The organism is Streptomyces sp. NPDC002926 (genome assembly GCF_053591755.1).
This window is the reverse complement of sequence record NZ_JBSFUK010000017.1, coordinates 1-55397: the sequence shown is the minus strand read 5'-3', so window position 1 is coordinate 55397 and position 55397 is coordinate 1. Positions and strand designations below refer to the sequence as shown.

The window sequence follows — 55397 nt, the reverse complement described above, 5'->3', positions numbered from 1 at the left end:
CGGGCGGGTCGGCCGCCAGCGCCCGGGCCACACCGACGCGCTGGCGCTGACCGCCGGAGAGCTGCTCGGGGTAGCGGTCGCCGTAGACGGACGGGTCGAGGCCGACCAGGTCGAGGAGTTCGGCGGCGCGCTCACGGCCCTTGCCGCGCTTCCAGCCGAGGAGATGGGGGACGGTCGCGGTGTTCTCCAGGACCGTTTTGTGCGGGAAAAGACCGACCTGCTGGATCACATAGCCGATACGGCGCCGCAGTTGGACCGGATCGATGGCGGATATGTCGTTCCCGTCCAGGAATATCCGGCCGCTGCTCGGCTCGATAAGGCGATTGACCATCTTCATGGTCGTGGTCTTGCCGCAGCCGGACGGTCCGACGAGCGTGACCAGTTCGCCCTCGGCGACCTCGAACGACAGGTCGTCGACCGCCGTCGTTCCGTCCGGGTACCGCTTGGTGACCTGCTCGAAACGGATCATGGTTCCCCATTGTGACGGGTGTTGTGTGAAAGCCATATTGCTGCAATGTGGCGGCCCTCGGCGATTGTCAGTGGTCAGGGATAGGGTCGCCAGACATACGTTCGGCACCGCCGGGGAGGTGGGGGGCATGAGTACGCAGCAGGCTGCGCAGAGCTGTCTGGCGGCCAATGACTGGATCTGCGGGGAGTACCTCCGCACCCGCAGCCAGGAATTGACCGATGCCACGATTCAGCATGTCTGGATCACCGTGGTGTCGGTTCTGATCGGTCTTGCCGTCGCATTTCCGCTGGCGCTGCTCGCCCGCTCCGCACCGCGGTTCGCGGGCCCGGTCCTCGGACTCACGACGCTGCTCTACACCATCCCGTCGCTGGCTATGTTCTCTCTGCTGCTGCCGGTCTTCGGACTCTCGGCGGCGCTGGTGGTGACCGGCCTGGTGCTGTACTCGCTCACCATCCTCGTACGGAACATCATGGCCGGACTCGACGCGGTGCCCGACGAGGCGCGGGAGGCCGCGCGCGGGATGGGGTACGGATCGGGCCGGCTGCTCTGGGAGGTCGAACTTCCCCTCGCGTTGCCCGCGTTGATGGCGGGACTGCGCATCGCGACCGTCTCGACGGTCGCGCTGACGACGGTCGGCGCGCTGGTCGGCAAGGGCGGTCTCGGCAATCTCATAGACGACGGAGTGCAGACCACCTTCAAGGCGCAGGTGCTGACCGCGTCCGTGCTCTGCGTGCTGCTGGCGGCGGTAGCCGATGTGCTGCTGCTCGGCGCGCAGCGGCTGCTGACGCCCTGGACCCGCATACGCCCGGCGAACCGAATACGCACGGCGAAGGGCACGAACTGATGGGGGTAGTGGCCGACGCGTGGACCTGGCTCACCACCGGCTCCAACTGGTCGGGGGAGAGCGGCGCCTGGCACCGCCTGGGCGAGCATGTGTACGTCAGCGGGGTGGCTCTCGTACTGGCCTGCGCGATCGCCCTGCCCGTCGCGCTGTGGCTGGGGCACCTCGGCAAGGGAGGCGCACTCGCGGTCAACATCTCCAACGCCGGCCGGGCGATCCCGGTCTTCGCGGTCCTCGCCCTCTTCATGCTCACACCGCTGCGCAGCGCCGGCTATCTGCCGACGATCATCGCCCTGGTGCTCTTCGCCGTGCCTCCGCTGCTGACCAACGCCTATGTCGGTATGCGGGAAGTCGACCGGGCGGTGGTGGAGGCAGCTCGCGGGATGGGGATGTCCGGCGGCCAGCTCTTCCTGCGGGTCGAGCTTCCCCTCGCCTACCCGCTGCTCATGACCGGGCTGAGGTCGGCCGCGGTCCAGGTGGTGGCCACGGCCACCATCGCCTCGATGGTGGGCCAGGGCGGCCTGGGCCGGATCATCACCGCCGGCTTCAACACGTACAACACCCCGCAGGTCGTGGCGGGCGCGCTCCTGGCGGCGCTTCTCGCGCTGCTGGTGGAAGGCGTGCTGGTGGCGGCCGACCGGCTGCTGAACCCCTTGCGTAAGACCGCGTCGTCCGTGTGACGACGCTCAACCCTTTGCTGTGGACGGAGAACCTGATGATCAAGACCTCGCGTATCGCGGGCGCGGTACTCGGCGTGGTGGCCCTGACGGGTTCTCTCGCCGCATGCGGTGGCGACAGCCTGGAGAAGGGCAAGGGCGGCTCCGAATCGGCAGGTGGGGCGGGCGGGAAGGGCACGCTCGTCGTCGGCGCTGCGTCCTTCACCGAGTCCAAGGTGCTCGCCGAGCTGTATGCGCAGATCCTGGCCGACGCCGGCTACAAGACGTCCGTCACCACGGTGAAGAACCGTGAGCTGTACGAGCCCTCGCTGGAGAAGGGCGAGATCGACGTCGTCCCGGAATACGCCGCGACGGCCGCCGAATTCCTCAACGCGAAGGTGAACGGGCCGAAGGCGCCCGACGAGAAGCCGGTGGCATCCAGCGATGTCACCGCCACCGTGGCGGCGCTCACGAAGCTCGCCGGGCCGCGCGGACTGAAGGTGCTTCCCGCCGGTGCGGCCGTCGACCAGAACGCCTTCGCGGTGAGCAAGGAATTCGCCGGGAAGAACAAGCTCAAGACGCTTTCCGATCTTGGGAAGTCGAAGCTGAAGGTGAAGATCGCGGCAGGCGACGAGTGCGAGGTGCGGCCGTTCTGCGCACCGGGTCTGAAGAAGACGTACGGCATCGGCGTCTCGGGTATCGACCCCAAGGGAGTGGGCACCCCGCAGTCGAAGCAGGCGGTCAAGGACGGTGACGACCAGCTTGTGCTGACCACCACCACGGACGCGGTGCTCGACGGCCTGGTCTTCCTGGAGGACGACAAGAAGCTCCAGAACGCCGACAACGTCCTTCCGGTGGTCAATGCCAAGGACGCGGGCGCCAAGGAGATAGCCGACGCGCTCGACAAGCTCACCAAGGCGCTGACGACCGAGGATCTTGCCGAGTTGAACCGCAAGGTGGACGCCGAGCGCGCGAAGCCCGAGGACGCGGCGAAGGCCTATCTGGAGTCCAAGGGCCTGCTCAAGAAGTAGAGAAGGGTCGGCCCGGCGTTCTTCATCCAGAGATTTGCCGGGCCGACACCCCATTCGGCGACTGCGCACGGTAAATTTCGGGCCATGCCACGTGGACGCCACCGCCATTCCCCGCCCCTGCACAGGATGCTGCCGCCTTCGGCGGTAGCCGGAGCGTCGGTTTTGTGTGCCGCCGGCGCGTGGTTTCTGGCGGAGCCGATCATGCTCCGCTCCCTGGTCGGAGCCGCCGCAGCGGCGGCTGTCACCGGCGCGGTCCTCATGCGGAGTTGGGACCGGAACGCCGGCCGCCGTGTCGCGGAACTCACGCGCGCCCGCGCGAGCGACGAGTGGAAGACCGAGGAGCGCATAGCCGAACTCGAGACGGATATCGAGGAATCGCGCGAGCTGCGTACCAAGCTCGACGCGAGGCTGCGCGCCAAGCGGGTCGAGCTCGCCGCGCTGCGCAACGAACACGCCGCGCTGCTGCGCCGGTACGCGACGGCGGAGACCGAGCGGGCCAGCGCGCTCGAGGGCCGCAGGCAGCTCGCGCTCGAAGCGGCCGGACCGATCAGGGCGCTGCCCCCGGCCGGGTCCACGCCCACCCTGTCCACGTTCCTCCGCGCTTCCAAGGCGCTGGACAACCTGTCGCGCAACGCCGCCGCGCAGGAGGCGAAGCGCACCGTCGAAGAAGCCCGTCAACGCGATCGGGCCGAGCGGGCCCGGGAGGCGGACGAACCGCAGGGGAAGCACGCGGCGGCCGCCGGGGGAGAGCAGCACACCCGCCCGACGTCCGCCGTCCCCGCCCGTCGTCGCGTCCCCGCCGCCGCAGCGATCGTTCCGTACGGTCCCAAGCGCCGCCCCGCACGCCCCGAGGGTGGCTTCGACTTCTTCGGCACGGCCGAGGGCGCGGGTGCGCAGAAGGCGATCGAGGCCGCGCAGAACGAGGACCTCGCCGATGTGGTGGGCGAGGAGGCCCTGGCCGCACAGGACACGACGGACGACCGCGCGGTCGGCAAGGTGATCGACCTGACGGCGCACGACGAGACGGAGCAGTTGGACGTCGTCGAGCTGCGCACCGCGATTTCCTGACCGATGACGTCGCGGGACGCTGCTTGCCGGCCTGTCGTCCCGTCCGCCGCTTGTCGATCAGCCGATTACTTGTCGATGTCGCCGACGACGAAGAACAGCGAGCCCAGGATCGCCACCATGTCGGCCACCAGCGTGCCCGGCAGCAGCTCGGTCAGCGCCTGGATGTTGTTGTACGACGCCGAGCGCAGCTTCAGCCGGTACGGCGTCTTCTCGCCCTTGGAGACCAGGTAGTAGCCGTTGATGCCGAGCGGGTTCTCGGTCCAGGCGTACGTATGGCCCTCGGGTGCCTTGAGGACCTTCGGCAGGCGCTGGTTGATCGGGCCCGGGGGCAGCTCGGCGATCCGGTCCAGGCACGCCTGCGCCAGGTCCAGCGCGTTGTGCGTCTGGTCGAGGAGAACCTCGAAGCGGGCCAGACAGTCGCCCTCCGTGCGGGTCACGACCTTCAGCGCGTCCTGCAGCTCCCCGTACGCGAGATACGGCTCGTCGCGCCGGAGATCGAAGTCGACACCCGAGGCGCGGGCAATCGGGCCGCTCACTCCGTACGCGTGGACCGTCCCGGCCGTGAGCACACCCACGTCGCGGGTCCGGCCGCGGAAGATCTCGTTGCCGAGGACCAGCCGGTCGTAGATGTCCATCCGGGAGCGGAGGGCGGCGACGGCCTCGCGGGCGCGGCCGAGCCAGCCCGCCGGAAGGTCCTCCTTGAGCCCGCCGACCCTGTTGAACATGTAGTGCATCCGGCCGCCGGAGACCTCCTCCATCACGTGCTGGAGATCCTCGCGCTCGCGGAACGCGTGGAAGATCGGTGTGATGCCGCCCAGTTCGAGCGGGTACGACCCGAGGAACATGAGGTGGTTGAGGACCCGGTTGAGCTCGGCGAGGAGCGTACGGGTCCAGACCGCGCGCTCCGGGACCTCCATACCGAGCATCCGCTCGACGGCCATGACGACGCCGAGCTCGTTGGAGAACGCGGAGAGCCAGTCGTGGCGGTTGGCCAGCATCACGATCTGCCGGTAGTCGCGCGCCTCGAAGAGCTTCTCGGCGCCGCGGTGCATATAGCCGATGACCGGCTCGGCGTGCCGGATGCGCTCCCCGTCCAGTACGAGCCGGAGGCGGAGCACGCCGTGTGTGGAGGGATGCTGGGGGCCGATGTTGAGCACCATGTCGGTGCTCTCCGCCGCGCCGCCGATGCCGACCGTCGTCTCCGTCATGGCGACAGTATCCCCCGTACGTGTCACACCTGGGGCGCCGACCCAGACCCCGCTCCCCGGACGCCGGACGAGCCGGGTTGTCGCTGCACCAGCCAGCCGAAGTCGCCGAGGCCGCCCCGCGCCGTCAGTTCGGCCGCCTCCCCGGCACCGGCGAGTGCGCGGACGTACGCCGCGGGGTCGGAGGTGGCCAGCGACAGCGGGGGGCGTTCGCCGGTGATGCCCAGGTCCCGCAGCTCCTCGCGCTGGGTGCGCAGCCGGGCGCCGGGCAGCGCGCACGCGTCCAGGGCCACATGCGCGGTGATGTCGCAGCTGCCGTCCGGGAAGGGACGTACCTCGCGGCCCGCCCGGAAACCGGTCAGGGTGCCGAACGGAGGCCGCGTCCCCAGGGCGTGTGCGTAGTCGACGGCGACCGCGAGGCCCGCCTCGAGCGTGCCCACCACCCGCGCCCATGCCTCGTCCCGCGGGCGGCCGATCTCCGCCCGCATCCCCGGCTCGGGCAGCGGCCACCAGCGGGCCAGCCACTCGGCGTCCGCTCCGGAGACCGGGGAGCCGAGCCGTTCGGTGCCGTCCGCGCGGACAAGGACATACCGCGCGACGCCGTCCGGGTCGGCCTCGGCGACATCCACCGGGACGTTGTCCAGCCATTCGTTGGCGAAGAGCAGCCCGCTCACACCGGCCGGGGGCTCGGAGGTCCATTCGATGCGGGGGTCCAGGCCTGCGGGACGGGCCGCACGCTCCACGGCGTACGCCCGTACCGGGAAACCGGACGGCAACGCGGCCAGCACCCCGGTGAGAAGCTCGCCGCGGCCCGCGCCGACGTCGACCAGTGCCACCTCGTCGAGTTCGAGAGACTCCGCCGTGGTGAGCAGCAGCCGGGCGACCGCCGAGGCGAACAGTGGTGACGCGTGCACCGACGTACGGAAGTGTCCGGCCGGTCCCTCGGGCCGCAGATAGAAGCCGCCGGGCCCGTACAGTGCGGCCTCCGTCGCTTCCCGCCATCCCCGCCACTGACACGTCTCATCCGTCACGCGCACAAGTCTCCACCTTGCGGAGTACGCTTCCGCCGACCGGATCGCCCCTCCGGTTGACACTTGCACCTATCTCCTTTCCCTACGCTGGGTTACGTGCAGCGCCTCTACGACTTCATCCGCAGACACCCGACGGGCGTCGACAGCTTCTGGGCTGTCATGCTCTTCGGGTTCTCCATGCTGTGGGTGATACAGGTACCCGTCGGTATCGAGCCCCGTATCGCCGCGGCTCTGATCGTTCTGCTGCTGAGTCTGGTCGTGGCGCTGCGCCGCCGGATGCCGGAGCAGATGCTCGTACTCGCCGCGGCGCTGGGAGTCGCCCAGCTCGCGCTGGACGTCGAGGTCAACCCGGCCGACTTCGCGATGCTGGTGATCATCTACACCGTCACCGCGCACGACGGGGCGCGCTGGGCCTCCCGGCTGGCGCTCGTCGGCGGGCTGTCCGCGGCCACGCTGGCGCAGCTGCGCTGGCCGGTGGAGAACACCGGCGCCGGCGGCAAGATCTTCTTCACCATCGTCATGAGTGTGCCGTTCGCCCTGGCCTGGGTGCTCGGCGATTCGATACGCACCCGGCGGGCGTACTTCGCGCAGCTCGAGGAGCGGGCCACCCGGCTGGAGCGGGAGCGCGAGGCGCAGGCGAAGGTCGCGGTCGCGGCCGAACGCGCGCGGATCGCCCGCGAGCTGCATGACGTCGTCGCGCACAACGTCTCGGTGATGGTGGTGCAGGCCGACGGTGCCGCGTATGTCCTGGACGCCGCCCCCGACCAGGCCAAGCAGGCACTGGAGACCATCTCGAGCACCGGCCGCCAGGCGCTCGCGGAGATGCGCAGGCTGCTCGGCGTACTGCGTACCGGAGATGCCCCGGAGAGCGGGGAGTATGTCCCGCAGCCCGATGTCCAGCAGATCGAGGACCTGGTCGAGCAGGTGCGTGTCGCGGGCCTGACCGTGGACTTCAAGATCGAGGGAACGTCGCGGCCGCTGCCGAGCGGCGTCGAGCTCACCGCCTACCGCATCGTCCAGGAGGCGCTGACCAACACCCGCAAGCACGGCGGCCCCGAGGCCGGCGCCAGCGTGCGGCTCGTCTACTTCGACGACGGCCTCGGACTGCTGGTGGAGGACGACGGCCGCGGTTCGTCGCACGAGCTGTACGAGGACGGCGGCGCCGACGGCCGCGGCCACGGGCTCATCGGCATGCGGGAGCGCGTCGGTATGGTCGGCGGCACGCTCGACGCGGGGCCGCGGCCCGGCGGCGGCTTCCGGATCAGCGCCCTGCTCCCCCTCAAGCCCGCCCACTAGCGATCCCACCGGATCCCACCAGAGACCGAGGCCTCACTGACATGTCCATCCGCGTGATGCTCGTCGACGATCAGGTGCTGCTCCGGACCGGGTTCCGGATGGTGCTCGCCGCCCAGCCGGACATGGAGGTCGTCGCGGAGGCGGGCGACGGGGCGGAGGCGATCGACAACCTCCGCTCCACCGCCGTGGACGTGGTGCTGATGGATGTACGCATGCCGAGGCTGGACGGCGTGGAGGCGACGCGGCGGATCTGCGCCGAGCCGGACGCCCCGAAGGTGCTGATACTGACGACCTTCGACCTGGACGAGTACGCGTTCTCCGGGCTGAAGGCAGGCGCCAGCGGCTTCATGCTCAAGGATGTACCGCCCGCCGAGCTGCTCGGCGCGATCCGGTCGGTGCACAGCGGCGACGCGGTTGTCGCGCCGTCCACGACGCGTCGGCTGCTGGACCGCTTCTCCCCGATGCTGCCGAGCAGCTCCCCCGAGCCGCAGCGCAAGGAGCTTCAGCGGCTCACCGGGCGGGAGCGCGAGGTGATGCTCCTGGTCGCGCAGGGCCTGTCGAACGGCGAGATCGCCGCGCGCCTCGTCCTCTCCGAGGCCACGGTCAAGACCCATGTGGGCCGCATCCTCACCAAGCTGGGCCTGCGGGACCGGGTGCAGGTGGTGGTGCTCGCGTACGAGACCGGGCTGGTGCGTGCGGGCGGCGGGGCGAGCTCTTCCTGACGACGCGGGGCATGACGCCCGTCCGCGCGGAGTGGCTCCTAACGCAGCACCGTTTCCAGGAAGTCGCTGCCGAGCCGGGCGACGGCGGAGACGTCCAGCTGGTGCAGGACGTACCGGCCGCGCCGCCGCGTGGAGATCAGCCCGGCCTTCTTCAGCACGGCCAGATGGCGCGAGACCTCGGGCGCGGTGATCGCGTACTCGTCCGCCAGTTCGCCGGTCGTGTACGGGGCGCGGGCGAGGTTGCGGCACAGCCGCATGCGCATGGGGTGCGCCAGCGCTTCCATCCGCAGCTTCAACAGCTCCACGGGGGCGGGGCCCGGGAGTTCGGGCGAGCCGACGGGGTAGTGGATCACCGGCCGCCAGCCGGGCGCGTGCAGCACCATGAGATGCGGCCAGCCGAAGCTGGACGGTATGAGGGAGAGTCCGGCGCCGACGGCGGGGTCGACGGCGGTCGTCCGCCCGTCCGCGAGTTTGTCGGCGCTGATACGTGTCCGGTCCTCGTCCACCGCGAGCGCGGGGGAGACGGCGTGCAGCGCCTCGGCGAGGCCCTTGCGGCGCAGCAGCTCGGTCTTGTGGCGGGCGTCGGCGGCGAGCTGGGGGCGGACGCGTCGCCAGGTGTCGGCGAAGAAGGACTGGTCGCAGTCTTCGAAGAGGCGCCGTACCCAGGTGCGTACGGAGGCGGGGTCGTCCAGCAGCCGACGGGTGAAGTCGAGCTGCTTGGGGCCGCGGGTTGCGGCGAGTTCGAGTGCGCGCTCGCGACGGGCGGGGTCGGTGAGGGCGGACGGGCTGGGGGTCCCGTACGTACTGGCGCAGGTGAACTCCAGGGCCGCGGCGACGAAGCGCTCGTCGTCGAGCCGGTCGAGCATGTCCAGCTCCTCGGCGAAGCAGGCGCCGGCCGGGCCGCAGGCTGTGCTGAGGGCCGCGGGCAGCCCGGCGAACGGCATGAAGACGTCCGAGAAGGTGGACCGCCAGAGGAAGTCGGCCTCGTGCAGCCGGTCCGCAAGATCCGGCTTGAGCCCGGCGGCGGTCGCGGTGGCCCAGCCGTGCAGCCCTGGATGGTGCCCGGGTTCGGCGAGCGCGTGCAGCGCCACACCCAGCTCGGCGAGGGGGGAAATCTCGAAGACGATGCGCTCGGGGGGCAGCCCCGCGATCTCTATGGACACGCTCACGCCTCCATGGTGCGGGTGCGCGGGGCGCCTCTCGCGCCATTTGACGGGGCTTGTCAATCGACGCGACGGGATGCGCGGGGCGGGCGCAGCGTACATGCATGAACGCCATGCATCAGTACATGATCGACACTTACCGCGCGGCGCAGCGGGGCGAGCAGGCTCCGCCGCAGCCGGGCCTGAACGACTGGCAGATGGTCCGGGAGTTCCGTGACCACCGCCGCTTTCACGCGGTGCCCGCCGGTCACCGCTCCCACGGCCGCGTCCGGGTGGCGCTGACCCGCCTGCTGCATCCGCGATCGGCGAACTGCGGCTGAGCCCCGGCCGAGCCCTGGCTGAGCCCCGGTCGAGGGGGCCCGGCCCGGACCCGGCCGAGGGCGTCCGGCTGAGCCCCGGCCGAAGGCGGCCGGCTACCCGACCCTCCGCAGGAACTCCGCCACCGCCGTTCTCACGTCCTCACCCGTCCACTCCAGCCCCTCCGCCGCCACCGTAATCTCCGTCACCGACACCCCGGGCGGGCAGCCCTCGGTGAACCACCTCCTGAAGAGCGTCACGCCCGTCTCCTCCGCCTGGCGCACCGCCGCCTCGTTCAGGGCGTCCGCCTCGTACCCGAGCCAGACCTGGAACTGGTGCGTGTGCGGCTCCTGAGGGTGGACCCGGAACCACGGGACGCCCGCCTTTGTGAGAGCCTCGCGCAGCGCCGCCGCGACCACCTTCGCGTGGGACACGTACGACGGGAGCCGAGGCAGCTCCCGCTCCAGGCCCAGCAGCGCGGACAGCGCCGCCGGGTACTGCTGGAAGACCTGGCCGCCGTACCGGTGCCGCCAGGTCCTGGCCTCGGCCACCAGGTCCTCCGGGCCCGCCAGCAACGCGCCGGAGAGCGCATCCAGGGACTTGTAGAAGGACACGTACACACTGTCCGCGAGGGACGCGATCTCATCCAGCGGGCGGCCGAAGTGCGGGGCGCACTCCCACAGGCGCGCGCCGTCGAAGTGCACCACTGCATCGCGTTCCCGCGCCGCTTCCACGACCTCGACCAGTTCGTCCCACGACGGCAGTACGAAACCCGCGTCCCGCAGCGGCAGTTCGAGCATCAGCGAGCCGAAGGGCTCGTCGAAGTCGCGTACCTCGGCTGCTGTCGGCAGCCGGGGCTCGTGCGTCGGGTGCACCGTCCGCAACCCGCTCAGCGCACCGAACGCGCCCCGCTCATGCCTCTCCGGATGCGCCGTCGGATGCAGCGCGACCGTCGGATTCCCGGTACGCCCCGCCCAGCACCGCAGCGCCACCTGCTGCGCCATCGTCCCGGTCGGAAAGAACGCCCCGGCCGGGAACCCGAGCAGCCGTGCCGCCCGCTCCTCCAGCTCCTCGACGACCCCGTTGCCGTATACATCCGTCCACTCGTCCAGGTCGTACACCTCGCCCGCGTCCGCCGCCAGCGCCGCGAGCCGGTCACCGACCCGGTAGTCCGCGGAGGCCCGCCACAGCACCCGGTCCGACGCCCGCCAGGCGGCGAGCCTGCGGTGCCGCTCGTCCTTCTCGATCTCCTCAGTCATGCACCGATCATCCACCGGCGGCCGATCGCCGCCCACAGCCTGTGGACAACTCGAAGGGCTCGGGAAACGCTGGCGTAGCATGACGTGAAATCGTCCGGTACCCCCCGCGGACTGGAACGGAAGGCCCCGCCGCGTGAATGCCACAGCACCACAGGAACCGCCCGACCCGCGGGACCGCCCCGCCCGGCTCACTGTCGGCGTCGTCGGAGCAGGCCGCGTCGGCCCGGCCCTCGCCGCATCGCTCCAGCTCGCCGGCCACCGCCCGGTCGCCGTCTCCGGAGTTTCCGACGCCTCCGTACGACGCGCTGCCGCACTGCTCCCCGACGTACCGCTGGTGACCCCCGCGGAGGTTCTCGCCCGCGCCGAGCTGGTGCTGCTGACCGTCCCGGACGACGCGCTGCCCGCGCTGGTCGACGGGCTGGTCGGGACCGGCGCCGTACGACCCGGACAGCTGCTTGTGCACACCTCCGGGCGGTACGGCGCGAAGGTGCTCGACCCCGCCACCAGGGCCGGCGCGCTGCCGCTGGCGCTGCACCCCGCGATGACGTTCACCGGGACCGGCGTCGACGTCCAGCGGCTGGCCGGCTGCTCCTTCGGAGTGACCGCCCCCGAGGAGCTGCGGCTGGCCGCCGAGGCACTCGTCATCGAGATGGGCGGCGAGCCCGAGTGGATCGAGGAGGAGGCCCGCCCGCTCTACCACGCGGCCCTCGCCCTCGGCGCGAACCACCTCGTCACCCTGGTCGCCCAGTCGATGGAGCTGTTGCGTACGGCAGGGGTCACCGCCCCGGACCGGATGCTCGGCCCGCTGCTCGGCGCCGCCCTCGACAACGCCCTGCGCTCCGGCGACGCCGCGCTCACCGGACCGGTCGCGCGCGGCGACGCGGGCACCGTCGCGGCGCATGTCGCGGAGCTGCGCAAGCACGCGCCCGCGACGGTCGCCGGGTACCTGGCGATGGCCCGTACCACCGCCGACCGGGCGCTCGCTCATGGTCTGCTCAAACCGGAGCTCGCCGAGGACCTGCTGGGCGTTCTCGCCGAGGGGGACACCCGATGAGCCGCGATTTCGAACTCGTGCCGACTCTGCGGGACTTGGACGACGTCCTCGGCCACCGCGCCGTCCCCGGCCGCACCGCCGTCGTCATGACCATGGGCGCCCTCCACGAGGGCCACGCCACTCTGATCCGCGCCGCCCGCGAGCACGTCGGCAGCGCGGGCTTCGTCGTCGTGACCGTCTTCGTCAACCCGCTCCAGTTCGGCGCGGGCGAGGACCTCGACCGTTACCCCCGTACTCTCGACGCCGACCTCAAGACGGCCGAACAGGCAGGCGCGGACATCGTGTTCGCGCCCTCGGCCGACGAGGTCTACCCAGGGGGCCAGCCACAGGTCCGCATCACCGCGGGCCCGATGGGCGAGCGGCTCGAAGGGGCCAGTCGCCCCGGTCACTTCGACGGCATGCTCACCGTCGTCGCCAAGCTCCTGCACCTCACCCGCCCCGATGCGGCCTTCTTCGGCCAGAAGGACGCGCAACAGCTCGCGCTGATCCGCCGGATGGTCCTCGATCTGAACTTCCCGGTCGAGATCGCCGGCGTACCGACCGTCCGTGAGGCCGACGGCCTCGCGCTCTCCAGCCGCAACCGCTACCTGTCGGCCGACGGGCGCCGTACCGCCCTCGCCCTGTCCAGGTCCCTCTTCGCGGCGCACGACCGCCTCGCCGCCGAACACGCCCTGCACGCGCGCGCCGAGGCCACCCCTGGCACCGTCGCCCGCGCCGCCGCGCTCTCCGCGATAGGTGAGGCCCGAGCGGCTGCCGACGCGCACGCGGTGGCCCAGGCAGGACCGGGCGGCGTCCCCGCCGTCCGCGCCGCGGCCCGCGCCGTCCTCGACGAGGCCGCGCGCGCCCAACCGCCTCTCGTCCTCGACTATCTGGCCCTCGTCGACCCGGCGACCTTCACCGAGGTCCCGGACAACCACACCGGCGAGGCGATCCTCGCGGTCGCCGCGCGGGTCGGTGCGACGCGCCTGATCGACAACATCCCCCTGACCTTCGGAGCCCGAGCATGACCGGAATACGGCTGAGCGCCCCCGCCCCCGGCTGGGCCATCGAGGCCGACGTCGTCGTGGTCGGCTCCGGAGTCGCGGGTCTGACCGCCGCGCTGCGCTGCACGGCCGCCGGGCTGAGCACGGTCGTGGTCACCAAGGCCCGCCTGGACGACGGCTCCACGCGCTGGGCGCAGGGTGGCATCGCCGCCGCGCTGGGCGACGGCGACACCCCGGAGCAGCATCTGGACGACACCCTGGTCGCGGGTGCGGGCCTGTGCGACGAGGAGGCGGTCCGCACCCTGGTCACCGAGGGTCCCGACGCCGTACGCCGGCTGATCGCCACCGGCGCGCACTTCGACACCTCCGAGGCCGGTGAGATCGAGCTCACCCGCGAGGGCGGCCACCACCGGCGCCGTATCGCGCACGCGGGAGGCGACGCGACGGGCGCCGAGATCTCCCGCGCGCTCGTCGAGGCCGTACACGCCGGCGAGCTGCGCACCATCGAAAACGCCCTGGTCCTGGACCTGTTGACGGACGCCGACGGCCGTACGGCCGGAATCACCCTCCATGTCATGGGCGAGGGCCAGCACGACGGCGTCGGTGCCGTCCATGCCCCGACCGTGGTCCTGGCCACCGGGGGCATGGGCCAGGTCTTCTCCGCCACCACCAACCCCGCGGTCTCCACAGGCGACGGTGTCGCGCTCGCGCTCCGTGCCGGTGCGGAGATCTCCGACCTCGAATTCGTGCAGTTCCACCCGACGGTGCTCTTCCTCGGCGCGGACTCCGAGGGCCAGCAGCCGTTGGTCTCCGAGGCGGTACGAGGTGAGGGCGCCCATCTCGTCGACGCGTCCGGCATCCGTTTCATGCTCGGGCAGCACGAGCTGGCCGAGCTCGCCCCTCGCGACATCGTCGCCAAGGGCATCATGCGCCGGATGCAGGAACAGGGCGTCGCGCACATGTACCTCGACGCCCGCCACTTCGGCGCCGAGATGTGGGAGCAGCGCTTTCCCACCATCCTCGCGGCCTGCCGGGCCCACGGCATCGACCCGGTCACCGAGCCCATCCCGGTCGCCCCGGCCGCCCACTACGCCTCCGGCGGCGTACGCACCGATCTGCACGGCCGCACCACCGTCCCGGGCCTGTACGCCTGCGGCGAGGTCGCCTGCACCGGAGTCCACGGCGCGAACCGCCTCGCCTCCAACTCCCTTCTGGAGGGCCTGGTCTTCGCCGAGCGCATCGCCGCCGACATAGCCTCCCGCGCCCCGCTCCGGGCCGGCCTGCCCGCCGCGCCCGCGACCCCCTCCGTACTGCCGCTCATAGCACCCGAGACGCGCGCCGAGATCCAGCGGATCATGTCCCACGGCGCGGGTGTGCTCCGCTCGGCGCAGAGCCTGACCGAGGCGGCGGCCGCGCTCGGCGCCGTACACCGCAACGCCGTGCAGAACCAGGAAGGTTCGGGCAAGACGGCCGAACCCGGAGTCGAGACCTGGGAGACCTCCAACCTCCTGTGCGTGGCCCGTGTCCTGACCGCCGCCGCGCTGGAGCGCGAGGAGACGCGCGGCTGCCACTGGCGCGAGGACCGCCCCGACCGCGACGACGCCGAGTGGCGCCGCCATCTCGTCGTACGCCTCGCGCCGGATCGCAGCCTGGTCGTCCGCCGCACCGAGAACACCGCATTCGCCCCCACTGTCCCCGACGCCCCCAGGGAGCCGTAACCGTGAGCACGCCCGAAGAACGTCCGCGTCCCGTGGACGTACCGCTGATCCAGATCGGCGCACCCGCAGCGGCCCCGGCGGGCGGCTGCGGAGATGCCTGCGGCTGCTCCGCCGGCGAGGAGGGTTACGACGACCTGGAGTGCGGCCTCGACCCCGGCCTCGCGCAGCTTCTGCTCGACGAGGGCCTCGACCCCGTACAGGTCGAGGACATCGCCCACCTCGCCATCAGCGAGGATCTCGACGGCGGCGTGGATGTGACGACGGTGGCGACCGTCCCCGCGGACGCCGTCGCCACCGGCGACTTCACCGCCCGCGAGGCCGGTACGGTCGCCGGCCTGCAGATCGCCGAGGCGATCCTGTCCATCGTCTGCACCGACGAGTTCGAGGTGGAGCGACACGTCGAGGACGGTGACCGCGTCGAAGCAGGCCAGAAGCTGCTGTCCGTCACCACCAACACCCGTGACCTGCTCACCGGCGAGCGCAGCGCGCTCAACGTGCTGTGCCGCCTCTCCGGCATCGCGACCGCGACCCGTGCCTGGGCCGACGTGCTCGAAGGCACCAAGGCCAGGGTCCGCGACACCCGCAAGACCACCCCGGGCCTGCGTGCGCTGGAGAAGTACGCGGTGCGCTGCGGTGGCGGCGTCAATCACCGCATGTCGCTGTCCGACGCCGCGCTCGTCAAGGACAACCACGTGGTGGCGGCGGGTGGCGTCGCGCAGGCGTTCAAGGCCGTACGGGAGCAGTTCCCGGACCTCGCCATCGAGGTCGAGGTGGACACCATGCACCAGGTCCGCGAAGTCCTCGACGCGGGCGCGGACCTGATCCTGCTGGACAACTTCACCCCGGCCGAGACCGAGGAGGCCGTCGCGCTCGTCGCGAGCCGTGCCGCGCTCGAGTCCTCCGGCCGCCTCACCCTCGAGACCGCCCGTTCGTACGCCGAGACGGGCGTCGACTACCTCGCGGTGGGCGCGCTGACGCACTCCTCCTCGATCCTCGACATCGGCCTCGACCTGCGCGAGGCAGGCGTCTGATGCTGCTCACGATCGACGTCGGCAACACCCATACCGTCCTCGGCCTGTTCGACGGTGAGGAGATCGTCGAGCACTGGCGCATCTCCACCGACGCCCGCCGCACCGCCGACGAACTCGCCGTCCTGCTCCAGGGCCTGATGGGCATGCACCCGCTGCTCGGAGACGAACTGGGCGACGGCATCGAGGGCATCGCGATCTGCTCCACCGTTCCTTCCGTCCTGCACGAGCTGCGCGAGGTGACCCGCCGCTACTACGGCGACGTCCCGGCCGTCCTCGTCGAGCCCGGAATCAAGACCGGTGTACCGATCCTGATGGACAACCCCAAGGAGGTGGGCGCGGACCGCATCATCAACGCGGTCGCCGCCGTCGACCTCTACGGCGGCCCGGCGATCGTCGTCGACTTCGGTACGGCCACGACCTTCGATGCCGTCAGCGCGCGCGGCGAGTACGCGGGCGGTGTGATCGCGCCCGGCATCGAGATCTCCGTCGAGGCGCTCGGCGTCAAGGGCGCCCAGCTCCGCAAGATCGAACTGGCCCGCCCGCGCAGCGTGATCGGCAAGAACACCGTCGAGGCCATGCAGTCCGGCATCGTGTACGGCTTCGCGGGCCAGGTCGACGGTGTCGTAGGACGGATGAAGGTCGAGCTCGCCGACGACCCGGACGACGTGACCGTGATCGCGACCGGCGGTCTGGCCCCGATGGTGCTCGGCGAGTCCTCCGCGATCGACGAGCACGAGCCCTGGCTGACGCTGATCGGTCTGCGTCTGGTCTACGAGCGGAACGTCTCCCGTATGTGAGCCCGGCGCGGTACTCCGCCGCGCCGGAACTCATCGCATTAACCAGATTTTGTCCCTTTGGCACGTATCGTCGGCCCATGCCCACGCCATACGGACCCCGCGGCGGAATGGCGTTCGGCGCAGACGAGCTGCGTGTGCTCCGACGTGCCCTCGCCGTCGCCCTCCACCCTGCCCTTCTCGCCGACGAGGACATCCAGGACTGTCTGCGTCTGGCCGATTCCGTGGACGAGGCGGTCCGCGAGGCGGGCCGGCTGCGAGCGTTCCTCCACGCCGACCTCGCCCGCTACCGCGCAGCGCTTCCCGGCTCCGCCGCGGGCTATCTGGAGCTCCTCCAGGACGCCCTGGCGGGCGGCTACGACCCCCGCCCAGAGGATCTGGCCGCGCTGCGCACCCTGCGCGGCTCACCGGCCGGTGCCGCCGTGCTGCACCGCTGCCAGATGCTCGCCGAAGCGTCGGTACGGGCCCGGCTGGCCGGCCGCCCGGTCGAGGCCGCACCCTCACCCGCCGCCCCGGCCCCGCGCACCCGTCTGCTGGCGCTCCCCGGCGGCCGCGCCGCCGCCGACGAACCGAAGCCGCAGCAGAAGCCGCAGCAGAAACCGCAGCCCAAGGCGCCGGTGCCCGCCGACCGCCCGGTCCCGAAGCCCTCCGAGGCCTTCCCGCCGCGTCGCAAGCCCGTGCCCCCACCGGAACAGCTGGCCGCCGGATAGCTACTCTTGGGTGTCATGGACTACGTATCCGCGCTCCTGCCCCCCGTGGTGATGGCCGCCTTCTTCATCGGCCTGGTCGTGACGATCGTCAAGAGCCAGGGTGGCCCGAACAAGGCCAAGGAGGACGCGATCGTGGACGCCGCGCTCGCTCGCGCGGAGTCGACGCAGCAGGCCGTCCGCGGCGACTGAGGCGCGCCTCGGCATCGAGGACGTACGGGCGATTTACACCCGTACGTCCTTTTTGTTACGTCAATAACCAGCCATTCCGACATCTCCGACTATGGTGGCGCTGTGCCCCGCCAATTGGGAGAGCTGGAAGACGCCGTCATGACACGCGTCTGGCAATGGAACCGGCCGGTCACGGTCCGGGAAGTCCTCGAAGACCTTCAGCAGGAACGGTCCATCGCCTACACCACCGTCATGACGGTAATGGACAATCTCCATCAGAAGGGCTGGGTCCGCAGGGAAGTCGAAGGCCGCGCCTATCGATATACGGCGGTCTCCACCCGCGCCGCCTACTCGGCCGCACTCATGAACGAAGCCTGGTCCAAGAGTGACAACCCCGCGGCCGCACTTGTCGCCTTCTTCGGCATGATGTCGCCCGAGCAGCGTGAAGCTCTCCTTGCCGCCGTCCGCATCGTTCAGGGCGACGAGGCCGCCGACGGTGGGACAGCGCAGGGGCGATAGCGTCGGGCCATGCCTTATGCCGCAGCAAATGCCATCACCGTCCGGCGGGCCAGGACCAGCGATGTGCCGTCGGTCCGTCGACTCGTCGACCCGTACGTGAGTGAAGGCATCCTGCTCGACAAAGCAACGGTGACGCTTTACGAAGCCATCCAGGAGTTCTGGGTCGCGGAACGCGACGAGGATGCCGAGGTGGTCGGCTGCGGTGCACTGCATGTCATCTGGGAAGACCTGGCCGAAGTGCGCACTCTCGCGGTGGATCCCGCGTTCAAGGGCACCGGCATCGGCCATCACGTGCTCGACAAGCTGTTGCAGACCGCTCGCCGGCTCGGAGTGAGCAAAGTTTTCTGCCTCACCTTCGAAGTCGACTTCTTCGGGAAGCACGGCTTCGTCGAGATCGGTGAGACACCGGTCGACGGAGATGTCTACAGCGAGCTGCTGCGTTCCTATGACGAGGGCGTCGCCGAGTTCCTCGGGCTCGAACGAGTGAAGCCGAACACCCTGGGCAACAGTCGGATGCTTCTGCACCTGTGATCGCCACTAGAAGCGGATCCCTATGTCCGAATCGCGCACGTTTCCCGCGTTCTTGAGGTTCTGAACCTCTGCCAAGGGTTTGTGTTTTCCAGGGAAAAGCGGTTTCCTTTCCGCGTACTGCATTTTCGATGAAAGGAAATCCGGTGGCACAGAAGGTTCAGGTCCTTCTTGTCGATGACCTCGACGGCGGCGAGGCGGACGAGACCGTGACGTTCGCTCTGGACGGCAAGACCTACGAGATCGACCTCACCACCGCCAATGCGGACAAGCTCCGTGGTCTGCTCGAGCCGTACGCAAAGAGTGGCCGGCGTACCGGCGGCCGTGCCGCGGCCGGTCGGGGCAAGGCGCGCGCGGCGGCCGGCGGCAACAAGGACACCGCCGAAATCCGCGCCTGGGCCAAGGCGAACGGCTTCGAGGTCAACGATCGCGGCCGCGTCCCGGCCACGGTGCGTGAGGCTTACGAGAAGGCCAACGGCTGAGTATTCGTATGCGGCGTATTCGTACGCAGCAATCGGGCCCGGTGGCACTCGGTCGCCGCTGTGTCCACGAGTCGTACGAGATCGGGGCTGATTCCCCCGCCGGACCCGGCACTGTGCCCGAATGGGGCAAGCGCCGGCAACGTCGGCTCCACCTCGCGTCCCGGCACGGGGGGCCGCAGCCATACGGCGGCCTCCCGCGAGCGGGAAAATCCGGGCGGCGGCGGGGCGGTCATCCGTCCGCCCGCGCCGATGGCGGTCAGATCGAGAGCGATCCCGCCCCACTGCAGCCAGTCGAGCAGCCCAGGCAGCTCGTCCGCGCTCCCCACGGCCACCAGAAGCCGCATTCGCTGCCCCATGAGGGCCACAGGCCCGGCGGGCCCCGTCCGGCGCAGCACAGCCGCGCCTGCGTCCGCGGGCAGCTCCAGTACGTCGAAGCGCAGCCCGGTCAGCAGCTGCACCGGGGCGCCGTCCGCCACGGCCCAGCCCAGCTCGTTCTCGTACCACTGCGCGATGCCGCCGTCGAAGGGCGCACGGGGGAGCGGGACGGTGAAGGCCATACCCCGGGAACTCCCGACCCGGCTCGAGAGTTACGCAGAGTTGATGAATGGTTGCACTCAGTGTCCGCGTCGGGGGCGTACAAGCCCATTCGAGGGCGCAAAGATGTTCGCCCGTAGCTGAGGGGAACCGGTGCGCGCTGCATGGAGTGCCAGTTCTTACGGGTAAGACATTCCTAGTGGGGAGGGGCGACACGCCTGTTTGGCCGTCTCACGTTCGCCATCGGCGTAGCGGTGACGAGGGTAACTGCCTGGCCTGCGGGAACATCGTCTCGCACCATCGAGTTGGACCAGTTGTCGGCGTTCAGCGGTCAGGAGGCCACAGACGGGTGTCGGCAGTTGGAATGAGCGGTCCCCGCTTGCGGGACTAAGCTGCGGAAGGACAGGGAGGGGACCGACCCCTTACTGCCTGACCGCTCTGAGGAGCGATTAACGATGTTCGAGAGGTTCACCGACCGTGCGCGGCGGGTTGTCGTCCTGGCTCAGGAAGAAGCCCGGATGCTCAACCACAACTACATCGGCACCGAGCACATCCTCCTGGGCCTTATCCACGAGGGTGAGGGTGTCGCCGCTAAGGCCCTGGAGAGCCTCGGGATTTCGCTCGAGGCGGTCCGCCAGCAGGTGGAGGAAATCATCGGGCAGGGCCAGCAGGCCCCGTCCGGGCACATCCCCTTCACCCCTCGTGCCAAGAAGGTCCTGGAGCTGTCGCTCCGCGAGGCCCTCCAGCTCGGCCACAACTACATCGGCACCGAGCACATCCTGCTCGGCCTGATCCGCGAGGGCGAGGGCGTCGCAGCCCAGGTCCTCGTGAAGCTGGGCGCCGATCTCAACCGGGTGCGGCAGCAGGTCATCCAGCTGCTCTCCGGTTACCAGGGCAAGGAGGCCGCCACTGCCGGCGGCCCGGCCGAGGGCACCCCCTCGACCTCGCTCGTCCTGGACCAGTTCGGCCGGAATCTCACCCAGGCCGCTCGTGAGTCCAAGCTCGACCCGGTCATCGGGCGCGAGAAGGAGATCGAGCGGGTCATGCAGGTGCTTTCCCGCCGTACGAAGAACAACCCGGTCCTCATCGGCGAGCCCGGCGTCGGCAAGACGGCGGTCGTCGAAGGCCTGGCGCAGGCCATCGTCAAGGGCGAGGTGCCCGAGACCCTCAAGGACAAGCACCTCTACACCCTCGACCTCGGCGCGCTGGTCGCCGGCTCCCGCTACCGCGGTGACTTCGAGGAGCGCCTGAAGAAGGTGCTCAAGGAGATCCGCACCCGCGGCGACATCATCCTGTTCATCGACGAGCTCCACACCCTGGTGGGTGCGGGTGCCGCCGAGGGCGCGATCGACGCCGCCAGCATTCTCAAGCCGATGCTGGCCCGCGGTGAGCTGCAGACCATCGGTGCGACGACGCTCGACGAGTACCGCAAGCACCTGGAGAAGGACGCGGCCCTCGAGCGCCGCTTCCAGCCCATCCAGGTGGCGGAGCCGTCGCTGCCGCACACGATCGAGATCCTCAAGGGTCTGCGTGACCGTTACGAGGCGCACCACCGGGTCTCCATCACGGACGAGGCGCTGGTCCAGGCCGCCACCCTGGCCGACCGGTACATCTCGGACCGCTTCCTGCCGGACAAGGCGATCGACCTGATCGACGAGGCCGGCTCCCGGATGCGCATCCGCCGGATGACCGCGCCGCCGGACCTCCGCGAGTTCGACGAGAAGATCGCGGGCGTCCGCCGCGACAAGGAGTCGGCGATCGACTCCCAGGACTTCGAGAAGGCAGCTTCGCTCCGCGACAAGGAGAAGCAGCTGCTGGCGGCGAAGGCCAAGCGGGAGAAGGAGTGGAAGGCCGGCGACATGGACGTCGTCGCCGAGGTCGACGGCGAGCTGATCGCCGAGGTCCTCGCCACGGCCACCGGTATTCCTGTCTTCAAGCTGACCGAGGAAGAGTCCTCGCGGCTTCTGCGCATGGAGGACGAGCTTCATAAGCGCGTCATCGGGCAGAAGGACGCCATCAAGGCCCTCTCGCAGGCGATCCGCCGTACGCGAGCCGGTCTGAAGGACCCGAAGCGTCCCGGTGGCTCGTTCATCTTCGCCGGCCCGTCCGGTGTGGGTAAGACCGAGCTGTCCAAGACGCTCGCCGAATTCCTCTTCGGCGACGAGGACGCACTGATCTCCCTCGACATGTCGGAGTTCAGCGAGAAGCACACGGTTTCCCGTCTCTTCGGTTCCCCGCCCGGATATGTGGGTTACGAAGAAGGCGGACAGCTCACCGAGAAGGTGCGCCGGAAGCCGTTCTCCGTCGTCCTCTTCGACGAGGTCGAGAAGGCCCATCCCGATATCTTCAATTCCCTGCTGCAGATCCTGGAGGACGGTCGTCTGACCGACTCCCAGGGCCGCGTCGTGGACTTCAAGAACACGGTCATCATCATGACGACCAACCTCGGGACCCGGGACATCTCGAAGGGCTTCAATCTGGGCTTCGCGGCTCAGGGCGACGTCAAGTCGAACTACGAGCGGATGAAGGTCAAGGTCAACGAAGAGCTGAAGCAGCACTTCCGGCCCGAGTTCCTCAACCGTGTCGACGACACGGTGGTCTTCCACCAGCTCACCGAGGAAGACATCATCCAGATCGTCGACCTCATGGTCGCCAAGGTGGATGAGCGCCTGAAGGACCGTGACATGGGCCTCGAGCTCAGCCCCACGGCCAAGTCGCTCCTCGCCAAGAAGGGCTACGACCCGGTCCTGGGCGCCCGGCCGCTGCGCCGGACGATTCAGCGCGAGATCGAGGACATCCTGTCGGAGAAGATCCTCTTCGGCGAGCTGCGCCCCGGTCACATCGTGGTCGTGGACACCGAGGGCGAGGGTGAGGAGAAGAAGTTCACCTTCCGCGGCGAGGAGAAGTCGGCACTGCCGGACGTCCCGCCGATCGAGCAGGCGGCCGGCGGAGCCGGTCCGAACCTGTCGAAGGACGCGTAGGTGTTCTGAGCAGCTGATCAGAGGGGCTGCCCCGGACCGTACAACTCGTACGGTCCGGGGCAGCCCCTTTTTCTGTCCGCGGTTCAGCAGAACTTCGGCTTGAGCCAGGAGCATTCGAGGTCGCCCGGTGGCTCGGTGGCGCGCGCGGCCTTCGGCGGTACGGCGGTGATCGTGCCGTGCGCCGTGTCGGACGAGGCGAGCGTGACGACGATCGCGTCCTCGATGCTCTTCACCGAAGAGGCCAGATAGTTGTTGAGGACGACGCTGTAGACGAGCTCACGCCCGCCGGTGTCCGTGACGTATCCCGAGAGGGCCGATGCGCCCGTCAACGAGCCTGTCTTGCCACGGGCGTTGAGAGCGGCGGGCGTGGCGCACATCCGGGAGCGGAGGGTGCCGCCTACGGCGCGGTCCGGATTGCAGGCGACCGGCAGGGACGCGTACCACTCGGCGTACCAGGGTGCGCCCCGTACGGACAGCAGCAGCGTGGCGAGCTGTTCGGCCGGGAAGAGGTTCATCCGGGTCAGACCCGAGCCGTCGAACTGGCGGATGGTGGTGGTCTTCACGCCCTCCTTCTCCAGATAGCCGCGGATGGCTGCCAGTCCGGCGTCCCAGGTGCCGCGGCCCGACGTCTCGTAGCCGATCGTCTTGGTCAGCGTCTCGGCGTGCATGTTGTTGGAGAGCTTCATGAACGGGAGCAACAGCTCCTTGAGCGGCATGGAGCTGTGCGAGGCGAGGAGCGTGGCGCCGGGCGGGGTGGGGCGGCCCGTGCGGGGACCGCCGGTGAGGCGTACGCCGTGCCGGCCGAGCGCGTCGGAGAAGACCGCGGCGGCATAACCGGTCGGCTCCCAGACGGTCACCCACTCCTTGGTGGCGCTCGCGCCGACCGGGATGTTCCCGCTGACGGTGATCGTGTCGGTGCCGTGCTGCCGCTCCACGGCGAGGGTGTCGGCCTGGCCGGCCGGGACGGTGGTGCCGCGGATGTCGAGGCGTACGTAGCCGGTCGGCGGGGTGAGCTTGACCTGCGGCTTGTCTCCGGGCTCGGCGCCCGGGAGCGCCTCGACGATGACCGTGCCGGAGTCGTAGTCGGTGTCGGGCGCGACGGTGAGTGGCGAGATCTGTGCGGAGTAGTACGAGGATTCGTCGTCAGCGGCCCAGGAACGGCCCAGGCGCTGGGTGTCGAAGCGGGTGTCGTCGGCGACGAGGCGGCCGGTGACGCGCGTGATGCCCGAAGCGGCGAGATCGGCGGCGAGCCGGTCGTAGTTCACGGCGAGGGTGGTGGGGTCGCCGCCGCCGCGCAGATAGAGGTCGCCGCGGAGGACGGAACCGTGGCGGCTGCCGGTGGAGAGGACGTCGGTACGGAAGCGGTAGCCGGGTCCGAGCAGCGCCATGGCGGCGGTGGAGGTGGCGAGCTTGGTGTTGGAGGCGGGCATCAGGCGGTCGGTGGCGTCCCGCTGGTAGAGCCGCTCCCCCGTGGCGGCGTCGGCGATCACCACGCTCGCGGCTCCGCCGTCCATGCGGGCGTCCGCGAGGATCTTGTCGATGGCGCCCTTGAGTCCGGTGTCGGAGGGGCCCGCCCCGGCAGGCGCGCTCCAGGTGAGTGTGCAGACGAGCCCGATGACGACGGGCCAGATCCAGCCGTGGCGCTTCAGGCGCCGGTCAGTGTGAATCACGGGTCTACTCATGGCACAGGAGCATCCCGGAGGGCCGGGTCGGCGGGAAGGACGCGGATCGGCCGTGTGAGACCGGCTTACAGGTGCTTATTTAGGGCGAAAGAGGCATTTCCGACTCGGGAGTTGGTGTGTCGTGGGCAACATTCCAGGGCCCGCACCGGCGCCGGGTCCGTGACAAGCCACACACGCCCATCCGGCCCTACTAGCCGCAATAGGAGCACGGTTCGGCTCCCGGCGGGGGTCTTCGGTCCGGGCCGTGGCGGGAGTTTCGGCACGTCGGTCGGAGAGTGGCGCTCATCCGTGCTCTATGGCGGCCCCGCTCGGCTTGTATATGCGGTTAAACCTCCGCCTATGGGGATATTTGAGCCTCTCTCCGGCAGAGATCCCGATCAGTCCTGGAAGGTGTCAAGAGTCTGATTTGCGGCGCTATGACTACGACGCAATGTCGTAGATGGGGGGTTTGAGTGGAAGTGGGCGCATCGGCTACCAAGGGATGGCCAGCCCGGTGCGAGTGCGCCGGGTCCGTTCATGCCCGGAGGTTCACCCCGTATGTCGAAGAGCGTCATCAACCACCGTCTCCGCCCGTCCGTGCTCCGTACCCGTGGTGCCGTCGTGGCTGCCGGAATCGGCGCCGTGATGGTCGTCGGAGCCGGTGCGGGTGTCGCCTCCGCCGATGCGGGCAGGACGGCAGTCGCGAATCCCGCCATTGCCGTGGCCGCCCAGGCCGGCGCACCCGCCAAGGCCACCGCGAACGCGAAGGCCGTCAAGGTCGCCGCGGCGAAGGCCGTCAAGGCCAAGCCCGCCAAGAAGGCCGTCGCCTGGGTCAAGCCCGTCACCGGCTACACGCTGTCCGCGAGCTTCAACCAGGGCGGCGCCATGTGGTCGCACAAGCACTCCGGCCAGGACTTCGCCGTCCCGGTCGGCACCCAGGTCAAGGCCGCCCACGGCGGTGTCGTCGTGAAGGCCGGTCCGAACGGCGGCGGCGACGGTTCCGCGTACGGCAACGCCATCGTGATCAAGCACGCCAACGGCAACTACTCGCAGTACGCCCACCTGTCGAAGATCGATGTCAGCGCCGGCCAGACGGTGAAGACGGGCCAGGACATCGCCCGGTCCGGCAACACCGGTAACTCCTCGGGCCCGCACCTGCACTTCGAGATCCGTACGACCCCGGACTACGGCTCCGCGGTCAACCCGATGGCCTTCCTGCGTGCCGCCGGCGTCACCGTCTGACCACACCGCACCAGCGGCTCCCGGCGTCAGCCCGTGACGCCGTGAGCCTGGCTCACCAGATCGATGGCGACCTCGAGGACGGCCTTGCGCTTGTCCTCCTGGTCGCCTTCGACGTCCTTGAGCACGAACATTCCGGCGTGCATCGTGAAGAGCGCGCTGATGCAGCGGACCTGGTCGGCCAGAGCGGCCTCCGGGTCCTTGATGAGCTCGAGCATCACCAGCATGCGGTCCTTGAAGGTCTCGCCGATGCTCAGATCGCGCATCGTCGCCTGGTTCTCCTGCATGAAGCGGAAGAGCGGGGCGGCGCCGACGAGCGCCTCGCTGTACCGGCGCAGGATCTCCTGTTTTGTCTCCAGGGTGTGCGGCTGGGCCTGCGCCCACTCGATCAGCTCGTCCATCGGCCTGGTGAGGTCCTGGAACAGGCTGATCAGGATGTCTTCCTTGGTCTTGAAGTGGTAGTACAGCGCCGCCTTGGTGACCTCGAGCCTCTCGGCGATCTCGCGCAGCGACGTCTTCTCGTAACCCTGCTCGGCGAAGAGCTCCAGGGCCACGTCCTGGATGCGCTGGCGGGTGTTGCCTCTGGCCATGTCGGCTCTCCTGAGAACTTACTTGACGCCCGGCTAGTTACGGGTCTACCTTCCCCAGTGTAGTCAACTAGCCGGGCGGCAAGTAAGTGTCGGGGAGTGGGAACGATGGCCGGTAGAGCGAACGTCGGGAAACAGCAGGGCGCCGAGGCTCAACCTCAGCCGCGCAGCGTGCGGGTCGTGATCCTGGCGCTCATGATCGCGATGCTGCTGGCCATGCTCGACAACATGATCGTCGGAACCGCGATGCCGACCATCGTCGGCGAGCTCGGCGGGCTCGAGCATCTGTCCTGGGTGGTCACCGCGTACACCCTGGCCACCGCCGCCTCCACCCCGATCTGGGGGAAGCTCGGCGACATGTACGGGCGGAAGGGCGTCTTCCTCACCGCCATAGTGCTCTTCCTGATCGGCTCGGCACTGAGCGGTATGGCCCAGGACATGGGGCAACTGATCGGCTTCCGCGCCGTCCAGGGACTGGGTGCGGGCGGCCTGATGGTCGGCGTGATGGCGATCATCGGAGATCTGGTACCGCCGCGAGAGCGCGGCAAGTACCAGGGCATGATGGCCGCCGTGATGGCAATCGCCATGATCGGCGGACCGCTGGCCGGCGGAACCATCACTGACCACCTCGGCTGGCGCTGGAGCTTCTACATCAACCTGCCGCTGGGCGCCGTCGCGCTCGCGATGGTCACCGCCGTGCTCCATCTGCCGAAGAAGCGGACCGACGCGCGGATCGACTATCTGGGCGCAGGGCTGCTGACCCTGGGCATCACCTCCATCGTGCTGGTCACGACCTGGGGCGGCACGGAGTACGCCTGGGACTCGGCCGTGATCATGGAGCTGATCGCGATCGGCGTGGCCGCACTCACCGGCTTCGTCTTCTCCCAGACCAGGGCCGCCGAGCCGATCATGCCGCTGCACATCTTCCGCAGCCGCAACTTCACGCTGATGTCGGTGATCGGTTTCCTGACCGGCTTCGTGATGTTCGGCGCGGTGCTCTTCCTGCCGCTGTTCCAGCAATCCGTACAGGGTGCGTCGGCGACCAACTCAGGTCTGCTCCTGCTGCCGATGCTCCTGTCGATGCTCGTCGTCTCGATGATCGCGGGGCGGGTCACCACCAGCACCGGCAAGTACCGGATCTTCCCGATCATCGGTGGCGGGCTGATGATGTCGGGCCTGTTCCTGCTCTCCACCATGGACACCGAGACCTCGCGGCTGAGCTCCGGGATCTACATGGCGGTGCTCGGCGCCGGCATGGGCTTCCTGATGCAGATCACCATGCTGGTCGCGCAGAACAGCGTCGAGCTGAAGGACATGGGCGTCGCCTCCTCCGGAGCCACCCTCTTCCGTACGCTCGGCAGCTCCTTCGGCGTCGCGATCATGGGCGCGCTCTTCACCGGCCGGGTCCAGGACGAGATGGTGGCCCGGGGCGGATCACAGATCACGGAGCGCTCCGCGCAGCTGGACGCCGCGAGCCTGGCGAAGCTGCCGGACCAGGTGCGTGAGGCGTACGAGTCCGCGGTGGCGTCCGGCACGCACGCGGCCTTCCTGCTGGGGTCGGCGGTCGCGGTGCTCGGCTTCCTCGCGGCCTTCTTCGTCAAGGAGGTGCCGCTGCGTGGCGCGGGACCCGCGCCCGCGGACGAGACTTCCGGCACCGCCGAGGACAAGGTGGCCCAGACCGTCTGAGCGGCAGGGTCCGGGCTTCGCGGTTCGTACCACCTCCCCGGCCGACGGCCCCCGGTGTGCACATCCGATGTGCGCGCCGGGGGCCGTTGTCAGTGGTGCGTGCCAGCATCGGATGTGTGGAGAGCACCACTGCGGCGCCGGCGCGCCTCGCCCGTCTGCGGCAGCTGCGCCTCGCCAAGGACGCCATGGACCGCGACTGGGCCGAGCCGCTCGACCTGGACGCGGTGGCCGCCCATGCCGGTTACCCGCGTTACCACTTCGTCCGCGCCTTCAAGGCGGTGTACGGAAGGACGCCCGGCCAGTATCTGTCGCGCAGACGGATAGAGCCGGCCGAAGAGCTGCTGCGTTCGGCGAATCTGTCCGTCACCGAGATCTGCACGCTGGTCGGCTTCAGCAGCCTCGGCACCTTCTCGACCCGGTTCAAGAAGCAGACCGGGCTGACTCCGAGCGAGTACCGCGCCAGGCACGTGGGAAGGGGAGCCGCTCTCATACCGGGGTGTTACGCCCTGCTGTGGGCGGGCGGCTTTCCCGGGAAGCAGTCCGGCGGGGAGAGCCCGGGCAAGCAGCGCAATTCTGAAGAAGCCGGCTGACCGGGCCGCTGCCTACGGTGACAGGGCACACAGCACGCACCGCACTCCGAGGAGCACCTCATGATCAAGGGTCTTGCCATTTCCACCGTCTGGGTCCTGGACCAGGACCGGGCCAAGGAGTTCTACACCCAGAAGCTCGGTCTCGAGGTCCGCACCGACATGACCCTCGGTGACGGCGGGATGCGCTGGCTGACGGTCGGCGCCAAGGACCAGCCGGATGTGGAGCTGACGCTGATGGTGCCGGGTGCGCCGGCGATGGACCCGGAGGCGGCCGAGGCGATGAAGACGCTCATCAGCAAGGGAGTCATGGGCGCCGGAGTGCTGGCCACCGACGACGTCCACGGGGACTACGAGAAGCTCAAGGCCCGCGGGGTGGAGTTCCTCCAGCCGCCGCAGGAGCGTCCGTACGGCACGGAGGCGATCCTGCGCGACGACTCGGGCAACTGGTACTCCTTCACCCAGCAGCGCGAGAGCGGGCTGGACCTCGACAAGGACTGGTCCTGCTAGCCCGGTGGCCCCGGGGCCCGGTGGCGGCGCGAACAGGTAAGCCCCGAGGCCGGTGGCCCCGAGAGCGGTAGCGGTCCGATCCGGTAGCCCGGGGCCGGTGGCCGCCGGGGCCGGTGGCGGCTAGTGCGGCAGCGGCATCATCGGGAAGCTGCCGGTGTTGGTCGGCGCGTGCTCGGGCAGCCAGAGCACCGCGATCGCACCGCCGGACTGGCCCAGCGGCGTCTCGGTGCCTTCCGGTGCGGCATTGCGGAAGGTCAGCCGCGCACCGAGGACGCGGGCCTGCCCGGCCGCGATCGTCAGACCCAGGCCGTGGCCCGTGCCCGCGCGGTCGCTGGCGCCCGTACGGAAGCGGCTCGGGCCCTCGCGCAGCAGCTCCTCGGGGAAGCCGCGGCCGTGGTCCCTGACCCGCACCACGCGGCCCTCGACCGTGACCTCGATCGGCGCGGCGCCGTACTTGGCGGCGTTGGCCAGCAGATTGAAAAGGATGCGCTCGAGCCGCCGCGGATCGGTGCTGACCCAGGACTCGTGCACTACCCGGACCACCACATCGGTGTTCAGCAGCGCGATCCGGCGGCTGACGAACTCCCCGAGCGCGATCTCCTGAAGTTCGGCCCGCTCCGACGCACTGTCGAGCCTCGCCACCTCCAGTACGTCCTCGACGAGCGTGCGCATGGCCTGCGCCCGGTCCCGTACGAGCTCACTGGGACGGCCCGGCGGCAGCAGCTCGGCCGCCGTGAGCAGCCCGGTCACCGGAGTGCGCAACTCGTGCGCGATGTCCGCGGTGACGCGGCGCTCCGCCTCGATGCGCTCGTTCAGCGCGTCGGTCAGCGCGTCGACGGCGCGGGCGAGGTCGTCGGTCTCGTCGCGTACGACGCCGCCGATCGCGTCCCGTACCCGAACCCCGGTATTGCCCTGAGCGACATGGCCGGCGGCCGCGGCAGCCTTGCGCAGCCGGCGCGAGAGCTGCCCGCCGATGAGCACGCCGAGCGCGCAGCCGCCGAACACCACCGAGACCGAGCCGATGATCAGCGCCCGGTCGAGGTCCTTCATGACGGTGGCGCTGCGGCCGGCGAACTGGCTGTGCAGGGAGAGGACGTCGCCGTTGGCCAGCGGCACGGCCGCCCAGATGTCGGGCGTGCCGCGGTGCCTCTCCGCCACGTAGCTGCCGCGCCGCTTCTCCCGCATCAGCTTCTGCAGGTCCTTGGGCAGCGCGGGGTCGTTGACCTTCGTGTTGAAGCGCGGGTCCTTGTTCTTGGACGTCTCGTACCAGCGCTGCGCGAGCAGCACCCGGTCCATCTGCACATCGCGGGCGTTGTCCAGCATCGAGACGCGTGCGGCGTTGTGCACGACAAGACTCAGCGCCACGGCGATCAGCGCGCCGACGGCCGCGATCGCGATGCTGATCTTCCAGCGGACGCCGGTGCGCAGTACGAGCCGCTTCATGCCTTGAGCTTGTAGCCGAAGCCGCGGACCGTTTCGATCCGGTCCTGCCCGATCTTGGTGCGCAGCCGCTGGACATGGACGTCCACGACCCGGGTGTCGCCGCCCCAGCCGTAGTCCCAGACCCGCTCGAGCAGCTTGTCGCGAGAGAGCACGGTGCCCGGCGCGGCGGAGAACTCCAGCAGCAGCCGCATCTCGGTCGGCGTCAGCGCCACCGGCTCACCGGCCCTGCGTACCTCCATGCCCTCCGTGTCGATCTCCAGATCGCCGAAGGACAGCGCGCCCTGCTCCTGCTGCCCGGCCGGGTCGGACCCGCCGCCCGCCGGTCCGCCCGCGTGCCCGAAGCGGCGCAGCACCGCGCGGATGCGGGCCACCAGCACAGCGCCGTCGAAGGGCTTCGTCACATAGTCGTCGGCGCCGGCCTCCAGGCCGAGCACCACGTCGATCGAGTCGGCACGCGCCGACAGCATGATCACGGGCACGGTCGACTCGTCCCGGATACGGCGGCACAGGCTCACCCCGTCCAGGCCCGGGACCATCACATCGAGCAGCGCTATGTCCGGCCGGTCGGCGCGGAACGCCTCCAGGCCGAGCAGCCCGTCGGGCATCGCGGTGACCACGAAGCCGTCACGCTCCAGCGCGAGCTGGGTCGCCTCACGGATGACGTCGTCGTCCTCGACGAAGAGGACATGGGTCTCGGCCATCCTGCTGCTGCCTCAGTTCTCGCTCGTTGTGGCTGGGTCAGGTGCGACTGCCTCGCCCTCACCGACTGTTCTGCTGAACTCGTTGCGTACCCAGTACTGCTGGGCGAATTTGCCGCCCGACCAGCGGTATGTGGTCACTTCCTCGCCGGACGGCTCGGTCACCGGGTCGCCCTTGGTGTACACCTGCTTGGTCACCACCAGGTCGCCCCGGTCGATCGCGGAGTACACCGCCGGTTCCTCGGCCGCAAAAACGTTCTCGTACTTGTCGCCGTTCTCGCGGTACACGTACGTGCCCATGCCGACCGCGTCCCCGCACGTCAGCACATTGACGACGACATCGGGCGAGGTCCCGCCGGTGAGGTTCCCGTACGAGGTGTCCACAGGGTACGAGTCCCGGCCGCACGGCTTGAGGTCGGCCTTGACCCGCTCGCTGACCTTCGGGTCGCTCATGATCAGCTTCACCGCGTTGACGCTCTCGGGCTTCCGCGCGGCGCTGCCGGAGGGCGTGACCGGCGAGGGGGTGGTCTTGGCCGCCGCATCGGCATGGGCCGCGCCCTCGTCCTGCACGCCGGAGCCGCCCGTGGAGCAGGCGACGGTGAACAGGCCGACGGCGGCGAGCCCGGCCACCGCCGCGCCGCTCGCCGCCCTTGCCCTGCTGCCGCTTCTGCCTGTCAGGCCGCGCACCGCTCCTGCCCCCGTTCGTCATGCTCACGCCGCACCTCGGCCCGCTCAAGGGCGTGGGCGTCCAGGTCCCGGCTCTCCAGCTCCTGGCGGAGCCGGGCGAGCGCCCGGTGCAGTGTGCTCTTCACCGTACCGGCCGACATACCGAGTGCGGCAGCCGTCTCTTCGGTGCTCATCTGCTCCCAGTGTCGCAGCACCACGACGCTGCGCTGCTTGGGCGCCAGCACCTTCAGAATGTCCATCAGCAGGGCGCGGTCCGCGCGCTGCTCAGTGCCGTCCTCGACACTCGCGTCGGGCAGCTGCTCGGTCGGGACCTCTTCGAGCTTGCGGGCGCGCCACCACTCCGTACGCGTATTGATCATCACGCGGCGCAGGTACGCGTCGGCGAGCGACTTGTCCGCGATGCCGTCCCAGCGGCCGTACGTGCGGACCAGAGCGGTCTGCAACAGGTCCTGCGCGTCGATCGGGTCGGGGACGAGACGCCGGGCGCTGCGCAGCAGCGCCTCCTGCCGAGTGCGTACGTACTCTTCGAATTCGAGCACCTCGCCGTGCGCCATTCCAACCGCCTCCGTCCCCGTGACAAGCCACTGCATTGCCTTACGTCCCAAGAAGCTACGGAGGACTTGTCACGGCACTGTGCGGAGCAGCCGTCGGCGGGCGCACGGCCGTCCATCGGTTGTGTAACAGCGAAGGTTTCAGGTGGGGTTCGGGTGGGAAACGGCAGTGGGGCCGGTTGCGGACCGGGCGTGGGTTCAGCCGAGAGGGAGGCGGTAGACGCCGTCCTCCAAGGGCTCGACGAGGCCGTCGGCGACCAGTCCCTCCAGCGCCCGCGCCCGCTGCACCGGCTCGTGCCAGACCGCGTCCAGCGCCGCCTGTTCGACCGGAGCCACCGCCTCACGCAGTACGGCGAGGAGCTTGCCGCGCACTTGGCGGTCGGTCCCCGCGTATGTCTGGCCGCGGCGCGCCGGACCTTCGTAGGCGGGTTTCCCGGCCAGCCGCCAGGCGCACCGTTCGGCGATCGGGCAGCGCGCGCAGTCCTCGTTCTTCGCGGTGCACACCAGCGCGCCCAGCTCCATGGAGGCCGCCGCCCAGCGGGCCGCGGTCAACTCCTCCTCCGGGAGCAGTGCACGGGCCAGCTTGCGCTCGGCCGCCGTCGTCGCGGTCGGCGGGTACTGGATGCCGGTCGCGGCGCGGGCGAAGACCCGCCGGACATTGGTGTCGAGGACGGCATGCCGCTGCCCGTACGCGAAGGAGGCCACCGCGGCCGCCGTGTACTCACCGATTCCGGGCAGCGAGAGCAACTGCCCATGGTCGCTGGGTACATCGCCGCCGTGCCGCTCCGTTATCGCCTGCGCGGCCCCGTGCAGCCGCAGCGCGCGCCGCGGATAGCCGAGCCGGCCCCAGGCACGGACGGCCTCGCCGGGCGCCTCGGCCGCGAGATCGGCGGGGCGCGGCCAGCGGGCCAGCCACCGCTCGTACACGGGGAGCACCCGGCTGACCGGGGTCTGCTGGAGCATGAACTCGCTGACCATCACACCCCAGGCGCCGGCCTCGGGGCGGCGCCAGGGGAGGTCGCGGGCGTTCTTGTCGAACCAGGCGATGACGGGGGCGTGGAGGGAGGCCGCGTCGGACGTGGCGATGGCGGGGTCTGCGGTGGTGTCAGTCATGGCACTCCGATCCTGGCACGTGATGGCTACCGGACGGTGCTTACGCTCCGGGCGGCCGCCGCCTGTCGGCAGCGGCCCGGTCCGGCGGACCGGACCACGAAGCCCGTACGGCTCGTACGTAGGGTGACCGTCGCCCACGCCCGCCGGGTGGCGGGAGGGTGAAGAGGAACGCCACCGCGACCGTGGATGCCGCGGGTGACGCTGTCGATGGTCACGGACCGTACCCGTCGCGCGCAGACGGTCACCCACAGCGACCGTTCGGAGCACACCCTGATGAACGCCGGCGCCGGGGGCCGGTCCGTCCGGGATGATGATCCGTGGAACTTACCGAGTCGGGCGGCGGGTGGGGCGGGAGTTGGACCGGATCTCTCGTAGAGTTTGGGCCGTGGGATCTCTGCGCAATCCGATCGGGCCGCTCCCCTCCTCCATCTACTGGCGGCGGAGGGCAGTCGCGGCGTCTTTGATCGCGCTCCTCGCGCTGCTGATCGCATGGGCCCTCAGTTCCGGTGGCGGCAAAGGGGGCAAGGCCGACGACGGCGCCAACGGCTCGACTCCCGCGCCCTCCATCACGCCCGGACCCGCCCAGTCCGGGCCCGCGATCAGTGAACAGCCCGGCGGACGCGACGAGTCGGGCGACACCGGCGGTGACACCGGTGGCGACACCGAAGGTACGGACGCCGGAGCGGGCGGTGACCCGGGCAAGAACGGCGACAACGGAACGGGTGGTGCGTCCAGCGGCGGCGCGGGCGGCCAGCAGGTTCCCGCAGGCTCCAGCCTTCCCGACTGCGCCCCCGGCGCAGTGAAGTTCACGCTGCGCAGCCTCAAAGTCTCGTACGAGCCGGGGGTGAAGCCCACGTTCCAGCTGGTCGCCACCAACTCGTCGGCGACGACCTGCAAGGCGGACTTCGGCCCCAAGGCGGTCGCGCTGACGGTCACCGACGACAAGGACGACGATGTGTGGTCCTCCAAGGACTGCCCGCACACGCCGGGCAGTCTGCTGCTGAGGGTTCCGGCGGGGGCGAGCATCACGCATACCGTGGCGTGGGACCGCAGGCGGAGCGCGCCGCAGTGCGCCACGCCGCCCGCGGGGGCCGTCCCGCCCGGTACGTACCTGCTGGAAGCGGAGATCAAGGGTGCGACGGTGCTGCCTGCGTCGTTCCGCCTGGACAAGGACTGACCGGATCCGGCCCCGGCCGGGGCCGGAGGCTAGACGTACCGCTCGAGGATCGAGGACTCGGCGAGCCGTGAGAGCCCCTCGCGCACGCTGCGGGCCCGCGCCTCGCCCACGCCGTCGACCGTCTGCAGGTCGTCGACGCTGGCCGCGAGAAGCTTCTGCAGTCCGCCGAAATGCTCGACGAGCCGCTCGATGATCGCGCCGGGCAGCCGCGGCACCTTCGCCAGCAGGCGGTATCCCCGTGGCGAGACCGCGGAGTCGAGTGTTTCTGGAGCGCCGGTGTATCCCAACGCCTTCGCGACTATAGGCAGTTCGAGCAGCTCGGCGTGGGTGAGCTCATTCAGCTCGGTGAGCGCCTCGGCGACCGTACGGGACCGCTTCGCGGTCGGCTCCGGCACGTAGTCACGGACGACCAGCTCACGCTCCGGCTCCACGCCGGCGATCAACTCGTCGAGCTGGAGGGAGAGAAGGCGGCCGTCGGTGCCCAACTCCACGACGTACTCGGCGATTTCGGTGGCGATCCGGCGCACCATCTCCAGACGCTGCGCCACCGCCGTCACGTCCCGGACCGTCACCAGGTCCTCGATCTCCAGGGCGGAGAGTGTGCCCGCCACCTCGTCGAGGCGGAGCTTGTACCGCTCCAGCGTCGCGAGGGCCTGGTTGGCGCGGGAGAGGATCGCGGCCGACTCCTCCAGCACGCGGCGCTCGCCGTCCACGTACAGCGCGATCAGTCGCATGGACTGCGATACGGAGACGACCGGGAAGCCGCACTGCCGGGACACCCGGTCCGCGGTGCGGTGGCGGGTGCCGGTCTCCTCGGTGGGGATGGACGCGTCCGGGACCAGCTGCACACCGGCCCGGTGGATCTTGCCGATGTCCTTGTCGAGGATGAGCGCGCCGTCGAGCTTGCACAGCTCGCGCAGCCGCGTCGAGGTGAATTCCACATCCAGCACAAAACCGCCGGTACACATGGATTCGACCGTTTTGTCCATGCCGAGAACGAGCAGACCTCCGGTGTTGCCGCGGAGGATCCGCTCCAGGCCGTCGCGCAGGGCGGTGCCGGGAGCGACCGCGCTCAGGGCGGCGCGGATCAGCGCTTCGTTGCCGGAGCCTCCGCCGGACTTTCCGGGTGCTGATGCCCCGTCCTTGGCTGCCACTGCACTCCTCCGGCTCGTACGGATGGGCGAGACCAGGGCAAAGTCTACCGGCGCGGGTCGTCGTCCCGGGTGGCCTCCGCACGCTCTTTGCGCGGGGCCGTTACGGAGGCCCCGTCGGAAGGCCTCTGCCGCCCGCGCGGGAGCACCCTCAGTGCCTCCCCCATATCGGCCACTTCTATGACCTTCATACCGGCCGGGATCTTGCCGGGATCGGACGGTACGAGTGCGTGCGTGAAGCCGAGCCGGTGGGCTTCCGCGAGTCGGCGCTGGACGCCCGTGACCCGTCTGACCTCCCCCGCGAGGCCGACTTCGCCGATCGCGACGAGGTTCTTGGGAAGCGGAGTGTCGCTGGCGGCCGAGGCGAGCGCGAGCGCGATCGCCAGGTCCGCGGCGGGCTCGGAGAGCTTCACGCCGCCGACGGTCGCGCTGTAGATGTCGCGCTTGCCGAGCGCGGTGATCCGGCCGCGCTGCTCGAGGACCGCGAGCATCATCGACACCCGTGAGGTCTCCAGACCCGAGGTGGTGCGCCGGGGCGAGGGGATCTGCGAGTCGACGGTCAGCGCCTGCACCTCGGCGACGAGCGGTCGGCGGCCTTCCAGGGTGACCGTGAGACAGGTGCCGGGGACCGCCTCGGCCCGGCGGGTGAGGAAGAGGCCCGAGGGGTCGGCCAGGCCGGTGATGCCCTCGTCGTGCAGCTCGAAGCAGCCGACCTCGTCCGTCGTGCCGTAGCGGTTCTTGACGCCCCGTACGAGACGGAGGCGGGCGTGCCGGTCGCCCTCGAAGGACAGCACGACGTCCACCAGATGCTCGAGCAGCCGCGGTCCGGCGATCGCGCCGTCCTTGGTGACATGGCCGACCAGCAGCGTGGACATCCCGCGCTCCTTGGAGGCGCGGATCAGCGCGCCGGCGACCTCGCGGACCTGCGCCATGCCGCCGGGCGCACCGTCGATCTCCGGCGATGCGACGGTCTGTACGGAGTCGAGGATCAGCAGGGACGGCTTGACCGCGTCCAAGTGGCCGAGGACCGCGGAGAGATCGGTCTCGGCGGCGAGATAGAGGTGGTCGTGCAGGGCATGGATCCGGTCGGCGCGGAGGCGGACCTGGCTCGCGGACTCCTCGCCCGTGACGTACAGCGTCCGGTGCTCGTCGCTCGCGGCCTTGGCGGCGACGTCGAGCAGCAGCGTGGACTTGCCGACGCCCGGTTCGCCCGCGACCAGCACGACGGCGCCGGGCACCAGACCGCCGCCGAGGACACGGTCGAGCTCATCCACACCGGTGGAGCGGGCGGTCGCCTGTCGGCCGTCGACCTGGCCGATGGGGACGGCGGCGGTGGAGACGCGGCCCGCCGCGGTCGTACGGACAGCGGGCGCGCCGTACTCCTCGACCGTGCCCCAGGCCTGGCACTCGGGGCAGCGGCCGAGCCACTTGGCGGTCGTCCAGCCGCATTCTGTGCAGCGGTAGGACGGCCGGTCCTTCGCGGATTTCGTACGGGCAGCCATGCGGAGACCGTATCGGGAAGCACTGACAACGCGGTCGCCGCGGTCACCGCGGGCCACTTCCTGACGTCGATGTGTCCAGCCGCTCCGGCCATGACGGGGTGACGGCCCGGCGGCGCCGAACTCGTCGCCAACCGGCGTACGCCGGTGGTCCACTAGGGGCGGAATTAACGATTCCTGTCCCCCTTCGGGCGAACTGTTCACCCGTAAGGATTAAAAGTGTTCAAGAGGTATGAACGGGATCTCGTCCTGCGCCTACGGTCGCGACGTGACGAGCAGCAGGCTGGAACCCTCCACGCACACCACCGGCGCACATCGGGCGCACCGGCGCGCGCCCCGTTCGTCGGCGCAGCGCCCGCCCGCGCGTTATGAGCCGTATCTCGACGGCCTGTTCACCTACTGCCTCTCCGTGCTCTGCGACCACGACGCGGCGACCGGGCTCCTCGGCGACGTACTCGCCATCGCCGAGCGGCAGTACGGGCGTTGCCCGGCCGGTGAGGCCGAGCGGAAGGCATGGCTGTACGCGCTCGCGCGCTGGGCCTGTCTGCGCCGGCTGACCGAGCAGCGGCGCAAGCGGCAGGGGGCGCACGGCGGGCGCCCCGCGCGGGCCGCCGTCTCCGAGGAGGCAGGGCCGCGGGTCCCGGAGGAGACCGCGGAGCGCCGCCGCCGTGAACTGGCGCTGCTGGCCTGGCCGGAGGCGGCCGGTACGACCCCGGAGCAGCGAGAGGCCCTGGAACTGGCCGTACGGCACGGCCTCGGCGTCCGCCAGGTCGCCGCGGTTCTCGGCCTGGACGCGCTGGCGGCGCGCGAGCTGCTGGCGGCCGCGGCCTGCGAGGTGGAGCGCACCCGTGCCGCGCTCGCCGTCGTCGAGACGGGCAACTGCCCGGCCGTCGCGCGGCTCACCGACGACCACAGGGTGCTGCTCTCCGTGGCGCTCCGCCAGGAACTCGTCCGGCACGTCGACGACTGCCCGCGCTGCCGTCGCGTCGCCGAGCGCGCCGGCGCGGGCGGGCTGTGGCCGGGGTCGGCCGTCACCCCGGCCGTGCTCCCGCTGGTCACGGCGCCGCGGGCGGCCGCGTACGTCGCGATGCTGCACGTACCGCGCGCCCTCACGGGTGCGCCGCGCTTCGACTCCGGCGGCTTCCCGCTGGACCCGAAGGACTACGCGGCCCGGCGGGACCGGCTGCGGGCGCGGGTGGTGACGACCACGGTCGTGGCGACGGTCGTGGCGGCGCCGGTGCTCGCGCTGTGGGCGGCGTATCGGGGCGCGCCGCTGACAGGGGAGGGGCGGCACGGCGGAGCCTCGGTCACCGCGAGCGAGGCGGACCGGCCGGGCGGGCTGGACGGCGATCCGTACGGCCACTACGAGAACGCGGGCAACGCGCGTGCGGAACCGGACACGAGGTTCACGGCGGACAGCCGCTCGGACGTCTCGGTCGAGGTCATCAGCGCGGGCACGCCCGCGCCACCGTCCCGCCCCGGCGCCGCGGGCCCGGGCCGTCTCACGGTCGATGCGCAGCCGTCCGGTGACAGCACCCGGATCACGCTCACGGCGTCCGGCGGCTCCCCGGTGGCCTGGTCGGCCTGGACGAACGCGCCGTGGCTGTACATGAGCCGCTCCTCGGGCACGCTGAACCCGGGCGAGTCGATCACGATCTACGTCACCGTGGACCACGCGCGGGAGCCGTCGGGGCCGTGGAGCGCCCGGGTGGGGATCGACCCGTCGGGAGCGATGGTGGAGATCGACGGCTGGGGCGCGACGCACTCGCACACACCGCGGCCGCCCGACCCGACGCCGACCCCGTCGGATCCGGCCCCGACGCCGTCCGACCCGACGCCGACGCCCTCGGACCCCACCTCGGAGCCCTCGGCCTCCACCTCGCCGGACCCGACCCCCTCGGCGTCGGACTCCGCGTCCGCGCCCTGAGAGAGGGAGGCGGCAGGGACCGGCGGCAGGCCTCGGCCCCGCCTGACGTGCCCCGGCCGCCGCTACGCCTTCGGGTCCGCCGGGTGCGGAGCCACCAGGGGGAGCTGCGAAGACAGTCGCGCCTCGCACAGTTCCACCAGCACGTCGTACGCCTCCTTGCCCATCAGCTCCGTCAGCTCCGGGCGGTATGTCACAAACACCGGCTCTCCCGCCCCGTGCGCCGATGTCGCCGACGTGCACCACCAGTGCAGGTCGTGGCCGCCGGGGCCCCACCCGCGCCGGTCGTACTCGCCGATCGAGACCTGCAGCACCTTGGTGTCGTCGGGGCGCTCGATCCAGTCGTACGTACGCCGTACCGGCAGCTGCCAGCACACGTCCGGCTTCGTCTCCAGCGGCTCCTTGCCCTCCTGCAGGGCCAGGATGTGCAGCGAGCAGCCCGCCCCGCCCGCGAACCCCGGACGGTTCTGGAAGATGCAGGAGCCCTCCCAGCGGCGCGTCTGGCGTTCGCCGTCGTCGTCGGTCTGGACCCAGCCCGACGACGTACCGACGTCGTGGAACTGCCAGAGCTCCGGAGTGAGGCGGGCGACATGCCCCGCCACCCGTTTCTCGTCGTCCTTGTCGGAGAAATGCGCGCCCAGCGTGCAGCAGCCGTCGTCCGCGCGGCCCGCCTGGATGCCCTGGCAGCCGCTGCCGAAAATGCAGGACCAGCGTGAGGTCAGCCAGGTCAGATCGCAGCGGAAGACCTGTTCGTCGTCGGCGGGGTCGGGAAACTCGACCCACGCGCGCGCGAAGTCCAGGCCCTTCTCGTCGCGCTTGAGGTTCTTCGGGGGCTCGGCTTTGCCCGCTTTCGCCTTTTTCGTCTTTGGCACAACACCAGAGTATGCGTGCGACAGCAGTAGCGTTCGGTCCATGAGACTCGGAGTCCTCGACGTCGGTTCGAACACAGTGCACCTGCTGGTGGTGGACGCCCACCCCGGTGCCCGACCGCTGCCCGCCCACTCGGACAAGGCCGAACTGCGGCTCGCCGAACTTCTCGACGATGAGGGGGCGATCGGGCCCGAGGGCGTCGCCCGGCTGATCGAGACGATCGCGCGCGCCGTGCAGTCCGCCGAGGACCAGGGCTGCGAGCAGGTGCTGCCGTTCGCCACCTCGGCGGTGCGGGGGGCCAGCAACGCCGACGAGGTGCTGGCCAGGATCAGGGCCGAGACCGGCGTGGATCTGGCCGTGCTGACCGGCGAGGACGAGGCCCGGCTCACCTTCCTCGCCGCCCGCCGCTGGTTCGGCTGGTCCGCCGGAAGGCTGCAGATCCTGGACATCGGCGGCGGTTCGCTGGAGATCGCCTGCGGGATCGACGAGGAGCCGGACGCCGCGGTGTCGCTGCCGCTCGGCGCGGGCCGGCTGACCGCGGCAATGCTGCCCGGCGACCCGCCCGACCCCCAGGACGTGAAGGCGCTGCGCCGCCATGTGCGGGCCGAAATCGCCCGTACGGTCGGCGAGTTCCGCAGGTTCGGGAAGCCGGACCACGTCGTGGGGACGTCCAAGACCTTCAGGCAGCTGGCCCGTATCGCGGGCGCGGCGCGCTCCACCGAGGGGCTTTACGTGCAGCGGGAACTGAGTCGTAAATCACTGCAGGAGTGGGTCCCCAAACTCGCCGCCATGACGGTCGAGGAGCGTGTCGAACTCCCCGGTGTCTCCGAGAGCCGCGCCCGCCAGCTGCTGGCCGGAGCGGTGGTCGCGGAGGCTGCGATGGATCTGTTCGGCGCCGAGACGCTCGAGATCTGCCCCTGGGCGCTGCGCGAGGGCGTGATTCTGCGGCGCCTCGACCACCTCCCGCCCCGCCTGGACCAACTCCCGAGCCGCTAGCGCGGGCCCGTACCCTGTCTCCCGTGGCAGAACCAGCGGTGCGTATCCCGGATGCGAAGGTTGTCCTGTCGACGGCTTCCGTCTACCCGGAGTCCACGGCGACGGCCTTCGAGATTGCCGCGCGCCTGGGCTACGACGGTGTCGAGGTCATGGTCTGGACCGATCCCGTCAGCCAGGACATCGAGGCCCTGCGCCGGCTATCCGACTATCACCAGATGCCGATCCACGCTGTCCACGCGCCCTGTCTCCTGATCACCCAACGGGTCTGGTCCACGGACCCCTGGGTGAAGCTCCAGCGCGCGCAGGCGGCGGCCGAGAAGCTGGGCGCCTCGACGGTCGTCGTGCACCCGCCGTTCCGCTGGCAGCGGCAGTACGCGCGTGACTTCGTGTCCGGGATCTGGCGGATGGCGAACGAGACGGACGTCCGGTTCGCTGTCGAGAACATGTACCCGTGGCGCTACCGGGACCGCGAGATGCTGGCGTACGCCCCCGACTGGGACGTCACGAAGGAGGACTATCGCCACTTCACGATCGACCTCTCGCACACGGCGACGTCCCGCACCGAGACCATGGCCATGGTCGACCGGATGGGCGACCGCCTCGGCCATGTCCATCTCGCCGACGGCAAGGGATCCGCGAAGGACGAGCACCTGGTCCCGGGCCGCGGCAACCAGCCCTGTGCCGAGCTGCTCGAGCGCCTCGCCGGCACCGGCTTCGACGGCCATGTCGTCATCGAGGTCAACACCAGGCGTGCGATGTCCGCCGCCGAACGCGAAGCCGATCTGGCGGAGGCGCTCGCCTTCACCCGGCTGCATCTCGCCTCGGCCGCGTCGGGGATCAGCCGATCATGACCGGCGCACAGGCTCCTCGGCGGCGCGGACGCCCGGCCCGTACGGAGACGGACGAGGGCCCAGGAGCCCGGGAGCGGATCCTCGAGGCGGCCCGTACGGAGTTCGCCGAGCGGGGCTACGACAAGACGACCGTCCGCGGTATCGCCAGGGCGGCGGGCGTCGACCCGGCACTCGTCCATCATTACTTCGGTACGAAGGACGAGGTCTTCGCGGCCGCCATCGAGGTCTCCTTCGAGCCGGCGCTGGTCATCCCGGCGATCCTGGGGCAGGGCGCGGAGGGCATCGGCGAGCGGCTGGCCCGCTATTTCATCGGCGTGTGGGAGAACCCGGCGACCCGAGGCCCGCTGCTGGCGATTGTCCGTTCCGCGCTCACCCATGAGGCGGCGGCCAAGGTGCTGCGCGGCTTCGTACTGCGGCGGCTGCTCGAACGGCTGGCGGGGGACCTCGACGTACCGGATCCGAAGTTCCGGGCGGAGCTGGCGGCCTCGCAGATGATCGGCATCGCGATCCTGCGGTATGTGATCAAGGTGGAGCCGCTGGCCTCGGCGGACCCCGAGGAGATCGTGGCGATGGTGGCCCCGACGCTCCAGCGGTATCTGACCGAAGCGTGAGCCGGCCGTCCCGTATAACGGACGCGCTGTCCAGATCTTGGAGCTGCGGCGTACGCTCGACGGTAGTCCTACCCCTATTGAGGAGCGAGCGACGATGCCCGAGCTGAGGTCCCGCACTGTCACCCACGGCCGGAACATGGCGGGCGCCCGCGCCCTTATGCGGGCCTCGGGCGTAGCGAGCTCGGACATCGGCAAGCCGATCGTCGCGGTTGCCAATTCCTTCACCGAGTTCGTGCCGGGACACACCCACCTCGCGCCGGTCGGCCGGATCGTCTCCGAGGCGATCCTGGCGGCGGGCGCGGTGCCGCGCGAGTTCAACACGATCGCGGTCGACGACGGCATCGCGATGGGCCACGCCGGAATGCTGTACTCGCTGCCGTCCCGCGACCTGATCGCCGACTCGGTCGAATACATGGTGGAGGCGCACTGCGCCGACGCGCTGATCTGCATCTCCAACTGCGACAAGATCACGCCGGGCATGCTGATGGCCGCGCTGCGCCTCAACATCCCGGTCGTCTTCGTCTCCGGCGGTCCGATGGAGGCCGGACAGGCCACGCTCGTCGACGGCACGGTCCGCAAGCTCGACCTGATCAACGCCATCGTGGACGCGGTCAACGAGGACGTCTCGGACGAGGATGTCCTCCGTATCGAGGAGAATGCCTGCCCGACCTGCGGTTCCTGTTCCGGCATGTTCACCGCCAACTCGATGAACTGCCTGACCGAGGCCATGGGCCTCTCCCTGCCGGGCAACGGCTCGGTGCTGGCCACGCACACCGCCCGCAAGGCGCTGTACGAGAACGCCGGCCGCACCGTCGTCGAGATCACCAAGCGCTACTACGAGCAGGACGACGAGTCCGTCCTGCCGCGCAATATCGCGACCCGCGCCGCCTTCGACAACGCCATGGCACTCGACATCGCCATGGGCGGCTCGACCAACACGATCCTGCACCTGCTCGCCGCCGCGCAGGAGGCCGGGCTCGACTACGACCTCAAGGACATCGACGCGGTCTCGCGCCGCGTCCCGTGCCTGGCGAAGGTCGCTCCGAACGTCGCACCCGGCGGCACGTACTACATGGAGGACGTGCACCGCGCCGGCGGCATCCCCGCCATCCTCGGCGAGCTCTACCGCGCCGGGCTGCTCAACGAGGACGTGCACAGCGTCCATTCGCCCAGCATCAAGGACTGGCTGGAGACGTGGGACGTCCGGGGTGGCTCGCCGTCCGAGACGGCCGTCGAGCTGTGGCACGCGGCGCCGGGCTGTGTGCGGTCGGCGACCGCCTTCTCGCAGTCCGAGCGCTGGGCGAGCCTGGACACGGACGCGGCAGGCGGCTGCATCCGCGACGCGGCGCACGCGTACTCCAAGGACGGCGGACTGGCCGTCCTCAAGGGGAATCTCGCGGTTGACGGCTGTGTCGTGAAGACGGCCGGCGTCGACGAGTCGATCTGGACCTTCGAGGGTCCGGCCGTCGTCTGTGAATCGCAGGAAGAGGCGGTCGACAAGATCCTCCGCAAGGAGATCAAGGAGGGCGACGTCGTCGTCATCCGCTACGAGGGCCCCAGGGGCGGCCCCGGTATGCAGGAGATGCTCTACCCGACGTCCTTCCTGAAGGGGCGGGGGCTCGGCAAGGCATGCGCGCTGGTGACGGACGGCCGCTTCTCCGGCGGCACGTCGGGGCTGTCGATCGGCCACGCCTCGCCGGAGGCGGCCTCGGGCGGGACCATCGCGCTCGTCGAGGACGGCGACCGCATCCGTGTCGACATCCCGAACCGTTCGATCGACCTCCTCGTCTCCGAGGCCGAGCTGGCCACCCGCCGTGAGGCGCTGGACGGGGTGTACGCCCCCAAGTCGCGTGAGCGGAATGTGTCGGCGGCGCTGCGGGCGTACGCGGCGATGGCGACGAGCGCGGACAAGGGCGCGGTCAGGGACGTGTCCCGACTCGGCTGACGTCGGCTCACCGGTTCACCATTGCGTCGGCTCACCATTGCGCCGGGGCCCGGGCATCGAGTGCGAAGACCGAGCCGTCCGGGGCGCCGGCGACGACCCTGCCGTCGGTGACGACAGGGGTGGGCAGTACGGACGGGAAGGTGTAACGCCCATCGTCCATACGGGGTTTCGACTGGCCGAGCAGCACACCGCGGGTGGCGTCCACGGCCAGCAGCCGTCCGTCTCCGGCCGTCACATAGACCGCGCGGCCGTCGGCGGCCGGGCGTGAGAGATGGGTGACCGAGGTCTCGAGCCGCCAGAGCTGAGCGGCCTTCGTGGCGGTGGCGGCACGGGTGTCGACGGCGAGGAGGGAGCCTCCTGAGCCGGACAGATACACGGTGTCCCCGGCCACCGCCGCCTGGGCCTGGTCGACCGGGACGGACAGCGGAATGCGGCGGACGGTACGGGTCTTGCCCGCTGTGTCGAGGCGTACGACGGCGTCCGTGAAGCCGTCGGTGTCGGCGGAGAGCAGATACAGGGCGCCGCCCTCGAACTGCACCGGACTCAGCGACCCTTTGACGCGCTTCTCCCAGAGCAGGTCGCCACTGGTCGGGTCGACCGCGCTGACCAGCGTGGACGCCCCGTTCGCCGCGGGCGTCGCGGCGAGGGCCGGTCCCTCGCCGCCGGGGGAGGAGACCCACTGGGTGCCGCGTGCGCCGCGCTGTCGGGTCCAGCGCTCCTTGCCCGTGCTGGCGTCGACGGCTCGCACGAGTCCGCCGTCCGTCACCAGCAGCACCACATCGGCGGCGTGCCGGACGGTCGAGTACCGCGAGATGTCCAGGTCCCAGCGCACCTTGCCCGACTTCGGGTCGAGCGCCTCGAGGCGGTCCCCGCCCGGCGCCACCACCTGCAGCAGCCCTCCGGCGAGCAGGGGCGTCATGCCCGCGTCGGTCTGCGTCGCGCTGTCGCCCGCCTTCGCCTCCCAGAGCGTCCTGCCGTCGTTCGGGCTCAGCCGGGCGGCCTTGATCCCGGGCGCCGTGCAGTACAGCGCCGGGCCCGCGGAAGCGCAGACCGGAGTCCTGTTCTCCGCGTGCCCGCCGCGCAGCGGGACACTCCAGGGGTGGAAGCGCTGCCCCGCGCGAGGCGTGGCGGTAGCGGATCCCGCGCTGTCGCCGTCGGCCACCGTGCGTGCGGTGATGATGCCGGCCGTGACCAGCACCGCGAGTGCGGCGGCCACCCAGCGGATCTTCTTGTCGCGCCAGGCCCGTGGTGCGGTCCGGATTCCGGCGACGAGACCACGCGGCGCGTTCTCCCGGGGGTCCGGCGTCCGCTGCGCGGGTATGTAGGCCTGAGTGTCGTACGAGGCCGACGGCGAGGACGCACGCAGCGCGACCATCAGCTCGTACGGCGTCGGCCGGTCGGCCGGGTCCTTCGCGAGGCAGCGCCGGAACAGCGGTACGAGATCCTCCGGCACACCTGCCAAGTCCGGTTCGTTGTGCACCACTTGGTACGCCACGATGTACGGGCTGTCCGAGTCGAAGGGCCCGCGCCCGGTGGCCGCGTGCACCAGTACCGCGCCCATCGCGAACACATCGGCGGCCGGTCCCACCTCGCGCGGACGCTGGAACTGCTCGGGCGCCATGAACGGCGGTGTACCGATCAGCTTGCCCGTCTCCGTACGCAGATCACTGTCCGTGGGACGGGAGATACCGAAGTCGATGACCTTGGGCCCGTCGGGCGCCAGCAGCACATTGCTCGGCTTGAGATCGCGGTGCACCACACCGGCACGGTGGATGTCGCGCAGCGCCTCGGCCAGCCCCGCGCCGGCCTTGCGCAGCTCCGCCGCGTCCAGCGGTCCGTTCCGCTTCACGCGCTCCGCGAGCGTCGGGCCCTCGATGAACAGCGTGGCCATCCAGGGCCGTTCGGCCTCGGGGTCGGCATCGACGACGGGCGCGGTGAAGGCCCCGCTGACCCGGCGGGCCGCCGCGACCTCCTGCTGGAAGCGGGCTCTGAACTCCGGATCCGAGGCATGCTCGGCATGGATGACCTTGACCGCCAGGCGCAACCCCGAGGCGGAGGTGGCGAGATGGACGACCCCCATGCCGCCTGTGCCCAGGCATGCCTCAAGCCGGTACTGCCCGGCATATTCCGGATGCTCCGCTTCCGGAAACTGCCCGGTGGTGCGCAGCGGTGGCATTTCCCACCCCCGTGTGGTTCGTGCGCAAGCGCGACGCACGGAGCCTAGTCGATGATGCGTGCGATGCAGGGGTGGCTTGCTAGCCTGCGCGGCGTACAGAGAGCACGTTTCAACGGGGGAGAGACCGATGGCTGTTGAAGAAGTACAGAACGGTGTCAAGGGCGTCGAGGCCGAGGCCGAGGCGGCGGCGGGGGCCGTGGCGGGCGAGTCGCTGGGGTCGAAGCGCTATCCGGTCGCACCGGGCTGCCAGCTGAACGTCCGCAGCGGCCCCGGCACCAACTACCGGCTCATCAAGGTGCTCCCGCTCGGAGCGCGGGTGCCGATCAACTGCCAGAAGCCGGGCGAGTCGGTGAGCGGTCCGTACGGCACCACCAACATCTGGGACAACATCGCCAACGGGCAGTTCGTCTCGGACGCCTATGTGCAGACCGGCAGCGACGGCTATGTCACCATCCGCTGCTCCTGACGGGACGCCGGCGCCGTCCGGGGATAATCGACTCCGTGAGCGAGCAGAGCGTGCAGAGCGGCCAGGGCGACCAGAGCGAGAACAGCGGTAGCCACACCGGCGGCACCAGCAGCGGCGCCGGCGGCGGGCCGCAGCCCGAGCCCATCCGTTTCTTCGGTACGACCTGGGTCGGCCGCGACGGGGGCTACGGGCTGCGCCGCGCCGGCGTCGCCGTTGGGTCGCTCGTCGCCGCCGTCGCCGGCTGTCTGGTCCTGCGGCTCGGCTACCAGGGCCTGGACATCGCCGATGTCGGCGGATTCGTCAACATGCTGGTCATCCTCATGTTCGCGGTCTGCAGCGCCGTCGCCTTCCGCAAGACCTGGGAGAGCTTCACGCGCCGGCCCACCGGCACCGCCACCGAGGACGCGCTGCGCACCCTCAAGGCGATCGGCTTCGTCGGCGCGCTCCTCGCATACTTCTTCCGCTCCCTTGCCGAGGCGCCGGGCGAGAAGCTGCGGCGCGCGGAGTACGAGACGGCCCGCAGCCAGTACGAGAAGCGCCGTGGCAGCCGCACCGGCAACCCTGCCGCCCGCAAGGGAAAGAGCGTCAAGTCCAGGCGTAGGTAGGCGCGTCCCGGTGAGGATGAGGCGCATGACGGACCACGCGCTGCGGGCACTCTCCTTCGACTCGGCTGCCGCTCAGTACGACGCCGCCCGCCCCGGTTACCCGCCCGCGCTCTTCGACACGGTCGAGGAGCTGACCGGGCGTCCCCTCAAGGGCTCCCGAGTGATCGATGTCGGCGCGGGCACCGGTATCGCAACGCGGCTGCTGCGTGACCGCGGCGCTCGCGTCACCGCCGTGGAACCGGGGCCCGGCATGGCCGACCAGCTCCGCCGCGGACTTCCCGACGTCCCGCTCGTCCGAGGCCTCGGCGATGCCCTGCCCCTCGCCGACGGCTGCGCCGACCTCGTCACGTACGCGCAGTCCTGGCACTGGACCGACCCGGCCCGTTCCGCCCCCGAGGCCCTGAGGGTGCTGCGGCCGGGTGGCGCGCTGGCTCTGTGGTGGAACGTTTCGGACCCGGCCGTCGCCTGGATCGCCGCACAGGACGAGCGCATCCGGCGTCAGGCACAGGGCGCGGCCCATGGCGCGGCCGGTCGCGGCCGGCGCCTGCCGGACGGACCGGACCGCGTGACCCGCCGGGTGCGCTGGAGCCGCCGGGTCTCGCTCGACACCCATCTCGACAACCTCGGCAGCCACTCCCTCTTCCTGGTGCTGGGAGAGGAGGCAACGGCCGCCTTTCTTGCCCGGGAGCGTGCCGAGCTGCTCGCGGTCTTCCCGGACGGTGTCGTCGAGGAGATGTACGCCGTCGACCTGACTGTCACGTTCCGACCGCCCGCGATGTCCATCCCGTAGGGGCTGACGAGCTCGTACGGGCAGCCCGCCGCCCGGGCGCGGCGCGATCCCACTGGTCCCGGCCGGTCCCGGTCGGTTCCGGCTGGCGCTCGCGGGCCGGCAGGCCGCCGCCGGTTCCGGCTGGTCCCGGGCGTGGGCCGGCGCCGGCGCGTCAGGCCTGCCGACGGGAGAACCGCCCGACCAGCCCCACGACGCCGACCACCAGCACTCCCCGCCACAGCCCGTCCCAGAGGCTGCCGAACAGCCCCTGCGCGGTGAGTGCCTGCCGTACCACCACATCGGTGGCGACCATCAGGGCGCCCGGCACAGCCGCGACCCGCCACGGGTGGGCCGCGGCCCAGCGCCGGATCCGGCGGTCGTCGCCGCTGCCTGTGCCCGGCTTGTCGCCGAGCACCGCGCCCGCGCCGCCGACCATGAAGAACAGCATCAGCGCGACCGACAACGCACCGGCCAGCACGCCGAGTCCGATTCCGTCGCCGATCGTGCCGAGCGCGAGGGCGACGCCGCCGCCCAGCGCACCGACTGTCGCGGCGGCGCGCCACGGCCCGAGCGTCGCCGAGGCTACGGCGAGCCGCCGCCGTTCGGCCTTCGAGATCTCACTGTTGTGGCTCATATGTTCACGGTCCGTCCCCCATGCCGGGGAGCGCCATGGGGGATGCCCCTGACGTACCCCCCATCTCTTGACGCGGCAGAGCACCAGGTGCACTATTCATCGCATGATGAATTCTTCTGGGCCCGCTGTCCTGGCCCGCGGCCTCACCGTCGTACGAGGAGACCGCACCGTCCTTCGAGGCATCGACTTCACGGTGCCGCCCGGCAGGATCACCGGCCTGCTCGGACCGTCCGGCTGTGGCAAATCGACCCTGATGCGAGCAATCGTCGGCACCCAGGCCAAGGTCACCGGGACGCTCGAAATCCTCGGCGAACCGGCGGGCCACGCCGCGCTCCGCTCCCGTATCGGCTATGTCACCCAGGCCCCGTCCGTCTACAACGACCTGACGGTCCGCCAGAATCTCGACTACTTCGCCGCCGTGCTGCAGCCCGGCCGCAGCCACCGCGACGCCCGGCGCGAACACGTCGCCCGGGCCATCTCCGACGTCGACCTCACCTCGCACGCAGACTCACTCGCCGGCCGGCTCTCGGGTGGCCAGCGCACCCGCGTCTCCCTCGCCGTCGCTCTGCTCGGCACGCCCGAACTCCTGGTCCTCGACGAACCGACCGTCGGCCTCGATCCCGTTCTGCGCCGCGATCTGTGGGACCTCTTCCACCGCCTCGCCGACGAACGCGGCGCGGCGATCCTTGTCTCCTCCCATGTCATGGACGAGGCCGAGCGCTGCCACCGCCTGATCCTCATGCGGGAAGGCGAGATCCTCGCCGAGGACAGCCCGGACTTCCTGCGCACCCGCACCAGCTCCGAAACGGTCGAGGGAGCCTTCCTCCACCTGGTCGACCAAGCCAACGCCGGGCAAGTCGGCGCCAGTCAGGCCACGACCCCTCAGGCCACGACCCCTCAGGCGGGCACCGACGAGACCGACGCACTTCAGGAGAACGCCCGATGAGCACCGCACGCACCCTCGCCACCGCCACCCGCGTCCTGCGCCAGTTGCGCCACGACCCGCGCTCCATCGCACTGATGATCCTCGTGCCGTGCGTGATGCTCTTCCTGCTGCGCTACGTGTTCGACGGCAGCCCGCAGACCTTCGACTCCATGGGAGCCTCGCTTCTCGGCATCTTCCCGCTGATCACGATGTTCCTGGTGGCGTCCATCGCGACCCTGCGCGAACGCACCTCGGGCACGCTGGAACGACTGCTCGCCATGCCGCTCGGCAAAGGCGACCTCATCGGCGGCTACGCCCTGGCATTCGGCCTCGTCGCCGTCGTCCAGTCCCTCCTCGCCACCGGCCTCGCACTCTGGGTGCTGGGCCTGGACGTCATCGGCTCACCCTGGCTGCTGCTGCTCGTCGCACTTCTCGACGCCCTGCTCGGCACGGCCCTCGGCCTCTTCGTCTCGGCCTTCGCGGCCTCCGAGTTCCAGGCCGTCCAGTTCATGCCGGCCGTGATCTTCCCGCAGCTGCTGCTCTGCGGCCTGTTCATTCAGCGCGAGAAGATGCAGCCCGTCCTGGAAGGCATCTCGAACGTCCTGCCCATGTCGTACGCCGTCGACGCCATGACCCAGGTCCTCGGCCATCCGGACGCCACTGCGGACTTCACCCGCGACGTCCTGATCGTCGCGGCCTGCGCGGTCCTGGTTCTGGCGTTGGGCGCGGCGACGCTTCGCCGTCGTACCGCCTAGCTCAGGGCGATGACGTCCCCGACGGCGAGCTGGTCGTAGAGCCACTTGGCATCCGAGGAACCCACTCCGATCGCGCTCCGGGAGAAGTTCTTGTCCGAAGGAGACTGGATGGCGAACATGGTGGTGCCATCGGGCCGCGACAGCTCCACCACCCAGCTCGCGTTGAGCATGTAGGTGTCCCCCAAGCCGATCGTCTCCGCGGGCACCCTGCGCTTCGGGGACTTCGACACAACCGTCAACCGGCCCGGGGCGACCTTGCCCAGGACCACGACGATCGAACGGGGCTGCACCACGTCCTTGGTGACCGTCAGTGTCCCCGTCCCGCGCTCGATCGTGGCTGCCGGCGCCTGCACCGATACGGACGGGCTCGGCGGGACCGCCGCAGGCAGCTGCCGCGCCTCGTCCGCCCCCATCAGCTGCGGCAGCCCGACCGCGACACCCGCGAACAGCGCGAGGGCCGCCGCCGTCGCCCCGGCGACCCGCCGCCGACGTCCACGTATCTCGCCGCGCCGCCGGATCTGAGCACCCGACAGCGAAGGCCGCGCCTCCGCTCCGGCAGCCAGGACACGCAGCGCAGAGTCGAGTCCGTCCCGCTCGCGACCGGTCTCAGACATGGCTGCCTTCCCTCTCGTCGGCAGACTCCCCGGGAGACAGCAACCTGGCGAGGGCGGCCCGCCCGCGCGACAGCCTGGCCTTGACCGTACCGGCCGGTGAACCCGTCTCCGCTGCGATCTGCTCGATGCTCAGATCGCAGAGATGATGCAGCACCACCGCCTGCCGCTGCGCCTCGGGCAACCTCCGCAACGCCTCGACGAGCACCGTGTGTTCGGGGCCGGGCCCCGGTGTACGGTCCGCCGGAGGATGGTGCCGCACCAGCTCCAGCCACCGCCGCGCCCGCCGCCAGCGACTCACCGCCAGCCGCATCGCGACCGTACGGATCCACGCCTCGGGAGCCTCCTCCGCCAGAAACGAGGCACGGCGGTCCCAAGCCCGAACGAACGCCTCCTGGACCACGTCCTGCGCCTCGCTGCGATCGCCCGTCAACGCGTACAGCTGCCCCACAAGCCGGGGGAAGGCGCTCGCGTAGAAGGTGTCGAACTCCTCCTCCGTCACGAGCGGTAGGACAGCCCCGGCGCCTTCCCGGTTCCACGGGAAACCATCTCCGCCCCCTGTGCAACCTGCCTCCCTTCTCATGCGTACAGAAGCCGGACCAACACAGCTGACCTTCAGCTGACCCAGGGGGGAACTCAATGCCACGTCACATCACGGCTGCCGTGCTCGGCCTGATCTGCGCGCTGTCGCTCACCGGCTGCTCCGGCGCGGGCGGGACACCGGACGCCGTCGCGGCGCCACCGCGCCGGCCCGTCGCCAACTCGACCCCGGTAGTACCGCGGCCCACGGCCGTCCCACCGTCCACCGCCACCCTCGGCCACCTGGCCGCCGCCTCCATCAACATCACCGACGGCCGGCACGTCGGCGTCGGCCTGCCTATATCGGTGACCTTCAAGCGCCCGATACCCAAGTCCCAGCGGGCCGACGTGGAACGCCGGCTCGAGGTCACCGCCGACCCCGGAGTCACCGGAGCCTGGGCCTGGATCAAGGATCGCAATCTCCACGACGGCCAGCGCATCGACTTCCGCCCCCGGACCTACTGGAAGCCGGGCACCCGAGTCACCGTCAAGGCAGGCGACTCCCTCTCCCGCTCCTTCACAGTCGCCCGCTCTCTGGTGGCCACCGTCGACGTCCGCACCCACCGGATGACCGTGGTCAAGGGCGGCGCCACCCAGACCATCCCGATCACCGCGGGCCGCCCAGGCCTGGACACCTGGAACGGCACGATGGTCGTCTCGGACAAGCAGCGCCGCGTATTCATGGACTCCCGCACCGTGGACCTCGGCGACGCCTATGCCGGCTACTACGCATACGCCGTCCACCTCACGACGTCGGGCACCTACCTCCACGAGAACCCGAAGGCCGACACCTACGCCGGCCGCAGCAATGTCACCCACGGCTGCATCGGCCTTCCTTCCGACGGCACGGCCCGCCGCTTCTACGAGCAGATCATCCCGGGCGACGTCATCCGCGTCATCAACTCCAAGGACCAGGTCGCCTCCGGCAACGGCTACGGCGACTGGAACCTCTCCTGGTCCGAATGGCGCTCCCGCAGCGCCCTCTAGCCTCACTGCACCGATGGGTCCCGACGGCTCCGCCGGGACCTGCCGTCCGAGGGCGCGGACCGGAGCTCACCCGTACCGCCCCTCGGACGCCCGGGCACGGCCACGCCCCTGGTGCGAGGATGACCGCACGTATCCCCACCGGCGAGGTGAACAGAGCCATGACCCAGACAGTCGCAGTTCTCGGCACGGGCAAGATCGGAGAAGCCCTGCTCAGTGGCATGATCCGCGCCGGCTGGCGCCCCGCCGATCTGCTGGCTACCACCCGCCGCGCCGACCGCGCCGAAGAACTCCGCACCCGTTACGGCGTCGAGCCCGTCAACAACGCCGAAGCCGCCAAGCGCGCGGACACCCTCATCCTGGCCGTCAAGCCCCAGGACATGGGCAAGCTCCTCGACGAACTCGCCCCGCACATCACCGCCGAGCGTCTCGTTATCAGTGCCGCGGCCGGTATCACCACCTCCTTCATCGAGGAGCGCCTGACCGTAGGCACCCCCGTGGTCCGCGTCATGCCCAATACCCCCGTCCTCGTCGATGAGGGCATGTCCGTGATCTCGGCCGGCAGCCACGCCACCGCCGAACACCTCGCGCACGCCGAGGAGATCTTCGGCGGAGTCGGCAAGACCCTCCGCGTCCCCGAGTCCCAGCAGGACGCGGCCACCGCCTTGTCCGGATCGGGTCCGGCGTACTTCTACTTCCTTGTCGAGGCCATGACCGATGCGGGCATCCTCCTCGGCCTACCCCGCGCCCAGGCCCACGACCTGATCGTCCAGGCCGCCATCGGCGCAGCGGTGATGCTCCGCGACAGCGGCGAACACCCCGTAAAGCTCCGTGAAGCCGTCACCTCCCCGGCCGGCACCACGATCAGTGCCATCCGCGAACTCGAGAACCACGGAGTACGCGCCGCCCTGATCGCCGCCCTCGAAGCGGCTCGCGACCGTAGCCGTGAGCTCGCCTCGGGCAACGGCTGACGATCGCCGCACTCCCGCCGCCGTGGCGCCACGGCGGCGGGAGCAGCCGCATCCCTTTCTCTTGTCCGCTGCTACGCGGGCAAGAGCCCGATCGCCCGATAGGCGGCATCGACCCTCGGCCGCGCCGTCCCCCTGGCCCGCTCGGCTCCCTTCCTCAGTACGCCATCGACGTGTCCCGGATCCGCCGCCAGCTCGGCATGCCGCTCCCTGACCGGCCTGAGCAGCTCCACCACCGCCTCGGCCGTGTCCTTCTTCAACGCTCCGTACGACTCATATACACCGGCCAACTCGTTCGGGTTCCCACCCCCGCAAGACGCCAGGATTTCGAGCAGATTCGCGATACCCGGCTTGCTCTCCCGGTCGTACTCGACCTCGCGCCCGCTGTCCGTGACCGCTCGCATGATCTTCTTGCGCACCATGTCCGCGTCATCGAGCAGATAGACGATCCCGGCCCCGGACTCGTGCGACTTCCCCATCTTCGAGGTGGGGTCCTGCAGATCCATGAGCCGCGCCGCCACCGGCGGATGTGTCGCCTTCGGCACGGTGAACGTATGCCCGTATCTCTGGTTGAACCGCACGGCCAGATCGCGGGTCAGCTCGACATGCTGGGCCTGGTCGTCACCCACAGGCACCTCATCGGCCCCGTACGCCAGGATGTCCGCCGCCATCAGCACCGGATACGTCAGCAGCGACACCCGCACACTCTGTCCGGCAGCCGGTGCCCGCGCGCTCTTCTCCTTGTACTGGATCATGCGCCGCAGCTCGCCGTCCGTCGCCGTGCACTCCAGCAGACAGGACAGCCGCGCGTGCTCGTCCACATGACTCTGTACGAATACGGTGCACCGCTCCGGATCCAGGCCCGCTGCCAGCATGAGCGTCGCGGCCTGCCGGCTGAGTCTGCGCACCCGCGCCGGATCGTGCTCCATGGTCAGCGCATGCAGATCGACCACGCTGAACAGTGCGTCCGCCTGATGCTGATCGACCTCGACCCACCTGCGCAGGGCTCCGAGGTAGTTGCCCAGGGTCAGATGCCCTGTCGGCTTGATACCGCTGAAGATCCGAGTCATCCCGCTCTCCGTCTCCTGACTGGAGCCGCCGCGTCGAGTGGCCGGACTCCCGGAGGGAGTAACGAGAACGGCCGCCGAAGCGGCGGCCGTTGAGTGCATGCGTAAGTGCCGGCCGCCGTCAGGCGGCCCACCACTGGAGGAAGCACGTACGCGCTGTCATGCGCACGAGAGTACGCACCCGGGCCCGAAGTTGACAGCACATACGGGCATCCGTAGTGTTCTCCGAGTTGTCCGACGTGAGCACCGACTTCGGTCGGTCCCCGGACAGCCATTCCGCAAGATCCACTACAAGCGAGCGACACTCCGTTGCCCGACTTTCTGTGCGCTTTTGTGGAATGAGGAATCCGCGTTCGAATGAGCGCGACCCGATTAGCGTCGGGGGCGAGGATTCCGCTAAAGTCTCACTCGTCGGAACGGCCCAACGGCCGGAAAGGCAAATCCCGCTGACTGGGAATCAGGCCCGAAAGGATCTGATAGAGTCGGAACCGCCGGAAAGCCGAAAGGCTGGAAAGCGAAACCCCGCTCCGAC

At 70.3% G+C, this 55397-nt stretch carries 56 protein-coding genes (1 of these 56 running past the window's edge); 35 read left to right on the top strand and 21 right to left on the bottom strand.

Annotated elements, in window-relative coordinates; translation table 11 throughout:
- Positions 1-469, bottom strand: partial view of an ABC transporter ATP-binding protein gene (locus ACWDZ6_RS23225; protein ID WP_451504354.1) — the beginning only. The gene continues 686 nt to the left of window position 1, outside the view; 469 of the gene's 1155 nt are visible here — the first part of the coding sequence; the start codon lies at positions 467-469; the stop codon falls past the left edge of the window.
- A gap of 127 nt (positions 470-596) precedes the next feature.
- Between ACWDZ6_RS23225 and ACWDZ6_RS23220 the strand changes: the two genes are divergently transcribed.
- The 4 genes from ACWDZ6_RS23220 (at position 597) to ACWDZ6_RS23205 (ending at position 4065) form a co-directional block, all read left to right on the top strand.
- Positions 597-1313, top strand: coding sequence for an ABC transporter permease (locus ACWDZ6_RS23220; RefSeq protein ID WP_389179484.1), 717 nt, complete (start codon positions 597-599; stop codon positions 1311-1313).
- Positions 1313-1990 carry an ABC transporter permease gene (locus ACWDZ6_RS23215; protein ID WP_351458394.1) on the top strand — a complete coding sequence of 226 codons (678 nt, stop codon included), beginning with the start codon at positions 1313-1315 and terminating at the stop codon, positions 1988-1990. The genes ACWDZ6_RS23220 and ACWDZ6_RS23215 overlap by 1 nt, the downstream gene beginning before the upstream one ends.
- Before the next feature lie 35 nt (positions 1991-2025).
- Entirely contained in the window at positions 2026-2997 is a 972-nt protein-coding gene (locus ACWDZ6_RS23210) for an ABC transporter substrate-binding protein (protein ID WP_451504353.1), read from the top strand.
- Positions 2998-3081: 84 nt separating this feature from the next.
- Entirely contained in the window at positions 3082-4065 is a 984-nt protein-coding gene (locus tag ACWDZ6_RS23205; protein ID WP_451504352.1) for a hypothetical protein, read from the top strand.
- Between the two features lie 65 nt (positions 4066-4130).
- On the opposite strand, the gene ACWDZ6_RS23200 is transcribed toward ACWDZ6_RS23205, so the two are convergent.
- Together ACWDZ6_RS23200 and ACWDZ6_RS23195 are read right to left on the bottom strand one after the other, a co-directional pair.
- Positions 4131-5273 (bottom strand): NADH-quinone oxidoreductase subunit D, encoded by a 1143-nt coding sequence (locus ACWDZ6_RS23200; protein ID WP_451504351.1) that lies wholly within the window; start codon positions 5271-5273, stop codon positions 4131-4133.
- Between the two features lie 23 nt (positions 5274-5296).
- A complete protein-coding gene (locus ACWDZ6_RS23195; protein ID WP_451504350.1) occupies positions 5297-6301 on the bottom strand; it encodes an SAM-dependent methyltransferase in 1005 nt (334 codons plus the stop codon).
- A gap of 96 nt (positions 6302-6397) precedes the next feature.
- Here ACWDZ6_RS23195 and ACWDZ6_RS23190 point away from each other — a divergent pair, with 96 nt between their 5' ends.
- Both ACWDZ6_RS23190 and ACWDZ6_RS23185 read left to right on the top strand, forming a co-directional pair.
- Positions 6398-7597, top strand: coding sequence for a sensor histidine kinase (locus ACWDZ6_RS23190; protein WP_451504349.1), 1200 nt, complete (start codon positions 6398-6400; stop codon positions 7595-7597).
- A 41-nt stretch (positions 7598-7638) separates the two neighbouring features.
- A complete protein-coding gene (locus ACWDZ6_RS23185; protein WP_389179502.1) occupies positions 7639-8319 on the top strand; it encodes a response regulator in 681 nt (226 codons plus the stop codon).
- A 38-nt stretch (positions 8320-8357) separates the two neighbouring features.
- On the opposite strand, the gene ACWDZ6_RS23180 is transcribed toward ACWDZ6_RS23185, so the two are convergent.
- Positions 8358-9482 (bottom strand): DUF5937 family protein, encoded by a 1125-nt coding sequence (locus ACWDZ6_RS23180; protein WP_389179619.1) that lies wholly within the window; start codon positions 9480-9482, stop codon positions 8358-8360.
- A 104-nt stretch (positions 9483-9586) separates the two neighbouring features.
- On the opposite strand from ACWDZ6_RS23180, the gene ACWDZ6_RS23175 reads away from it, so the two are divergent.
- On the top strand, positions 9587-9802 hold the full coding sequence (locus ACWDZ6_RS23175) for a hypothetical protein (protein WP_451504348.1): 216 nt from the start codon (positions 9587-9589) through the stop codon (positions 9800-9802).
- A 93-nt stretch (positions 9803-9895) separates the two neighbouring features.
- Here ACWDZ6_RS23175 and ACWDZ6_RS23170 read toward each other — a convergent pair whose 3' ends face one another.
- Positions 9896-11038 carry a threonine aldolase family protein gene (locus tag ACWDZ6_RS23170; protein WP_451504347.1) on the bottom strand — a complete coding sequence of 381 codons (1143 nt, stop codon included), beginning with the start codon at positions 11036-11038 and terminating at the stop codon, positions 9896-9898.
- A 133-nt stretch (positions 11039-11171) separates the two neighbouring features.
- Between ACWDZ6_RS23170 and ACWDZ6_RS23165 the strand changes: the two genes are divergently transcribed.
- The 10 genes from ACWDZ6_RS23165 (at position 11172) to ACWDZ6_RS23120 (ending at position 19025) form a co-directional block, all read left to right on the top strand.
- The gene (locus ACWDZ6_RS23165; protein WP_451504346.1) at positions 11172-12092 is read left to right on the top strand and encodes a Rossmann-like and DUF2520 domain-containing protein; all 921 of its coding nucleotides are present in this window, start codon (positions 11172-11174) and stop codon (positions 12090-12092) included.
- Positions 12089-13099: a pantoate--beta-alanine ligase gene (gene panC, locus ACWDZ6_RS23160; protein WP_451504345.1), complete on the top strand. Its 1011-nt coding sequence runs from the start codon at positions 12089-12091 to the stop codon at positions 13097-13099. The genes ACWDZ6_RS23165 and panC overlap by 4 nt, the downstream gene beginning before the upstream one ends.
- Positions 13096-14793, top strand: a complete 1698-nt coding sequence (locus tag ACWDZ6_RS23155; protein WP_451504344.1) for an L-aspartate oxidase — start codon at positions 13096-13098, stop codon at positions 14791-14793. Before panC ends, ACWDZ6_RS23155 begins: the two co-directional genes overlap by 4 nt.
- A 2-nt stretch (positions 14794-14795) precedes the next feature.
- Positions 14796-15824 carry a carboxylating nicotinate-nucleotide diphosphorylase gene (gene nadC / locus ACWDZ6_RS23150; RefSeq protein WP_451504343.1) on the top strand — a complete coding sequence of 343 codons (1029 nt, stop codon included), beginning with the start codon at positions 14796-14798 and terminating at the stop codon, positions 15822-15824.
- Entirely contained in the window at positions 15824-16621 is a 798-nt protein-coding gene (locus ACWDZ6_RS23145; protein WP_389179517.1) for a type III pantothenate kinase, read from the top strand. Before nadC ends, ACWDZ6_RS23145 begins: the two co-directional genes overlap by 1 nt.
- Before the next feature lie 107 nt (positions 16622-16728).
- Positions 16729-17328, top strand: coding sequence for a hypothetical protein (locus tag ACWDZ6_RS23140; protein WP_451504397.1), 600 nt, complete (start codon positions 16729-16731; stop codon positions 17326-17328).
- A gap of 15 nt (positions 17329-17343) precedes the next feature.
- On the top strand, positions 17344-17517 hold the full coding sequence (locus ACWDZ6_RS23135) for a hypothetical protein (protein ID WP_326651687.1): 174 nt from the start codon (positions 17344-17346) through the stop codon (positions 17515-17517).
- Between the two features lie 102 nt (positions 17518-17619).
- On the top strand, positions 17620-18015 hold the full coding sequence (locus ACWDZ6_RS23130; RefSeq protein ID WP_326651688.1) for a BlaI/MecI/CopY family transcriptional regulator: 396 nt from the start codon (positions 17620-17622) through the stop codon (positions 18013-18015).
- Positions 18016-18024: 9 nt separating this feature from the next.
- On the top strand, positions 18025-18546 hold the full coding sequence (locus tag ACWDZ6_RS23125; protein WP_326651689.1) for an amino-acid N-acetyltransferase: 522 nt from the start codon (positions 18025-18027) through the stop codon (positions 18544-18546).
- A 143-nt stretch (positions 18547-18689) separates the two neighbouring features.
- Complete coding sequence (locus ACWDZ6_RS23120; RefSeq protein ID WP_351458361.1) at positions 18690-19025, top strand: histone-like nucleoid-structuring protein Lsr2; 336 nt, start codon at positions 18690-18692, stop codon at positions 19023-19025.
- Here the strand turns inward: ACWDZ6_RS23120 and ACWDZ6_RS23115 are convergent.
- Positions 19004-19582: an SCO3374 family protein gene (locus ACWDZ6_RS23115; protein WP_451504342.1), complete on the bottom strand. Its 579-nt coding sequence runs from the start codon at positions 19580-19582 to the stop codon at positions 19004-19006. The genes ACWDZ6_RS23120 and ACWDZ6_RS23115 overlap by 22 nt on opposite strands.
- A gap of 432 nt (positions 19583-20014) precedes the next feature.
- On the opposite strand from ACWDZ6_RS23115, the gene ACWDZ6_RS23110 reads away from it, so the two are divergent.
- Positions 20015-22540 carry an ATP-dependent Clp protease ATP-binding subunit gene (locus ACWDZ6_RS23110; protein WP_326651694.1) on the top strand — a complete coding sequence of 842 codons (2526 nt, stop codon included), beginning with the start codon at positions 20015-20017 and terminating at the stop codon, positions 22538-22540.
- Between the two features lie 83 nt (positions 22541-22623).
- Here the strand turns inward: ACWDZ6_RS23110 and dacB are convergent, their stop codons facing one another.
- Entirely contained in the window at positions 22624-24222 is a 1599-nt protein-coding gene (gene dacB / locus ACWDZ6_RS23105; RefSeq protein ID WP_451504341.1) for a D-alanyl-D-alanine carboxypeptidase/D-alanyl-D-alanine endopeptidase, read from the bottom strand.
- Between the two features lie 537 nt (positions 24223-24759).
- Between dacB and ACWDZ6_RS23100 the strand changes: the two genes are divergently transcribed.
- The gene (locus tag ACWDZ6_RS23100; RefSeq protein ID WP_451504340.1) at positions 24760-25443 is read left to right on the top strand and encodes a M23 family metallopeptidase; all 684 of its coding nucleotides are present in this window, start codon (positions 24760-24762) and stop codon (positions 25441-25443) included.
- 26 nt (positions 25444-25469) lie between these two features.
- Here the strand turns inward: ACWDZ6_RS23100 and ACWDZ6_RS23095 are convergent, their stop codons facing one another.
- A complete protein-coding gene (locus tag ACWDZ6_RS23095) occupies positions 25470-26030 on the bottom strand; it encodes a TetR/AcrR family transcriptional regulator (protein ID WP_389179530.1) in 561 nt (186 codons plus the stop codon).
- 105 nt (positions 26031-26135) lie between these two features.
- Here ACWDZ6_RS23095 and ACWDZ6_RS23090 point away from each other — a divergent pair, with 105 nt between their 5' ends.
- From ACWDZ6_RS23090 to ACWDZ6_RS23080, 3 genes are all read left to right on the top strand, one after another.
- Positions 26136-27713: an MDR family MFS transporter gene (locus tag ACWDZ6_RS23090; RefSeq protein ID WP_451504339.1), complete on the top strand. Its 1578-nt coding sequence runs from the start codon at positions 26136-26138 to the stop codon at positions 27711-27713.
- 185 nt (positions 27714-27898) lie between these two features.
- On the top strand, positions 27899-28303 hold the full coding sequence (locus tag ACWDZ6_RS23085; protein ID WP_451504396.1) for a helix-turn-helix transcriptional regulator: 405 nt from the start codon (positions 27899-27901) through the stop codon (positions 28301-28303).
- Positions 28304-28363: 60 nt separating this feature from the next.
- Complete coding sequence (locus tag ACWDZ6_RS23080) at positions 28364-28810, top strand: VOC family protein (RefSeq protein ID WP_451504338.1); 447 nt, start codon at positions 28364-28366, stop codon at positions 28808-28810.
- Between the two features lie 120 nt (positions 28811-28930).
- On the opposite strand, the gene cseC is transcribed toward ACWDZ6_RS23080, so the two are convergent.
- The 5 genes from cseC to ACWDZ6_RS23055 all read right to left on the bottom strand — a co-directional run bounded on the left by cseC (position 28931) and on the right by ACWDZ6_RS23055 (position 33302).
- Positions 28931-30253, bottom strand: a complete 1323-nt coding sequence (cseC, locus tag ACWDZ6_RS23075) for a two-component system sensor histidine kinase CseC (RefSeq protein WP_451504337.1) — start codon at positions 30251-30253, stop codon at positions 28931-28933.
- A complete protein-coding gene (cseB, locus tag ACWDZ6_RS23070) occupies positions 30250-30954 on the bottom strand; it encodes a two-component system response regulator CseB (RefSeq protein ID WP_366731268.1) in 705 nt (234 codons plus the stop codon). Before cseB ends, cseC begins: the two co-directional genes overlap by 4 nt.
- 12 nt (positions 30955-30966) lie before the next feature.
- Positions 30967-31638 (bottom strand): hypothetical protein, encoded by a 672-nt coding sequence (locus ACWDZ6_RS23065; RefSeq protein ID WP_389179542.1) that lies wholly within the window; start codon positions 31636-31638, stop codon positions 30967-30969.
- Positions 31626-32192: a SigE family RNA polymerase sigma factor gene (locus tag ACWDZ6_RS23060; protein WP_451504336.1), complete on the bottom strand. Its 567-nt coding sequence runs from the start codon at positions 32190-32192 to the stop codon at positions 31626-31628. Before ACWDZ6_RS23060 ends, ACWDZ6_RS23065 begins: the two co-directional genes overlap by 13 nt.
- A gap of 195 nt (positions 32193-32387) precedes the next feature.
- The gene (locus ACWDZ6_RS23055) at positions 32388-33302 is read right to left on the bottom strand and encodes an HhH-GPD family protein (protein WP_351458337.1); all 915 of its coding nucleotides are present in this window, start codon (positions 33300-33302) and stop codon (positions 32388-32390) included.
- A 385-nt stretch (positions 33303-33687) separates the two neighbouring features.
- Between ACWDZ6_RS23055 and ACWDZ6_RS23050 the strand changes: the two genes are divergently transcribed.
- A complete protein-coding gene (locus ACWDZ6_RS23050; protein WP_451504335.1) occupies positions 33688-34479 on the top strand; it encodes a hypothetical protein in 792 nt (263 codons plus the stop codon).
- Positions 34480-34508: 29 nt separating this feature from the next.
- Here ACWDZ6_RS23050 and disA read toward each other — a convergent pair whose 3' ends face one another.
- Together disA and radA are read right to left on the bottom strand one after the other, a co-directional pair.
- Positions 34509-35633 carry a DNA integrity scanning diadenylate cyclase DisA gene (disA, locus tag ACWDZ6_RS23045; protein WP_451504334.1) on the bottom strand — a complete coding sequence of 375 codons (1125 nt, stop codon included), beginning with the start codon at positions 35631-35633 and terminating at the stop codon, positions 34509-34511.
- Between the two features lie 44 nt (positions 35634-35677).
- A complete protein-coding gene (gene radA, locus ACWDZ6_RS23040; RefSeq protein ID WP_451504333.1) occupies positions 35678-37132 on the bottom strand; it encodes a DNA repair protein RadA in 1455 nt (484 codons plus the stop codon).
- Positions 37133-37397: 265 nt separating this feature from the next.
- Here radA and ACWDZ6_RS23035 point away from each other — a divergent pair, with 265 nt between their 5' ends.
- A complete protein-coding gene (locus ACWDZ6_RS23035; protein ID WP_451504332.1) occupies positions 37398-39056 on the top strand; it encodes a BACON domain-containing protein in 1659 nt (552 codons plus the stop codon).
- Between the two features lie 62 nt (positions 39057-39118).
- Here the strand turns inward: ACWDZ6_RS23035 and ACWDZ6_RS23030 are convergent, their stop codons facing one another.
- Positions 39119-39925, bottom strand: coding sequence for a hypothetical protein (locus ACWDZ6_RS23030; protein WP_326651708.1), 807 nt, complete (start codon positions 39923-39925; stop codon positions 39119-39121).
- A gap of 40 nt (positions 39926-39965) precedes the next feature.
- Between ACWDZ6_RS23030 and ACWDZ6_RS23025 the strand changes: the two genes are divergently transcribed.
- The 4 genes from ACWDZ6_RS23025 (at position 39966) to ilvD (ending at position 44326) form a co-directional block, all read left to right on the top strand.
- Positions 39966-40919 carry a Ppx/GppA phosphatase family protein gene (locus tag ACWDZ6_RS23025; RefSeq protein ID WP_451504331.1) on the top strand — a complete coding sequence of 318 codons (954 nt, stop codon included), beginning with the start codon at positions 39966-39968 and terminating at the stop codon, positions 40917-40919.
- A gap of 23 nt (positions 40920-40942) precedes the next feature.
- Positions 40943-41770, top strand: a complete 828-nt coding sequence (locus tag ACWDZ6_RS23020) for a sugar phosphate isomerase/epimerase family protein (protein ID WP_451504330.1) — start codon at positions 40943-40945, stop codon at positions 41768-41770.
- Positions 41767-42381: a TetR/AcrR family transcriptional regulator gene (locus tag ACWDZ6_RS23015; RefSeq protein ID WP_451504329.1), complete on the top strand. Its 615-nt coding sequence runs from the start codon at positions 41767-41769 to the stop codon at positions 42379-42381. Before ACWDZ6_RS23020 ends, ACWDZ6_RS23015 begins: the two co-directional genes overlap by 4 nt.
- Before the next feature lie 94 nt (positions 42382-42475).
- Entirely contained in the window at positions 42476-44326 is a 1851-nt protein-coding gene (ilvD, locus tag ACWDZ6_RS23010) for a dihydroxy-acid dehydratase (protein WP_451504328.1), read from the top strand.
- 31 nt (positions 44327-44357) lie between these two features.
- Here the strand turns inward: ilvD and ACWDZ6_RS23005 are convergent, their stop codons facing one another.
- Complete coding sequence (locus ACWDZ6_RS23005) at positions 44358-46502, bottom strand: protein kinase domain-containing protein (protein ID WP_451504327.1); 2145 nt, start codon at positions 46500-46502, stop codon at positions 44358-44360.
- 127 nt (positions 46503-46629) lie between these two features.
- Here ACWDZ6_RS23005 and ACWDZ6_RS23000 point away from each other — a divergent pair, with 127 nt between their 5' ends.
- From ACWDZ6_RS23000 to ACWDZ6_RS22990, 3 genes are read left to right on the top strand one after another with little or no spacing between them, the layout of a single operon-like run.
- On the top strand, positions 46630-46968 hold the full coding sequence (locus ACWDZ6_RS23000; protein ID WP_451504326.1) for a peptidase: 339 nt from the start codon (positions 46630-46632) through the stop codon (positions 46966-46968).
- Between the two features lie 35 nt (positions 46969-47003).
- A complete protein-coding gene (locus ACWDZ6_RS22995; protein ID WP_451504325.1) occupies positions 47004-47573 on the top strand; it encodes a hypothetical protein in 570 nt (189 codons plus the stop codon).
- 25 nt (positions 47574-47598) lie between these two features.
- The gene (locus ACWDZ6_RS22990) at positions 47599-48363 is read left to right on the top strand and encodes a class I SAM-dependent methyltransferase (protein ID WP_451504324.1); all 765 of its coding nucleotides are present in this window, start codon (positions 47599-47601) and stop codon (positions 48361-48363) included.
- A 151-nt stretch (positions 48364-48514) separates the two neighbouring features.
- Here ACWDZ6_RS22990 and ACWDZ6_RS22985 read toward each other — a convergent pair whose 3' ends face one another.
- On the bottom strand, positions 48515-48976 hold the full coding sequence (locus ACWDZ6_RS22985; protein ID WP_389179576.1) for a hypothetical protein: 462 nt from the start codon (positions 48974-48976) through the stop codon (positions 48515-48517).
- Between the two features lie 103 nt (positions 48977-49079).
- Between ACWDZ6_RS22985 and ACWDZ6_RS22980 the strand changes: the two genes are divergently transcribed.
- Complete coding sequence (locus tag ACWDZ6_RS22980; protein WP_451504323.1) at positions 49080-49922, top strand: ABC transporter ATP-binding protein; 843 nt, start codon at positions 49080-49082, stop codon at positions 49920-49922.
- On the top strand, positions 49919-50656 hold the full coding sequence (locus tag ACWDZ6_RS22975) for an ABC transporter permease (RefSeq protein ID WP_451504322.1): 738 nt from the start codon (positions 49919-49921) through the stop codon (positions 50654-50656). The genes ACWDZ6_RS22980 and ACWDZ6_RS22975 overlap by 4 nt, the downstream gene beginning before the upstream one ends.
- Here ACWDZ6_RS22975 and ACWDZ6_RS22970 read toward each other — a convergent pair.
- Together ACWDZ6_RS22970 and ACWDZ6_RS22965 are read right to left on the bottom strand one after the other, a co-directional pair.
- Positions 50653-51270, bottom strand: a complete 618-nt coding sequence (locus ACWDZ6_RS22970) for a L,D-transpeptidase (protein ID WP_451504321.1) — start codon at positions 51268-51270, stop codon at positions 50653-50655. The genes ACWDZ6_RS22975 and ACWDZ6_RS22970 overlap by 4 nt on opposite strands.
- Positions 51263-51769: a SigE family RNA polymerase sigma factor gene (locus tag ACWDZ6_RS22965; RefSeq protein ID WP_451504320.1), complete on the bottom strand. Its 507-nt coding sequence runs from the start codon at positions 51767-51769 to the stop codon at positions 51263-51265. Before ACWDZ6_RS22965 ends, ACWDZ6_RS22970 begins: the two co-directional genes overlap by 8 nt.
- A gap of 137 nt (positions 51770-51906) precedes the next feature.
- Between ACWDZ6_RS22965 and ACWDZ6_RS22960 the strand changes: the two genes are divergently transcribed.
- Together ACWDZ6_RS22960 and proC are read left to right on the top strand one after the other, a co-directional pair.
- Positions 51907-52833: a L,D-transpeptidase gene (locus tag ACWDZ6_RS22960; RefSeq protein WP_451504319.1), complete on the top strand. Its 927-nt coding sequence runs from the start codon at positions 51907-51909 to the stop codon at positions 52831-52833.
- A gap of 158 nt (positions 52834-52991) precedes the next feature.
- Positions 52992-53801 (top strand): pyrroline-5-carboxylate reductase, encoded by an 810-nt coding sequence (proC, locus tag ACWDZ6_RS22955; protein WP_366736092.1) that lies wholly within the window; start codon positions 52992-52994, stop codon positions 53799-53801.
- A gap of 71 nt (positions 53802-53872) precedes the next feature.
- Here proC and trpS read toward each other — a convergent pair whose 3' ends face one another.
- Positions 53873-54868: a tryptophan--tRNA ligase gene (trpS, locus tag ACWDZ6_RS22950; RefSeq protein ID WP_451504318.1), complete on the bottom strand. Its 996-nt coding sequence runs from the start codon at positions 54866-54868 to the stop codon at positions 53873-53875.
- Positions 54869-55397 lie beyond the last annotated feature (529 nt).

Bases quoted from the DNA above. Each gene is read 5' to 3' on its own strand.
- ACWDZ6_RS22980 (WP_451504323.1), top strand. From the start codon at position 49,080: ATGATGAATTCTTCTGGGCCCGCTGTCCTGGCCCGCGGCCTCACCGTC.
- ACWDZ6_RS23060 (WP_451504336.1), bottom strand. From the start codon at position 32,192: ATGGCGCACGGCGAGGTGCTCGAATTCGAAGAGTACGTACGCACTCGG.
- ACWDZ6_RS23155 (WP_451504344.1), top strand. From the start codon at position 13,096: ATGACCGGAATACGGCTGAGCGCCCCCGCCCCCGGCTGGGCCATCGAG.
- ACWDZ6_RS23090 (WP_451504339.1), top strand. From the start codon at position 26,136: ATGGCCGGTAGAGCGAACGTCGGGAAACAGCAGGGCGCCGAGGCTCAA.
- ACWDZ6_RS22975 (WP_451504322.1), top strand. From the start codon at position 49,919: ATGAGCACCGCACGCACCCTCGCCACCGCCACCCGCGTCCTGCGCCAG.
- trpS (WP_451504318.1), bottom strand. From the start codon at position 54,868: ATGACTCGGATCTTCAGCGGTATCAAGCCGACAGGGCATCTGACCCTG.
- dacB (WP_451504341.1), bottom strand. From the start codon at position 24,222: ATGAGTAGACCCGTGATTCACACTGACCGGCGCCTGAAGCGCCACGGC.
- panC (WP_451504345.1), top strand. From the start codon at position 12,089: ATGAGCCGCGATTTCGAACTCGTGCCGACTCTGCGGGACTTGGACGAC.
- ACWDZ6_RS23125 (WP_326651689.1), top strand. From the start codon at position 18,025: ATGCCTTATGCCGCAGCAAATGCCATCACCGTCCGGCGGGCCAGGACC.
- ACWDZ6_RS23215 (WP_351458394.1), top strand. From the start codon at position 1,313: ATGGGGGTAGTGGCCGACGCGTGGACCTGGCTCACCACCGGCTCCAAC.
- ACWDZ6_RS22960 (WP_451504319.1), top strand. From the start codon at position 51,907: ATGCCACGTCACATCACGGCTGCCGTGCTCGGCCTGATCTGCGCGCTG.
- cseC (WP_451504337.1), bottom strand. From the start codon at position 30,253: ATGAAGCGGCTCGTACTGCGCACCGGCGTCCGCTGGAAGATCAGCATC.
- ACWDZ6_RS23085 (WP_451504396.1), top strand. From the start codon at position 27,899: ATGGACCGCGACTGGGCCGAGCCGCTCGACCTGGACGCGGTGGCCGCC.
- ACWDZ6_RS22970 (WP_451504321.1), bottom strand. From the start codon at position 51,270: ATGTCTGAGACCGGTCGCGAGCGGGACGGACTCGACTCTGCGCTGCGT.
- ACWDZ6_RS23135 (WP_326651687.1), top strand. From the start codon at position 17,344: ATGGACTACGTATCCGCGCTCCTGCCCCCCGTGGTGATGGCCGCCTTC.
- ACWDZ6_RS23080 (WP_451504338.1), top strand. From the start codon at position 28,364: ATGATCAAGGGTCTTGCCATTTCCACCGTCTGGGTCCTGGACCAGGAC.
- ilvD (WP_451504328.1), top strand. From the start codon at position 42,476: ATGCCCGAGCTGAGGTCCCGCACTGTCACCCACGGCCGGAACATGGCG.
- ACWDZ6_RS22985 (WP_389179576.1), bottom strand. From the start codon at position 48,976: ATGAGCCACAACAGTGAGATCTCGAAGGCCGAACGGCGGCGGCTCGCC.
- ACWDZ6_RS23220 (WP_389179484.1), top strand. From the start codon at position 597: ATGAGTACGCAGCAGGCTGCGCAGAGCTGTCTGGCGGCCAATGACTGG.
- ACWDZ6_RS23110 (WP_326651694.1), top strand. From the start codon at position 20,015: ATGTTCGAGAGGTTCACCGACCGTGCGCGGCGGGTTGTCGTCCTGGCT.
- proC (WP_366736092.1), top strand. From the start codon at position 52,992: ATGACCCAGACAGTCGCAGTTCTCGGCACGGGCAAGATCGGAGAAGCC.
- ACWDZ6_RS23140 (WP_451504397.1), top strand. From the start codon at position 16,729: ATGGCGTTCGGCGCAGACGAGCTGCGTGTGCTCCGACGTGCCCTCGCC.
- ACWDZ6_RS23115 (WP_451504342.1), bottom strand. From the start codon at position 19,582: ATGGCCTTCACCGTCCCGCTCCCCCGTGCGCCCTTCGACGGCGGCATC.
- ACWDZ6_RS23170 (WP_451504347.1), bottom strand. From the start codon at position 11,038: ATGACTGAGGAGATCGAGAAGGACGAGCGGCACCGCAGGCTCGCCGCC.
- ACWDZ6_RS23000 (WP_451504326.1), top strand. From the start codon at position 46,630: ATGGCTGTTGAAGAAGTACAGAACGGTGTCAAGGGCGTCGAGGCCGAG.
- cseB (WP_366731268.1), bottom strand. From the start codon at position 30,954: ATGGCCGAGACCCATGTCCTCTTCGTCGAGGACGACGACGTCATCCGT.
- ACWDZ6_RS23005 (WP_451504327.1), bottom strand. From the start codon at position 46,502: ATGCCACCGCTGCGCACCACCGGGCAGTTTCCGGAAGCGGAGCATCCG.
- ACWDZ6_RS23100 (WP_451504340.1), top strand. From the start codon at position 24,760: ATGTCGAAGAGCGTCATCAACCACCGTCTCCGCCCGTCCGTGCTCCGT.
- ACWDZ6_RS23055 (WP_351458337.1), bottom strand. From the start codon at position 33,302: ATGACTGACACCACCGCAGACCCCGCCATCGCCACGTCCGACGCGGCC.
- ACWDZ6_RS23095 (WP_389179530.1), bottom strand. From the start codon at position 26,030: ATGGCCAGAGGCAACACCCGCCAGCGCATCCAGGACGTGGCCCTGGAG.
- radA (WP_451504333.1), bottom strand. From the start codon at position 37,132: ATGGCTGCCCGTACGAAATCCGCGAAGGACCGGCCGTCCTACCGCTGC.
- ACWDZ6_RS23025 (WP_451504331.1), top strand. From the start codon at position 39,966: ATGAGACTCGGAGTCCTCGACGTCGGTTCGAACACAGTGCACCTGCTG.
- ACWDZ6_RS23210 (WP_451504353.1), top strand. From the start codon at position 2,026: ATGATCAAGACCTCGCGTATCGCGGGCGCGGTACTCGGCGTGGTGGCC.
- ACWDZ6_RS23145 (WP_389179517.1), top strand. From the start codon at position 15,824: ATGCTGCTCACGATCGACGTCGGCAACACCCATACCGTCCTCGGCCTG.
- ACWDZ6_RS23175 (WP_451504348.1), top strand. From the start codon at position 9,587: ATGAACGCCATGCATCAGTACATGATCGACACTTACCGCGCGGCGCAG.
- ACWDZ6_RS23205 (WP_451504352.1), top strand. From the start codon at position 3,082: ATGCCACGTGGACGCCACCGCCATTCCCCGCCCCTGCACAGGATGCTG.
- ACWDZ6_RS23200 (WP_451504351.1), bottom strand. From the start codon at position 5,273: ATGACGGAGACGACGGTCGGCATCGGCGGCGCGGCGGAGAGCACCGAC.
- ACWDZ6_RS23185 (WP_389179502.1), top strand. From the start codon at position 7,639: ATGTCCATCCGCGTGATGCTCGTCGACGATCAGGTGCTGCTCCGGACC.
- ACWDZ6_RS23015 (WP_451504329.1), top strand. From the start codon at position 41,767: ATGACCGGCGCACAGGCTCCTCGGCGGCGCGGACGCCCGGCCCGTACG.
- ACWDZ6_RS22990 (WP_451504324.1), top strand. From the start codon at position 47,599: ATGACGGACCACGCGCTGCGGGCACTCTCCTTCGACTCGGCTGCCGCT.